The sequence below is a fragment of the uncultured Dokdonia sp. genome (genome assembly GCF_937910895.1).
Classification (GTDB): Bacteria; Bacteroidota; Bacteroidia; order Flavobacteriales; family Flavobacteriaceae; genus Dokdonia.
Genome location: NZ_CALEMI010000087.1, coordinates 1 through 47,397 on the forward strand (window position 1 = coordinate 1; position 47,397 = coordinate 47,397).

Sequence of the window (47,397 nt, forward strand, 5' to 3'; positions counted from 1 at the left end):
GATTGGTGTAAAGAGCGATTGAAAAGATGGATTGCTAACCGCCGTATACGAGACCCGTACGTACGGTGGTGTGAGAGGTGCATTCCGTTCCTAGCTAGGGACGGAACCACCTACTCGATTAGCTTTTAGTGCTTATTTCTCTTAATGTTAATACGTCTTTTTTTATTCCATTGGTCTCAATAGAAATCACTCTGCAATGTTTGTTGGCAGGATTTTCTACCACAGAAATTTCTTCAAGTTCAACTTCCGTTATATTTCTAGTGCACATTTCTCCATTATATAACTTTCCTTTTATATGGTCACAATCTCCATAATCGGATTTGCAAATTGAACAGTGGCTTTGCTTTACAAAACCACCATAACTATTAAAAATCATTTTTGGAAATAGAGTTTTCTCATAACTATGTAGTCGATTTAAATAATGTTCTAAATGGTCGCTTTCAAATGGATAATTTCTAATTACAGTTCCTAAATGTACTTGACAATCAACAAGAATGTCCCAAGCTTGTGCCATTTCATCCTCTTTTAGGCTAACTAGCATTTTTAATTCGCTCTGAATTATCATTGCTAAACGCTCAAAACAATAAATGAGATTGGCTTCATTACCGTTGTTCTTTTCAGCAAACTCTTTCCTTTGAACTGATAGTTTATCTATATAGGTTTGTAAATTGTCTATTTCCTCCTTTTGAAGCTCAATTCCAACAGTGAAAAACGTCTTTTTTTGAGCTTCATCGATTACCTCATTATAATCTCGAATTAGTTCATTTGGATTTATAAGATATGCTTTTGTCATTTTAGTGATTTAATGATTTCAGTCAAATCTTTTATGCCTTCTGAATCTCCTTCGTATGATATTTTTTTAACCGTCTTTTTTTTATGAGTTTCTACATAAATATCAAGCTTCACTTTTTTCTTTCCAATAGTGCCTTTAAAAAAGTCTTTACAATATTCTGATGCAACATTAATCGCTATTGCAATTAGGTGTTGATTTTCAGACAACATTGATAAGCTTATAAATATTGCTGGTCCATAATAGTCAGCACTTTTTCTACTGCGATAGATTGAAGAGTCAGAATTTAATTCGGTTGCTCCAAGATTATTAAGTCTAAACACTTTTTTAAAATCCGTTGTAGAGTCTGCAAATATAAAATCTGATTTATTACTTACTTCAGATATGTTTTCTGGTAGAAAAGTAAGAGATTCAGGAATCTCAATTTCCAATTCACTTAATTTCTCTAACAGGTTTGATTCTTCTATTTTGTAGTTCATATTTTAAATTCAGACGGAATGTTTTTGCATTAAAGCTAACAAAGATATAATAGCAATTGCTATTATATCCTATATACTCACTATAAATTCAAAGGTATTTTATTGATTTGTAATATTCTACAATCATTCGAATATATGTTTATATTAATTTGGAACTGCAAATAATAAGGTTTAAGTATATCTCAAGTCAACACATTTGCTAAAGATGAGTATAGAGGTCATGTCTTATTTAGTATAAAGTATATAACTGATATATTCAGTGTAAACCATATTATTTGATTTTATTTTAAAAGGAATATGAATTTAAAATCCGACATGATTGTATTTGTTGTTAATCTGGACGAAATTTAAAGATTGCTTTTCTTTACTTTTTAGTCTTATAACCATTCAAATAGTATTAGTAAAGCTAGTTAGAATTAAGTTTATATCTTGAACTAAAAAGTTCGATATTTGTCCCGTTCCTGCTACTACTAACAACCTTTTGATATTCAAGAGGTTGTTTTTGTTTTCGGGTGTTTTGTAATGCTTCAGAATAAAGAAATTTGCTCAGACGTAGGGTTTGACGTAGGGTTTTGACGTAGGGTTTTCATACTTTTTGACATATTTATAGTGTATTATATCTCATTACTTTGAACTAAAAAACAATAAGATTTTTTAATAATTGTAGTGGGATTTATTTATTATCTGATGAACTCTTGGACTTAGAATTTGGGAAAGATTCTGAAAACTCTTTCACAAAAACTTCAAAGAGGTCACTCTTTAATGATTTATTAAGTTCTCTCAAAGAATCTTTTGTTGCATTTAATCTTCTTATTTCTAAATTCTTTTGTTCTTCGCTAATTTTATATATGCTATTTATGCTGTCGAGACTTCTAGCATTTTTAATTTTGATACTGTCAATTGTTTTATAGAATGATTCGGTTTTTATTTGTAAAAGCTGTTCTTTTAATTCAATAGTTTTAAGTTGAGAACTCAATAATCCTGTAGAGATTGTTATGATGATTGTAGGTATTCCAATTAGACCTGTGATTATTGTTCCAAGATAAGAAGGTTTTTGCCACCACTTTTTTTCTAACTCAATAACTTCTGCTTTAATTTTCCTAAGTTCAAAACTTTGTTTCACGTTTTGAAAATCTTTTTTCTGTTCAGGATTGCTAGTATTTTCAGATTCTTCGCCCATAAAAATAAGTAAGATGTTCTATATTCTAGGTTAACTGTTTAAAATTGACTTTTTTCGTATATATTTTTATAAAAAGCTCTTATAAATGTAGTGAAACAATATGATATTCAGTAGTATATGCTTATCTTATTTAAAATAATAAATATTTACAGCAAAATTATCTAAAAGAAAATATAAGTCTAAGATATATTTATACCTTTTGAGAACTTAATAAATTTTTCTTACTGAAATAACCGTATATTTATGATATATAAGTACTTAGATTTTTAAAAATAACAATCCCTTATATATCTGGTGCTTACAAAGTATTTTTTTAATATGTGTGGTTTATCCGTAAAAAATATGTGGTATTATTTGTGCAAAACTGTTGGTAAACTATTGATATTTAAACCTTTTGATTTTTTTATTTATTATTTCTTTAGTACATTAGCGAAGTATTCTTGCAAGAATAGTTTAATCTTGATGTTATTTAATTTGTAATATTAAAGATTTGAATACAAAAATTAATTAAGGGGAAACAATTTTAAATCAAAACCAAATGAAAAACAAATTTTTATTTTCAATAGCATCTATTGTGTTATTTTTAGTGTCTTGCTCTTCGGAAGAGGAAGTAATTAATGAAAGTTCTAATCTAACTTTAAATACTGCAATAGAAGAAATAATTAATCAATCTCAAGATATTAACCAACCTGTAGATTTTGAAATCTCTTTTTTAGATGATGGAATGGTGCGACTAAGTGAAGCTAATAAATTAGAGGATTCTTTCGTTTCTGATTTCTCAAAAGGATTTAGTTCGGTATCAACTAATAAATCGTCTCAACGAACTGTGACAGTATGTTGTACAGTTGATGGAGAAGATCAAGGTTGCACGGAATGTGGTGATAACGATGGTGGCTGTGTTGGATCTGCTATACGAAAATGTTTAGATGACGATGGGTGTGCCGAAGTTTGTAATCAGCGTATTCGATATATGCCATCTTTAAATACATTTTATTTGCTTAAGTAAGTAACTCATTTACAGACTAGAAAATTTTCAATAAAGGAAATATCCACTTAACATAAAATGTTAAGTGGATATTTTTTTGGTTTAAGAACATTTTAAATGTTTTTAAAGTTTTAGGATTTGAATAACTTAAATTTCTTCTGCGCATTAGCTATTATTCTTTGATCAACATAATTTTTATCTATCACCTGATCAGAAGCATGAGAGGTTAAATCTCCTGTTTCCGATCCCATGGCTAGTTTCATATAACTAATGTAGGTTTTTCTTAGATGTTTAAATTGAATACTTTTACCTGTTTCTAATAATTTATAGAAATGAGAAAATCCTTTTGACATTTGCTCCATAAGAACGTTGGGACTTGTTTCTCTATTCATATCTAACAAATATCCATTAGTATCCTTCTTTTCTTTAAATCCTAAGCGATTCAATAATTCCATAAGGTCAACTGTTATTGGAATAATCTTAGGAGGCACATCATCATTAAATCCTATTCCTTTGCCTCGTTCTACTTTTAAGTTAGGTACTTCCAAATAACTTGGTTCTGAATTTACATATTTTACCATATTCCATTTAAGAATAATAATTTCTTCTCTTCTTCCTCCTGTGTGTAACCCTAACTCAATAGCTGATTTTAACCATGGCTTATATCTATTTCTTTTTGTTTTTTTATCTTTTCCCTCATAAGAAATACCATTTTCAGGGTTTATAGCTTTTAATAGTGCCTTATATTCTGGCATAGTAATAGAATCATTCCGCTTATTAACTGTTCTATTTCTAGCTTTAGAAAATGGATTATTCATGTTAAGCTCAAATTCCATAATAGCCCACGCAAAAAAGCTTCTAAGTACTCCTATTTTATTGTTATAAGTTTTATTAGCATATTGTTTTTCATTTAATAGATAGGAATGGAAATAACCCACATGATCATCATTTATTTGAAGCATTCGTAGAAGTTTTTTCTTTATACCTTTTTTCTTTAAGGCTTCATTAAACTGCATTAAAGATTTAGCCACTTCCTTAACGTGTTTCTCGGTTCGTTCTTTTTTAAGATGATCCGCTACATTGACATTTTCTAAAAAGAGAATGTAAGCAGATTGCGCAGATGCTAAATACACATGAATATGCATTTGTTTTTTAGGAATTAACGGCACGTTTACATCTAGTACTTTATCTTTTACTTCCTTTTCAAAAGCTATTGCTTCGAGAACAGCATCATTATAGGTCTCTGCTTTTAGTGTTCTACTGATGGTTCCTTTAGCGGTTCCTGGTATATGCACTCTGGCTTTAAAGACGTGCTTATCGATAGATTTACATCGGGTATAACTATGTCCTGATACACCACAGGTAGCGTGTTTTTGTTTTGTTTTTCCATCTACCTCAAGGGTTTGCTCTGTCCATGTAAAATACTTTTTACATTTATTATTCGCACAATAAATCATGAGTCCTTTGTGCTTTTTGTTTCTAGTGGGCAATTTTTTCTTTGTCATCGTTTATCCCTTTAGAAATTTAGCAGCAAGGCTAGACTTTTGTTCAACTTCCTTTATTAAAATGGATTCATACCGCTTGGTAGGTATAAACTCATCATCTAATAGTAATAAATACCCTAAACGATCGTCATCCTGATAACAGGTGTAAAGTTCTTCCCATTTTTCTGGATATTTCTGTTTTAACTCTTTGACAAGTGATTTATCAATTTCCATATCGACCATAAATCGATGGACTACTTTTTTACCCGCAATAGTTTGGGTAGGAATGTGATGATCGCTTAACCATTTAATAATGGTTCGTTGATCTGTAATGGGTAGAATGTTTCTTAACTCTTTTAACTCATAGAATTTATTATTTTCCATAACAACTGAATTATAATACTGTGCAGGTTTCAGTATATGGATTAGTATTATAGGGTCATAAAATCCCCTTTCGATATGTACTAATAAAAGTGATATGAAATCACTCTTATTTTTAAGTACCTATCAAAGCTAAGAAACGCTTAAATACACTGTGTAGTTAATTCTGCGTCACAAAAGCGACACCACTTGGATATCAAAACGATACTACGTACATATCAAAGCGATAGTACTTTTCTTTACTGAGATTTAACTTTCTTGTTTTCAGATAACTTACGGTTCTGTTCTAATAGAGTCATCATTTGCTCGTAGAGTTTCATAGTGAGTCCAAGGGCATTATAGTTGTTTTTATTAATAATGCGTAAATGGTCATCAGATACGTTTAAAATTACTTGGTTATTAGTTGCTGAATCTTGCAATACTTCAGGGTAGTAATTAATTTCAAAACCATCATAGAAGATATAATTCATATCAATTTTAAAATGTAAGGCAAGGTTCATAAGGGCATCCATAGGAATTCGTTTTCGCATTCCATTTTTAAGTTTTGAGAATATAGTTCGATCAGAAGGGTAGATAATATTTGATATTGCAATATCTGTTTTGGGTTCTACCTTTAACAATCTGTTAGTTTCTTTAATTTCTTCGATTACTTCTAAAAATTTAATAGTTTCTGGATAAATAGTTGGTGGTGGTGGTGGCATAGGGAAGTTGGTAGTTTTAGTTATACATTTGATTATGTGAATATAAGATATTAAAATTAGTATATTATTAAGTTATAACTGCGATATCAAAACGTCACAACTTACACACCAAAGCGTTACAACTTGGTTAACAAAGCATCATAACTAAGTTAATTCTAATTCAATTCTGCGATATCATAGTTTTTATGAAACTTATTTTGTTACTTTATTATCAAATAATATACGAATATTAGCAAATTATTTGTTATATATAACAAATATGGCAAAATATTTGAGTTATATTTTAAAAAATTGCACCACGTTATGAAAAATCCATTGAAGTATGAATCAGAAAAGAATCTCAGAAGTCGTAGAGACTATGTTTGGTCTTTACGAAAAACCCATTGAAGTCCTTAAAAAAGAAACAGGCACATCACGATCCATAATCTCAAAGTTCTTCAACAATAAAAGAATCAAGGCTTTTACAAGAAATTTTCTCTACAGGGCTTGTATTGCTTTAGTTGCAAAGAAACTTGACGAACAAGAAGCGTTAGACAAAAGGTTTGATATGCTCTTAAAACGGTATAAAAGCCGTTAAGATTATTATACATTCTAGCGAACTGCACCACACACGCCAAGAATATCTCCTAAACATTTATTTACAATACGCAGAACTAATAGGAATAAGTTTTTACTTATACCAAGTCCTCCTTATGTCTTTGAAAATATATAGTGGTTACTTAAAAAAGCATAATAGGAACTTCAGTTACTAACCTAGAAGTATGAACAATACATCTATATATACCAATGAAAAAATAAACTCATTTATGTCTCTGATTTTAGTTAAAACAATTTAAGAGGTAGACTTTAGTGGAAAAGTGCAAAAACAAGACTCATGGCTAGCTGGCGCGCAGGTTTTAAGTTAAGTAGTGTGAGTCTTGAAGCACGACTGTTAAAAAGTGAGGTGTATTCATTATAAGAGCCTATTTAACATTCGCACTACAAAGATGTATTGTGTTAATAATAAAGATAAGAGGCACTCTTTATTTTAAAGGGTTAGAATTAATTATTTCATTAAAGACAATAAAAGTATGACAGTTTTCAAAAAAAGTATTTCAAACAAGCTTAAAGGTATTTTCGGGGATTCTTTATCCGAAGAAGATCGCATGACACAGCATTTTATAAATCATTCAAATTCTCTAGTGAGAAAGTCGCATCATCACGGCATGGTCTCATTGCAAATCTTACAAAGATCGGAAGAACTATCTGCTATATTATATAAAGGAAATAATCAGATTAAAACAATTTCGTTAGATGAAATTCCCTTGTTTTTCACTAATGGATTTACAGCAAGTTTTATCGGAAAATCTTTGGTTGAGCAAAAGTTAAAAAATTACTTTAAAAGTTTAGAAGTCGTTTCCTGTTCAAAAACCATGAGAATCCAAATGGTTATAGATGAAAAAGAAAAGGTAAGAATATATACTTGTGGTACAATAGGTGTTAATGAAGTATCATTAAGTGAATTTATTACATTTTTTAAATCGTAGGATAATGGCAATACGCAAGAAATGGGCAGTTCCAATGGATTCCTATTCTAAAATGATTATTTGGCTGAATAATGGCAATATCACAACTTTTTACTCGTTAGATTGGAAAAGTAGTCATTCCCACCTCAAAGATAGAGCAACTAGGCTACAAAGATTCAAAAACAAAATTGCTCAGTACATTCCCAAGGCAAGAGAAATTAAAATTTATGATTTAGTTAGTGAGCGCTTAATTGCTCACTACGAGTCAGATTAAATGCTTATGAATTTACATTAACACACATGACCATCCCTATGCAAACCATTATTGAACACTTTAAGCATTTAAAAGAAGTCACTCCATTTGTAAAACGATATCCAAATTATGATCCTAACGATAAAAAAGTTCACATACTATATGTAAGTCCTAGACTCCGATCCGAAGAATATTATAGTAGCATACTTCCTGCATTGGAACTTAATAAAACAACAACACATAGCGCTATACTCAGTAGTGTAGAATTAGACCAATCTAGTAAGGACTTTTTTGATTATGTCAATATGTTAGATGTACGGTTATTACAATGGGCTAATTACATTGTATTTCCAACTATCCAAACTGATATCACCTATCTTATAAAGGTGTTGCGGTTATTATATCCTCACTTGCAAATAGTTATGCATTTGGATGGGAACTACCATAAAATGCCTCTCTGGCACACAAGCTATAAAAAGATTAATTCTGCAATAAAAGATCAGATACTTGCTAATATCAATATGCTGGATATCTGTATATGTCAAAATGAATCCTTACTAAAACAGTATCGTTCAGCTATTGAATTCTATTTTAAAGATGTAAAATGTTATTTGACAGTTATGCCAACACTTATCTCTAGGATAAATGTTGAGAATTTACAACCTGTCAACAGTCAACAAGAAGATATAAATATTGGTGTATTTGATCCTTCAAAGAAATTCTTAGATTTAGTGCCAAATTTTATAAAAGCACTAAAACAAAAAGGTCATAACGTTCATTTTATCGTTTTTGATTATAAAGGCAATAAGATAGAGTACTATTCACAATCTAACATTATATTTTTTGACAAAGGGGACTTTCTTACTTATTTTCAGCGAGTTTTAGAGTTACAACTTTCTATGGCATTATTTAATGTTTCTGAATATTCAAGATATGATCCAACTCATCATTATTTTGAAGTTTCTGCTCTGGGTATACCTTCAATAGCTTGTAAAAACCATCCAGCAGCATCTATTATAAACTCAAAGGAAGCTGGGCTATTGGTTATAGACCATACCGATTGGGAATTACATATTACTACCTTATTAGAAAAGGAGAAATTCCGAAAACAATTAGCCCTCCACGCTATGAAGGTTATTTGGAAGGATCATAGTTTTACTAGAAAAAACTTGAAAAAAATAGCCTCTATATTTGTTTAGATATCTAAGGTGTAATTATTTCTGTTTACTGTATTTTAGCATCTTACATATTTTTTTAAAGAATTATGTGAGTAAAAAAATGCAGGTATTATGAGAAAAAGAGTTGCTGAAGATATAAATGAATTAATCCAAATCTGGAAAGAAAATATAACTATCACTGTTGATGATGAAGATGGTAATGGGGGGATTATTTACTCGGATGATGAAGATGGTAATGGGGGGATTATTTACTCGGATGATGAAGATGGTTTTGATAGTATTGAAATAGCTTTTGAGTTAAATCTTCCATTTCCTAATAAAATCATTAAGGAAATGGAAGATTTTTTATTTAGAAATATTTCTACTCTGAAGTTTAAGAATTGCTATTTTTCTAAGGATGTTTATATAGGAGCGACAGATATGGATTTTAAATTTATTGATAATTGCTTCTTTAAGACTTCCCTTAAGCTAAGAGGTGGTAAAAACATTATAAAGTTCCAATATTGTGTGATTGAAAAATTAGACTGTGAAGATGCTGTTTTTGGTAATGAAACAGAAAAAAGCAAAGGAAAACTCAAACTCTATAATTGTGAATTATATGAAGTAAATTTTAGAAATACTACATTTCATAGCCTAGTTAATTTCTTCAGAAGTACTTTTTATAATCCAATAACTTTCTACAAAACTAAATTTTTAGATACCGTAGTTTTATCAGCAGTAACCTTTAGAGAGAATGTACTGCTTTCATATACCGTAATTAATGGATTAATGATGTTACGAGGGACGTTTGTTGAAAAGGGATTTGATATTTCCCTAGCAATCATAAATGGAAAACTAAGTCTATTTAATTTTGTGATTGATGATTATGCTACGTATAGTAAAATTCATAAGGATGTAGAAACGGCTATGAAAAAATATTCAGGCGAATATGAGTATGTCCAAGCCTATGAAGAGGTTTATGAAGAAGCGTTATCACATAAGCATTTAATTCCAATTGAAAATAAAAGAGAAACGTATCGTATCATAAAACATCAGCTAGAGAGTCAGAAAAACTATATTGATGCAATTCGTTATAAAGTCATGGAAAGCAAGACACATTTTAAGGAATCTTGGCAACAGATAAGACATGGGGTTCATTTTTTCAATCCGCTTTCTAATTTAGGGATTTTATCACTTAATGGACTATCGAATTGGTTTGGACTATCTTATGTATTAGGAATTATTTTTACAGTTTCAATAGCTTCGTTTTTTTTCAATTTAGCTTTGTCACATATCGGCTACTTTGAGTTTACGTGGGATTATACAGCATGGCAATGGGAATATTTTGTTCAATTTTTAAATCCAACACATCGCTTTGATTATATGAAGGCTATTGATCCAAACCCCAAGAAATGGTTTTTTATTTGGGATTTTATAGGTAGAATTTTTATTAGTTATGGAATCTATCAAACCATTCAAGCTTTTAGAAAATATAAATAGTTAAAGTGATTTAATATAGATTTTAGGTTAAAACTAGATTTTGTAACTCCCTTTTATATTTTACAATTCTTGGCGCGTTCTGAGCAGAATAAACAATCGATTTAGCCTCTTCAGTATAATCTAATTTTTTACAAGCAACATACTGATTTTCTGTTGCAGTATCAAATTCACTTTGCTCAACCACAAATACACTTTTTGTGTTTTGTATTTCACACACAAAAAAGGGAGAGATAAAATCGGCTACTACTTCAGGAAGAATTTTTCTTTTATTCACTACAAGGTTTTGAGTTTGCGAAAATAGCTAAAATCACAATGATTCTTTTATTGAAAGAGAGGTGTTTTCCTAGAATAATTTAATGTTTCTGTAAAGAGTTTTTTTGAAAAACAACTTCCACTTTATTATAAAACCTTTAAAGAATCTTTTAAGTATCTCGTAGTATTTCTCTAGGGAAACAGGCTTTGGTATAACGTAGCCCTATTTCTTTAAAAAACAGGATAAGAGTTGATGCAGTTTATTATGGGGTGTTTCTCTAAGGAAACAGGCTATTTTCCTAAGAAAACAGGCTTTGGTTTGACCTACCTATTTTTTTAGAAAACAGGGTAAGAATTGATGCCGTTTATTGTGGGGTATTTTTCTAAGGAAACAGGCTATTTTCTAGGGAAATAGGCTTTGGCTTGACCTACCCTATTTCTTTAGAAAACAAGGTAAACATTGATGCCGTTTATTATGGGGTGTTTCTCTAAGGAAACAGGCTATTTTTCTAGGAAAACAGGCTTTGATATAAGGTACCCTATTTCTTTAGAAACTCTTTAAAGGTCATTAAGAAAATAGTGTTTACAACACATCTATTTTCTTTATCTAAGCTAAAAATACTCAAGTCTCTTTTGTAAGAGCGAATATCTAGCACCAAAAATTAAGGCGTAATAATTTCCATTATTAGACTTTGGTACTTTTTGGGTTTTTTAATATACTGTTATTTAGAAAGTTGGATTTTTGTTTTGTCACTTTACCAAAGTCGCGCCACGGAATCCTGATATAGCGGAAGTATTTTGGCTTCAAACAAAACATAGTTTGGAATTCACAGTACTACATAATAAAGAAAACAAGTCAGTAGCGCTTCGATTTAATAAAGAAGTTCCTAATGAGATACGCGATTACCTAAAGGAATTGGGTTTTAGGGAATATAGAAATGCCCCACTAAAACTATTTGCTAAAGATCGCCCTTCGTATCGTCGATTTATAAAAGATTTTCAGCAGGCTTTAAAAAATAATACACAATGGAATAACATTATTATCCATCCTTCTTACGAGCCGTCAAAAGACCATATCCCAAAAGTTCGATTTAGTAAGATACAATTCATATTTAAAGATGCAGATCGAAAGGATCAAGAGTATATCGTTTTTGAACCCTTACAAGCTTTGGCTACAAAGATTGCAAAGCAGTATAGCGAAATACACTTTAAAGATGCTTTAAAACATATCATGGTATTTCCTAGACGATATAGAGAAGCTAGTAAAAAATTATTTGAAGCAGGACAAATTATATATAGCGCAGACTCATATGATAAAAATACTAAAAGTGCAAAAGAAATAATTGTTGAACCGATAACAGAAACACCTACCGAATTACCAAAAGAAGTAACCCCCGTAAAAACTAAACTTGAACCTGCTGACGAAGCTGAATCTGAATCTAAAACTGAAAAAGAAGTCAACATATTAGATAAAGAGAACACCGAAAAAGAGCCCAAGGAAAAAGAATTAGTAGCTCCTAAAAAAAAGAAGCTAAAGCAATGGGAGTATCAAATTCCATTTACTAAAAAACTAAAGTATAACGCTAAAATTACGATTGCTCAATTCAAAAAAAACAGCTACAGCTATGGACTGAATTACCAAAAAGGCTATGGTAATTTTTCTGGTTACGCAGGATCGCCTAGCATTTATGATCCGCAGTTTCCATCCCATAAAAAAGCATTAAAAGCGGGGTTTACATCTTTAATAAAGCAAATAGAAACTATCATAGAAAAAGGGGATGTGATTTTAAATAATGATCCCCTTCATAGAGAACGAATGGGAGGCGTACTAGAACAGATCATCGCTTTAGCAAAAGAAAAAGGGTTTGATCTGCCAAAAACAATCATTAAAAATATACTAAAAGAAGCACCTACAAAAATAGAGATGCCTTTAGAAAAAGAAGTAATCCCTATAACAGCCCCCATAAAAGAAGTTTCAAGACTTGACAGGGAATACGCTCAAAAAAGAGAAGCCAATGGATACCGTATAGTGCAAAGTGTTATTCAGAAGTTACAAATCACAATAGATGATATAGAGCAGGATAAAGAGATTACCCAGGCCCTTATAAATGATTTATTAGATGTTAGTGAGTCCGATGACCTGACAAAGGATATAAAAGGGGTTATTGATGATTTTAGAGCGCAGTACACGGCATCGACTGAAGAGGCTATTACCTTTCAAGTTTTACGTCTTATCGAGTTTTTTAGACTTTCTGAATTAAAAGCGAATTCTGACCTACCTAAAGTAAAGAGTATTACAGAAAAAACTTTAGAGAATATGCTTATTCCCGACAGTGTTGGAACTGATTTCGCTTACGGGAATATAAGCTATACTAACCGGACTTTTTATAAAAGAGAGTATCCGTATTTATTACATATTTCAGATGATACTTTAGAGAGCGCTGATGCAAGTTCGCTATTTGAACTTATGCAATTCCCACATCCAACCGATTATGGGTTTGCAGTGAGTCGTTTTGCATTATTGGAACTCTTTGAAAACAAAGGCGAAGCTATATTCAAGGAATTGGATTTGCCTAGGACGCTTAACTATCCGTATATCAATCTGCATACCCACCATAGAGCGGTACGCCCACTAGGAGAAATTATAACGAATGATACCGATAGAAGCAAGTGGTGGCACGCTATAGAACATTATCGTCCTATAAAAGACCCCCATTTTACAATCACTCTTATTGATGAGCAGATCACTATCGAACAGGAAAAACAAGAGGCACTTATCAATCCCAATACAGGCAAACCTAAAGGAAAATTAAAGGAAGAATACCAAAATAGAGAATGGACAATTACACTTTTACAACAATCAAAAGCAAACATAAAAGCTTATATCGAAAGTTTACAGGGTAGTAGTCAAGCTGAAAAACAAACACCAAAACAAGACCCTAGTTATTTAGATCAGGTAGTGGCTATTATGCATACCCATTATCATAAAGGAGAGCGACTGACAAAAAAGAAAATAGAGGCACTTTTAGAGACCGCGGAAGTACCTACTCTTGGAATGCTATGGGAAGCGGTAGAACTCTCATGGCTTTTATGGTATCGTCAATTATATCTTCAAATCACGCCGTTTGAGGTAAGTCTAAAGGCAATGATCCGATTTTGGAATGAAGTACAACCCACCTATGCCTATTCGGATAGCAGTAAGGAGAAATACAAGCAGTATTCCACTCCTTGTCTTATAGGAGCCATGCTTGCTGAGTATACAGGCATGAGAAACGCCGAGGCGGTTTTTGAACCAAGCGCAGGCAATGGACTGTTACTTGTTGGGGCTAAACCCCATAAGACTATTGTGAATGAAATTGACACCTCTCGTTTAGCTTCACTACGATTTCAACGGTTTTCAGAGTTGCACGCCATGAACGCTTCTGAGCCTTTTCCCAAAAAATGGAAACACCATTTTGATGTAATGGTCACTAATCCACCTTTTGCGCGATGGGAGGAAGACCGTTTTGATAAAAACCGCATTGTTGGCAAGTACTTTAATAAGCATTATGAACTTGCAAGTTTTATGCGCTTAGAGCATTTAATGGCAGGACTTGGCCTTGATACTCTAAAAGATTCGGGCAAATCAGGTATCATCATTATGGGGCATTTTGGCTACGGTAAAGATGGTCATATTAATCGATATGCTCCTTTTTATAAATGGCTGTATCGTCATTATATCGTTGATGATGTGATTAATCTCAATGGGTTTACCCTGTATAACAAACAAGGAGCAGTCGCCTCTATGATGCTGATTTTAGTGGGGGGTCGAAAACAAATTCCTACTACGATATTCCCCACAAAACAAACCCATCCCCAATTAGAAGCTATTGTTGAGAGCTATGAAGCTTTATGGCTTCGAGTCAAATCGCATATAGATCCTTTAAAAAAATTAGTAGAACAATTAAAAATTGCAAACAGATGATATTTTACAATCCACAATTGATCACCGATACCGATAGTGCAACACTATTTTGTATTCAAAACGCTACTGCATTTGATCAGTACGAAGATCATTATTCAGGTATTTACCTGCATCTATTTAATCTTATCGAAAATGCTCTAAAAGAAAAAGAGAATGTCGTTGGTCTGATTGAAGACTATTTAGAGACTCCTTATTCAGGAGGTGAAAATTCAGAGGAATTAACGTCTTTTATTTTTTATAGTGACCGTATGAATAATGCCCTTGCGACCCTTCGCACTCGTTGGAGCGGGTATGACCCCTTAGTAGCGCAAGACACCCTTACCACAGCTTCTGATATCAGTAAACAAGAGGCGATACAGGGCTACAGCCATACTACTTTACGAAGTTATTTAGAAGCATTAACCACCATTGAACTTGACTGATATGCAAGAAATCCCTTTAAAAGAAGTCGCATCAACTATGGACACGACAGCACTTACAGAGGCTAAAAGTGCTTTAGTATCGTATGCGCCTATGTCAAAAGCACCCTATGTGATGGATACCTTAGTGCCTCGAAATTTAGCTTTTGAAACTCAGGTGGCGCTTACTAGTGTTGTTAGGCAGTATGGAAACATTGACCATTTGGTTCGAGATAAATTACGCTATGATTCACTAGAGAACCTTTGGAAAGCCTTTAGCGCCGAACAAGTAGATGCCGTTGGACTGTACTTGAAACAGTTTGATGTGGGTAAAAGCTTGATTATCGCTGATGCCACGGGTATTGGTAAAGGTCGCGAAGCAGGTGGGGTAATTCGTCACGCCGTAATGGAGGGGTATTTGCCTATATTCTTTACCCAAAAAGTAAAACTGTTTTCAGATATCTACAGGGATTTAAAAGCCATTGATCTAACGAACATTGATCCGTTTATTTTAAATACTGATAGTCAGGCGAAGATTAAAGACAGTGATGGTAGTGTGGTTTTTAGTTCGCTTTCTTCGGCAGAGCAAAAAGAGCTTTTAACTAGTTCAGAGACCGTTGCCACTGATAGCGATAGAGCCATTGCGTATTACAAATCTATTGGTAGGGATTTACCTGATCCTGAAAAAGAGCCTGAACTTACCATAACCAATGTGATTGATCATCTGCCAAGTGAGTACGATATGATCTTTTCCACCTATTCTCAACTGCAATCGGCAGCACCCTACAAGTATTTATGGTTAAAAGCGATTTGTGAAGAGGTGCAATTAGGCAGATCACGATTTAAAGGAGTGGTTTTTGTCTTGGATGAGTGTCACACCATAGGATCACATGAGACCCTTATAGGACAGGCGATGTTATCACTTTTATCTCGATCTCATTGCTGTTGTTTCCTTAGTGCTACCTTCGCTAAATATCCTGAGGTGATGCCTATTTACGCTGGATATACGGCTATTGCAGAGGCGAAACTAAGTAATGCGAATTTTGTGAGTTCCATCAAAAGAGGTGGACTCGCCTTACAAGAAATCATCTCACCCAATCTAGCAGAAATGGGACAGCTTATTTCTCGCCAACGCTCTAGTGAAGGGATAGAAACTTTTTACGAGGTATTAGAACATGAGCCAGAGCGAAGTCTACATAGAAAACAAGTAGATAGGATCATTAAGATCATGCGCCGTATTGCTTTATTTGAAAGTGAGTATTTAAACGCTCGTTTTGCGGTTATTCATTCTCAGGCAAAAGCTCAAGGGGATAAAACCAAACAGAAGCCTAGAAATCTAGGAGTTAAACAAAGCCCCTATTTTTCTAGAGTCTTTGGGATTGTCGATCAAATGCTCTTTGCACTAAAAGCGCCATCGGTGGCAAAAAAGACACTTGATTTATTAGCACAAAATAAAAAAGTAGTGATCGCCTTTAAAAGCACGATGGGTGCATTTTTAAATGATTTACAATTATCATCAGGGGATACCATCCCCACAAAAGACTTGGACTTTGTTCATATATTACAAAAAGGACTAGATAGTATTTTTTATTATAACTATACTACTATTGATAATGAAAAGTCACGTCAGCGCATCCCTTTAGAAGAGTTACCCGAACAGGCACAAATTGCGTACAACACCCTTAAAGAAGATATTAAAAAGGAGCGTTCAGGGCTTACGATATCCCCTATTGATATTCTAATTGATACTATTACAAAAGCAAAGAAACCCACTGATCTTGGCGGTCATAATAAGTCTCATTTCAAAGTAGGCGAAGTTACGGGGCGTAAACAGCGATTGCTCTTTGATGGAGATAGGGCTACTATTCAATCCTTTCGATCTGATTCTGAAAAGGCATTTCGGCTATTTAATTCAGGGGAATATGATGTTCTACTGATTAATCAGAGTGGAAGTACAGGCGCTTCAGCCCACGCATCGAAAGATTTTAAGGATCAACGTAAACGTGCCTTACTCATGCACCAATTTGAACTAGACATTAATACGGTGGTGCAAATATTAGGTAGAGTCAATCGCACAGGGCAAGTAGTCCTACCTGAGTATTACTATATCACTTCGGATATCCCAATGGAGCGTAGACTTATGACCATGCTCAAGGCAAAACTAAAAACCTTAGATGCCAATACCACGGGATCGCAAAAAACGCGTGATGATACCCTTAAAAGTCCTGACTTTTTAAATAAATATGGAGACACGGTAGCCCACGCATGGATTAAAGAACATCCAGAGATGATGCCCGATTTGGGATATCCAAACCATACCAGAGTGAAGGATGATAACGGATATGTAAGTTATGTGCTGAATCCAGAAAAACACGGGGCAATTCGCCAATTAACGGGTCGCGCAGGGCTTTTATTAGTCAAAGATCAAGAGGCACTCTATGATGAATTACTCTCTCGCTATAAAGATCAAGTCCAATTAGAAAAACAACAGGGCACTTATGATTTAGAAGTGGAGTTTTTACAATTGGATGCAGAGGTTCAAAAGCGGTATTTATTTCATAAGGGTTCAGGGGGAGAGAGCGCCTTTGGACGCGATACCGTCAGAGAAGAAACTATTATTAATAATTTGAATCGTCCCTTTACCCTGCAACAAGTAGAGATCAGAATTCTAAAAGCATTGGAAGGTCAACCTCCTGAAACGATCAAACAGCAGTTACTGGCTAAAATCGCATTAGAATATCCTATAATGGTTAAGGAAAGAGAATCTTCAAAAAGAGAAGGGATTGATAAACTCATTTTGCAACTTGGAGAGTTAAAAGCTAAAGACCATCTAAGTGACAAGGAGCAAGAAGAAGCAGCACTCTTACAATCGATTATAGCTGAAAAAGAAAAGAATTTACAAGAATATATAAAGCAATTAGAGACCGTCCGTAGACGTATTGAAACTCATATTGGGTTTTGGCAGGTTGGAGACGCAGTCAAAGTGCCTTCGAGTATTAGCGCTTCTATTGATGCATCTTGGGGTGTGTTTTTGGGAGTTAGTATTGGAAAGAGCGCTAAAAATCCTTATACCCTTGGTAATATCCGATTAAATTTTGCGGTCACCGATAGTCGTAAAGCCCTTAGTATTTCATTAAGTGAAGGTGGGGATAATGATGTAATCAGTGGGATTTATAAAGAAAGTAAGGCTAGCCCTATATCGGAGAGAGAACAAGAAGAGGTACTTACTCTTTGGAACGAGCGAATTAAAGAGGCTTCGGTTAAACGAGAACAGCGCCATATTTTGACGGAAAATATTCTAGCCTCCTCAGGTTCTATTGATGGTAAGAATAGGCTCATTAAATACAACACCAAACAAGGCACGATTCAGAGTGGTATTCTCATTTCTAGGGATACCGATACTTCTTTTTATAATCAAAGTAGGTATCCCATTAGTGAGGCGTTAGATAAAATCACTTCCATGAATGTGAATGGTTATTTCAAAGCAAATGATGATAAAATTCGCTTTGAGAAAAAAAGCGCTACTATTTTCGATGTATATCTTGAAAAAAAGGAGTTTTACAAAGCAATTATTGATCCCGAGTTACAGAAATTATTAACTCCAAGGATGGGTGCAGATCCTACAGAATTACCCGACTTCGTTCAAAACGGAAATGAAATGACAGGGGTAGTATCCCTATCGAATTTGACTTCTTTTCTACATAAACTCAATACCTATGGGGTGTATTATTATGATGAGGCTAGAGAGGTCAAGGAATTAAAACAAGAAAACGAAAAAGACTGGGAGTCGCGGACCGAGCGATCTAATAAACGTTATGTCTATGAACTAGGAACACCCTACGGAAAATCAAGTCATCCAAGTGCAGGGTTTGAGAACTTTTTTGAAGGGGACGGTCGCTACCCATTAGGACGTGTGGTCTACAATCGTCGGCTTACTGATAAAGAGCGGTATAATTTCACGCTCATTCCTGTTTTTAAAGATGCCTCGGAATCTTTCAAGCTATGGAAGAGTGAGAGTAGTGATAGCAAAGTACTAAAGGATTATCTAGCCCTTGTCGATACTCTTGCCGATGCACCTTTATATAAAGCCATAGAGGAATTAGGCTATTTCATTGTCAATCATCCACACCAGAGTGGAAATACTGAATTTGTTTTTGGTAGATATACCGCCTTAGAACTCGGAAAGGCATCCTACCATGAAGAGATCAGTGAGATTACCCCCTTAACAGAATTAGTAGCCAAACTTGAATTACACAAAGAATTAGAAAACACCCTATGATGACAAACGAGCGATATAAACAGTTAAAATTAGACATTCCTGAAATTGATCAAATTCCCAATTTCATGAAGATTTTGGATGATTTGATATGGGGAAATAATGTTTTTTTAGTTGGATCGGCAGGAACAGGCAAGACCACCTTGGCAGAGAAAGTAAGCTATTCGCTCTTTGGTCGGCATGAGCGCGATAAAAAAGAGCTTCCTTACATCACTATTAATTGCAGTCAATGGACTTCGCCTACAGAAATTAAAGGCGGACAGACCATGACGGGCTATAAAGAAGGAGCGCTTATAGAGGCGTGGCGAGATGGGAAAATACTCATCCTAGATGAAATGCCCAAGCTTGATCCTAACACCGCAAGTCTACTCAATGATGGCCTAGCAAAAAGTGCGAGCGAAGAGGCGGTTATTTTTAATGGACTTAATGAGGCGATTGTCAAACATCCGCATTTTGGATGTATCGCCACTGGAAATACCACAGGAAAAGGATTTAGTAAACACTATGTCGGAAATAGCAAACAGGATGCTTCCCTTATTGACCGCTTTAGCGGATGTATTTATCATGTTGGTTTTAATGAAAAACTCGAAAAAGCACTTATCTATCCGATGTTAGTAGAAAAGTGTCAAGCCATTCGTAGAGCTATTCTACGCTACGAGGCAAAAGATGCTTCGGATGATACCACAGAGGATATTATGACCCTTCGTACAATGCTGAACTTGCAGCGTTCTTACGTGCTTGAGATGTCTCGCGAAATGGGAATTAAAGATTCGAGTGACATTCGTTTTACCCCCTATCAAAATGGTAAAACATTGCAGGATGCCTTGGAGAGTTACTTCTGGGTAATGAATAGCGAAAAGGCTAAAAAAATCAAAGCAGAAATTAGTTATGATGGGTTTATCAATACCTATAAATCAGCAGAGGCTAAAACACAATTTTCAAAAGAATATACCCGACGTGGCTAATCCAATCCTACATACACACTCTTTTGAGAACAGGCGTTTTCAGTACATCCAATTTCCAAGTCCTGGTGCCTATCACGATTTTGTGCAAAAACGGTGTGGGGAGTTATTTATGGGTAATGCCAAAACCCTAGAACGCATCGTTAAAAATGCAACACATCGGATCGCCACTTCAAGTGATTGGTATGGAACTCCAAAGCCAACCACTATAGAGGATTTAGAAGATCATCGCTATTTTGGGAAGATGGAATTATTAGAAGTACTAGCTCCTAAAATACAAAAGGAGTTACATCGCTATACCGATTTGGTGGAAGACGACTTATTAAAACGCCCAATTCTTAGTGCAAATAGTAAAGGATTAGGGGTGTTTTCTTTTGATCGTGCGATGATGGGACTCTACAAAATCCCTCTTGCTAAAGGGGCTTCTGCATTAGAGAAATATGTGCATGGACTTAAAATTGAATTGGGCAAAGACAAGGCGACTACCGTTAAGAAAACGCATCTATATTTTGAGAATAGATCAGCTTCTAAACCTACGCTCACCCTTTCTCTATTGGCAGGAGCAAATGCTAACATCAAAGGCGATGCTTTGTATTATGTAGGTATCGCTCTAGCACTACTGACAGAGTATTTAGAGAGTTGTCATATCGCAGTGGCTATTGATGTGCTGTTAGGTACTTCTTTCGGAGTTCACACCATTGTATCAGCCATTAGGGTCAAACCCTTTGAAGCCCCACTCGATGTCAATCAACTTTTAGTCTTAGGGAGTGATCCACGGTATTTCCGATTTAATGGCTTTAAGGGACTGATTGCGCTTGCGGATTACTGCGGACTCAATATCCCCGATGGACTTGGGAAAATAGATGATACCATTACAACGGGCTATATCGAATATGTACCCAATACCCTACTGTTTAATCAAAGCTATTCCATAGATCGTGCAGTGAAAGAAGTATCACGCATCTTGCTAGAATACACAAAAAAAGTTAAAACAAGATGAACATATCACAAGACAGTATTCAAAAAATTATGAGTGAGGCAATTTTAATTCAAAAGGATTGTACCGAGTCGTGTTTTGATTTTCAGGTGATGACTTCAAGGTTTCATAAAGACACCCTGATTCTTCGTTGGGTAGAGGTTGATATAAGCGATGTAGAGCGTCCTATTCAAACGTATCGTTATCGGTGTTTTTATTTGGATGGAACTTCTCAAAACTGTTCCATTCATTATACGAATGTGGAACAAGCGAATGCCTTTTTTAAAAGCCTAGAGGGATATGACAGGCAAGATTTTACCAAAGGATAATAGTCATTTATTAATTTAAAACAATTACGATGTATAGACTACAAGAGATAAAGCCCGGTGTACTAAGAGACATCATTATTAAGGGACAAAAAGAGATTATGTTGCAAACAGGAAGTCCGCTAATACTAGAGGATGGCTACATCCTAATTAAAAAACAAACACAGGATTTTACCATAGATGACCCTATGGCAAAAAAGGCAGATAGATTACTCTTTGAGTTACTTGAAAAGCATAGAAAGATGACCAATCAAAAAACAGTTAAACCAGCAAAGGGTAAAGAAGTCCCCTTGCTTAGTAAAGAGGCGATTCGTATTCGTGAGAATGAACGATTGCGCATTGTTAAACTATTAAAACTCAAATTAACCCTTATTCCAAAAAGCGCATAAGTTATGACACATTTAGCACAAATTAAAGCATTGGACTTAACTAAGATTCTCAACAAGGATGTTACCTCTGAAATTGAAAAACTCATTGAAGATTATGAGACGGCAGAGGATAAAGAAGATTTTATAGAAGTTACCAAAGAGAGTTCCGCACTTATTTTAGAGCTTATAGAGGATGTATATCCAGATGCTATTGCTCAAAAAGAAAAACCTTGTGTAGAGGTAGTGGTCACTCCTAAAGAGGTAGTCCCAAAGCCCAAAGTATCCCCTAAAAAACAAGAAGTAAAAGACAATCATCAGTCTGAAAAAGAACCTTCACTAAAGAAGAAATCTGCACCAAAAAAGAAAACCATACCAAAGAAGAAACCTACAAAGCAGAAATCGGTATCTAGTAGCGTAAAATCAAAACTACAGCAGTTACAAGAAGAAGTTGAGGAGTGTAGAAAAAGAGGTGTGACTAGAAAAAAGTCACCTAGAAAAACATCAACTCCACCCAAGACAGTGTATGACAAGGTGTATAGCCATATCAATGGTATTGCCAATTTATTGCCAGAGCGCTTTAGGCATGATACCCAAAAAATAAGCGATCTAAAGCGAATGAGTTTGGGAATACACAAAAAGGTAGTAGGTGTATTTGAAATGAATGAAACCTTGGCCGAAAAGGGAAAGATTGCCTTAAAACAGAAGTTTAAAGATATTAACAAAAGAATACTAGCAAATGACAACAAATAAAAAAATGCTCATAATCACAGGAGCTGGACTTGCTATCGGACTCGCCGAAGCATTATTGTACTACAACCTTGGAAGAAATGCAGATGCCAAAGAAGGTTTTCACTTTGGTATTCCTAAAGGAGCAGAACTAGGCAAAACACTAGGTATTGTTCTTGCCACCTCACTTGCTACGGCATTACTCTCTAGTGGGGTTGAAAACCTATTGAACAAACAAGAATTAAAACTCGCATAATCCATTTGCTATGAAAAAGATCACATATAAAGCCTATATCGATAAGCACGCATTAGATATTTCTTTACTTCCAAGTGATGTTCAAGATAAGATCGGCGTATTTAAAAAAATGCTTGAACTAGAAGAAGATGTTCAGGCGCAAGATGCACAGGAATTAGAGAATCAATTACAAATCTTGGACACTGAAATCCTTACCGATTTAAAAGACATTAAAAAGCTTCATAAAATTTATCATAGGGATGTATCACAAGAAAAAGAAACATCCCTAGGATCAAATACGCAGAAAAAGCGTCACAGCGACGACATCTTAAGTCGCTTAATAGAGGAGAAAAAGCACTTAAATGTGTCGCGCTCTACTTTGCGTACACTTGGTATCACTACTCCGCTATCGAAAGTGACAATCATCGGAAAGTATTGTATTACAAGGACTTCCTTTTTAACATATCGCTACCGTATCGCATTGGTATCTAACTAGGTATGTTTTTGATGTCGCAGTAGTGTGTTACCCGTGACGCTTTGATGTGTAGGTAGCATCGCAGAAGTAACCAAGTAGTAATTACCTCTTATTTAAAATCGCTTACTAAAATGATGTAGTTTGAACCTATGAACAAGCCAAAGGACATATTGGAGAAGAATCTAACCATCTATGGTTTGCTTGATGTGCGTGTACAGCAGTTAGTTTCCAAGTTTGGAATTACCAGAGCCATTGCCCTGTTAGATGGAATGACATCTGCAAGTATTGCTTTAGATGACAATGAAAAAGAGGTACTCATTATTAACTTTTTAAATACAAGGGCTAAAAAATATTTTGGTTTTACAGGAAAAGACTTTTGTAAGGCTCAAGATCAAAACGCAAGAGACGCCCGTATGTCCTGTTACTATTTACTTGTAAAGCATTTGGATATGAATTATCAAACCATAGGCTATTACTACAAACAAAAACGGCGAAACGTTCGCTATAACTATAAAAAAATTGAAGAGATCATAGAGATTAAAACGTTTTACAAAGACTTTTTTAAGCGATTTGATGCGCTAGAATCATCATTAATAACCTATTTATTAGCATTAAAAACAAAGTAATGAATGACGAAATAGAAAAAGAAATTCAAGATGTCCTTTCCAATACAGATGGGGATCACATTTTGGAAGTGCCGATTTCAGAGGCGCAAAGCCCCCTTAATACGGCGGTTAAAACAGGCGATATTGCCGATGTATCTAAAAAAGGAGCGTCAGAGAAAGCTAGCTTTTTAAAAACTGCTGAAGATGCGTATGCTAAGGAGCAAACACAAAAGGTCATTGCAGATGCGCCGCAGCAACACATCGGGGATCACTCAGAGCATATCTCACAAGAAAATGAGACTACGAAAGCTGTTATATCTGATAAGCAAGCTATGCAAACAGCCGAGGCGCTCCTTGGTATGGCGGATAATTTTTTAGCCGTTGGTGGTGGTTTTTTTGTAAAGATTACCAAGCATGAGGAGTTCTTTGAATTCGAGGAACTTGTAGAAGTCATTGACTCTCAAAACGAGAAGAATATTAGACGTATCAGGCTTGATCAAGATGATAAGGCGCTTTTAACTCCCCTATTAGCTCAGGTCATAAAAAACAAAACCAAACAGCTTAGCCCTGAACAGCAACTCTTGGGGGCGATCATTTCAGTAATTGTCAAAAAAGCACAGACGGTTATGGAGGTACGTGCTGAAAATAAATCGCTTGAAGGACGTATTCTTCAAATTGTGCGAGAAGCGAAACTTCCAGATACAAAGCAAGAGGAGCAAGAAGAGAAACCCAAGCAAAAAGATGTACAAGTCCCTGTAGATGAAGAGCCTTTTGAGAAGGAAATTTTGGAACAAGAGATTTTGGAACAAGAGCAAGAAATTCAGACTCCTATTGGGGTAGTAGAACAACAGGATGAAGACCTTGTATTTATCAATAGTAACAATAGCCCTTTATCCAATGAAATGCACCTAGTCTATGAAGAGGTAGCCCCAAGTGTTATATCTGAAAAACAAGTGCATAGCGCTTCTTCTAGTTCAACGAACAAGAGAGAACGCCCAGACTCTTCTAAAACCGGGGAGCAGAGCCATTCTCAGGACTCCGATGATACTTCCTAGCTACTCTTTTACATAGTAAAGGATCTACTTCTTTCTAAAGAGAAGTAGATACGCGCCTCTTTTTAAAAAAAGAGTGTTCCATTCACTTATAAAGTGCGATGGCAGGGATGACACATCCCTTTTTGTAAAAGACAATAGATATATAAAAAGACAAAAAAAGCTATGAAGGTAACATCTAAGCGACAACCGATGATCATGCTTGTTTGTGGGGAAACGGGAGTTGGAAAGACCTATCGAAACAAACTAGAGATTTATCAATATATGCAACAGCATTTAGCCCTTGGTAAAAAAGGGCGTAAGGTACTCGCATTTGATACCAACGATGATGACTATCCAGAATTTACCACGGTTGATCCGAATCACATACAATCCCTCTCTAAAATTCATGCACGACGCATACGCCCTTTTAATCCTGACGGGACTCCGATGGATACGGCTCAAAAGCGAGAGGTAATCGAAAAGATCATGAGGCATTATAAAAATGGGATGGTGGTCTTGGATGATATTGATCATTATATGGCAGGAGCAAAAGGACAGAATATGATTGGGGCTTTATGCACGGTACGCCATAAAGGAATCGATGTACTACTCACCCATCAGTCGGTGGCTAAAATTACCACCTCAGAGTGGCAAAACTGCACATGGTTACGACTTCATCATCAGGTGGATGATGTGACTCGATATCGGGATCGTATTCCTAAATATAATTTGGTACGGATTGCCCAATTAATTGTAGATGCTCATTATGAGTTAGCTTCAACGGCTTTTTCTTTAGGCAAGGTATCTGAAAAGAAGTACCAAGTGCTAAAGAGTTTTTTTGTGTACGTCAACATGAGAGAACAACAAATTATGGGATGCAGTAAAAAGAGTTACATAAAGGCAGTAAAACGCTTTATAGATCAAGAGGAAACTAAAAAGATTCGAATGCTCTTACAGGAGCGTGATTTTAGTGGCAAGGCTATTTATAAAGATCGTAATGCCGTAATCATTCATCTTATTTCAGGGTATATACGGCATTTTAAAGCTGTTTAAAAAAGTGATTTTCATAGACTTTGGTCATTTTGTACATATCCAAAAATGAATTAAGTATATCATAATTAAGTATTTAAAATTTTCAAAATCTACTCGATTGTCATTTTACCAAAGTCGCGCCACGGAATTGAGCAAGTTTGATCTCAACTTGCACCTAGGTAAAAATAGAAAAGGTCACCTCTAGTAAAACAAGAATTAATAATTAAAAAAACAAATTGATGGCACAAGAATCAAACATTGATATGAAAGCTATTGCCTTTATCGCAGGGGCTGGTATTGCGGGTCTATTAATAGGCACTTTTTTAGTCGCTCCAATGATGGCTAAAGCAAAAGCAAGCAAATTAGAAAAAGAAAAAACCAAAGCGGTTGAAGCTAAAAAAGCGTAAAAGCGCTTTTTAGTCTTTTGACAGATGTTGTTTTCAGACAACGATTTTAAACTTTTAAAAAGAAACACTTATGAGTCCATATAATGATGAATTAATGCGTTATCAGGAAGAAGCCGAAGAGCGCTATGATGATTATTTTGCAGGGGAATATGAAGATGATTACGAAACAGGATTAGAAGGGTATGAAGAAGAAGAATATGACGGTTATGATGATGAGTATGACGATCCTTATGAAGAGGACGGCTATATTGATCCCATAGGGGATTATGATGATTTTACCAAACAAAGTATTGGGCGTATTAACCCTAATGATCGTACCCTTACCATTGCCGTTACAAATACCTCGGCAGAAGATGCTATTGCGGTTCTTTTTGGCGCAAATGCAGAAGAAGCCCAGCCCAATGGGGTTGTGGTTGATGTTGAGGAATCCTCCCATAAGGAAGTACGTGAAGAAAGTAAGGCGCATCCCTTTAAGATTGCGGGGATGAAATATTCTGTAAGCGCTCCGATACAATTTGATAATGTACTTCGTATTCAAAGAAGAACGGCTTCGGGAACCCAAACCAATCGGGTATATCAACCTCGAAATGCGACTTCGCCTCAAAATTTCAATAATACCCTTATTGATGATGATAACTTTGAAATGGATGTTACTGGGCAGGATGCGCTTCGTTTTACCATCAATGCCAATAGTAAGGCGGTCTTTACCTTTACCGTTAAAGCCCGTGCAAATCTTGGAAACTTACTTCGCGGTCATAATGTAGCGGAACTCTCTCATGTTCCAAGAACCACAGGGCTTCCACAATTGGATTTAATAAGACGTAAACGCCCCACAGCCCTTGGACTTCCCCCTAGAAGACGTCCTACGCGTCGTCGTAAGCCTACTTCTAGTAGAAAGCGAGTATCAAGAAGACGCAGACGTCCAACCACTCCATTGGTTCGCAGAAGACGATAGCCGGCCACGCCTGTTATTTCTGTAAACCTTAGTCGGTATAGCGCACAATCGCGCTATATCGACTTTAATTAAAATGCACCTAATTATATGAATCATACCCGATATGCTGAATTGGGACAGAATCGGATCGATTATATTGTCTATCACAATATACTAGAAGCCCAAAAGCTTCTCTACGATCAAGGTTTTGAGTCCCCTGAAGACCCCGAAGATGTAGTAGAGGCGATCAAAGAGCTTGTTCGTCAAAAAGGACGAGAAGTTATTGAAGCCCTTTTAAAAATTCATCCTGATAAAAAAGCCATTCTCTCGATAGCTGATATATCAAAGCTATGCGAGAATTGTAAAACAACACTTGGACAATCTAAAAAACAAGGTTGTACTTCATGTACAAAAAAAACGGCTTCCCTTGAAGATAATTTTACAGAAGAGCCTAGAGAACTCGATAGTAATGCGCGTCTACACTATTTAATTACAAAACACAAAGCGAACCCCACAGATACCGAGCTTGAAAAAGAAATCGAAGCGCTTTGGAATACGATACGTACCAAGCCTGAAAAGGCAATAGAAAAACAAACAACAAATCAGCGGTTACTCACTAAAAATGAACTATGTATATATGCAAGCATTTTTGGGATTGGGGTGCTTATGGGTTGGGGCTTTTCCTATTCTAAAAATAGCTAGATATGACACAACAACAATATAATGAAGCGATCAATCTGATAGGGCATTTAATTCTTACCGCTAGTGATACCCTTACCGAGTTATTAGCACACCATGGGGTAGGCTTTGAGACCGCTCCTACTAAAAGACAACTTATTGATGCGACTATTGAAAAGCTTAAAAGCGATACTGATGGTTTTACGAAAGGGTTAGCCAAATTAGTAGATCGCCATATAGATATAGAGGTAGATTCTATGGTTTGGCTTAGAAAGGTTGGCTTTGATTTGCCTGATGCAGAGGATGCTTTTTTTGGAGGACTCATTAAAGGCGCGATAGGCGCCATTGGGGGACTTTTAAAAAAGAAAAAGAGTAACAACAATAACAGCTCAAATAATGTCTTTTCTTCACAAGCCATGCAGGCGAAACGTGATTTGGAATTACAAATCCAGCGTATGCAAGAACAACAACGCCGAAGAGATGAAGAGCGCCGAAGAGAAGAGGCAGAGCGCGCACGGCTAGAGCGAGAAGCACAAGCTAAAAAACGTACACAAACCATGCTTATCATAGGTGGGGTAGTTCTTCTAGTCAGCCTTGTTGGAGTTGCCCTTTTTATGTCCCGTTCTAAAGCGCCAATGTATAACCCTTCAAGACCTTAGATATGATCATTATCGATAGAGAAGATTTTTTAGAAAAAGAGGAATTATATGATGATTTTAACGCCTATGGGCTTCCCACTAAATCAATAATTCATAGAGGTATAGCACGTCCTTATGGTCATAATAGAAGAAAAACAAGAGTGAATAGCGGTGGTGCTCGACCGATGTCAAGACCGAAAATAAGAAGACCTGTAAAAGGGTCAATGCGTATTCTTTTGCCAAGAAAAAAGGCTATAAAATTTGGAGAGCCTAGAGGTATTCCATTAAAAAAGTTTCCCATACTAAAGGGGACTCCTGCTGTTAAGGCTAAGGAAATTAAAAAAGAGAATACACCTGTTCAAAGAAAGACTACTAGTGCTAAAACCAAAGCAAGAGTAAAGGCAAAAGCGCTTAAAGAAGAGATCACTCAAAAAGAAGTTCCCTCCAAAGTGACTACACCTAAAATGAGTACCAAGAAAAAGTTACTCATTATTGGACTTACGATATCCATAGTCACGATCACAGGTTATTTCATTTATAAAGCACAAAAAAATAAAAACTAAAATGAATACACAAGCAAATCCTATAGAAACAGAAGTCGAAGAACAAGGACAATTAGAAGCTGGATTTCTATTCGCATCTTTTAAAAACACAGGAATGGGTAATGTTATAGTCAATGGTGTGATCTTATCCGCTGGAGAGGCAAAAAGCTATCCTTTTGTTGGCAAGGCATATCAGGCGATCTCTTATGATTCGCAATTAAGCACTTTACGAATCCTATACATTTTATAAATATGATCGATGATCCCCTTTTTGCATATATGTACCCCGAAGAAGATCACTTTTTTGGTAGCCGAAAAAAGCGAAAAAGGCGTCAGGCACGTCGAAAGGCAAAACAAGCACAACGCGCTCAAAGCCCTAAAGTACTAGCTAGAAAAGCACGTCAAAAAACTTTTTTTAAAAAAGTAGGCAATGTATATCGCGATATAGGAGGTGCTACAGCAATCGGGCAAGCGGTAGATACCCTTGTAAACCCTAGCCAAACCGATTCCTCCCATACTCCTAGCGATTATGAAATAGGACTTTTATCACAAGAGGAAAAAGCAGAAACCTCTTCTAAAAACAAAGGGGTTCCCATGGCATTTTTTATCATTTCAGGAGTGTTAGTGCTAGGTGTTGTGGGGCTGATTATGTATAAGAAAAGACAATCTTAAGTAAAGACATGATGATTCCCATTCCAACAAATAAACAGCGTTTTATCATCCATCTAAGAATAAGAGCCAAGCGTCCTATGGAATTAGGAATTCAGGCGTATGATCCTAGATACCGTCACACCTACTATCTGCGTCGTAAAGCGTGGTTTACACAAGAGAGTGACGAGCGAGAATTTCAGCTTAGATTTCCAGTATCCTCAAAGAAAATGGAACTACTGATTTTTGATAAAAATGCTTTAGATGATAGGAATTTCTCGGTGGTAGGTTTTGAAGTGAAGCCCATGGAAGATCCTCCATTTTGGGCATCTGAATCTGAGCATCGTTTTTTAAGGTTTGCCGTGGGGTTTGCTCAAAAAGCAGGATACACTCCAACAGGGTATTATGATAGCCCTAACGGGGAGTTTTTATTTCATTACGTAGCTTCAATTACCGATGGATCAGGCAAAGAACTTATTACCCCTGCAAGAACCCACCGCTTAATGCCGAGGGTTCAAATATCAAAGCGCCTGTTTTTAGGCTATAGCATTCCGATTCGTGTGGCGATTCTCGCCCATGAAGGGTGTCATTGGTTTTTAAATACCCGAAGTCAAAAAACAGCAGATTTATGTGGGATCAAAAAGTACTTGGATTATGGTTTTCCAAAAATTGAAGCAGTCTATGCCATGACTAAAATATTTGGAAGCTACCCTGAGCTTGTCGGGCAGGCGCAATTAGATAGAACCCTAGATGTGGTGTGATTTATAGAGAACTATATCCATGAAAAAGAAACGATCAATTAATTAAAAAAATATAATGGCACATCCTTTAGATACACACGCAAGATATAGAGCATTCTATAAACACCTTAGCAAAGAATTTCAGTCTTTACAATTTGTAGTGACTAATTCCTCCGATACCTCAGAGCGTGTTCGCTTATGGGGAGCTAATAGTAATTTATCTATTAGCACCACAGAGCAGTTTACCAATCGTTTTAATGACACCCTAGCCATTGAGGTGGGTAACTATCCACAAGGGATGGTATATAACCCTGCTAATGACTTGTTTTATGTGGTGAATCAACTCTCGGATGATGTAAGTGTTTTTGATAGTCAGGGCGTGATTATTCAAACCATTACTCTTGCTATCACTCCTTTTGCTGAGTCGTATTCCCCGATTACTATTATAGCAAATACAAAACAAGATAGCCCCAACTATGGAGAGGTGTATGTTCTTAGTTCCATTCGAGATAGTATTAGTGTGATTACACTAGATTTTACCATTAGTGAAGAATTTTCAGTCATTAAACGTCCGACAGGTATTGTCTATAACCCAATTGATGATGCGCTTTATGTTATTGGGATTACCGAGGCGAATATGTTTGTGATTGATTTAGCTACTAAGGATGTAGCACAGCGTTCTATCGAGGGGATTCCTTCGAGTATCGGTATTGATAGCGATACAGGAAATGTCTTTATTCATATTCCAGTATTGGAACAGGTCTTTGTATATGATACTAATCATACTCGCTTAGCACTGATAGATCAAATCACAAAAGATATTACCGCATGGGCGTATCGTCCACTCTCGAAACACATCTATGGTATTGTGGCTAATGATGCCTCACTACTTGTAATAAATACCATCACTTTTATAGATAACCAAATTGCTTTGCAAGGCGTTGGCGCAAGTATTGCCTATAGTACTTCGGAAGGACTTATCTACATTGGAGAGACTACTAATTTTCAGGTGTTACGATTAAACAGCGATAATGAATTTATCGATCCTTACCCAATAACCGATTTTGAAACGGGTATTGTCATCCACCCTGTAAGCGGTTTAGTAGCCTTTTCAAAGGCAACTCAGAATAGCGTGACCCTTGGAAGGGTTATAAAGCAAGGGGTCACTATCAAAGAAGATTATCAGGAGTATCGTCAAGAATTTCAATTTAATCCAGCACAAGTAAAACACCTAAAAATCATTAGTAGTGATCGCCTTATAAGCACCCTTGAACTTGAAGATATTTCCATCAGTGGTAAAAGTGATCGGCGCTTTATAAGCATCGGAAATTACAACAGTCCTCAAAACTTTCTAAACGTAGCCGAAGTTTTTGAAATGGAAGGTGTGGTCATTGATGGACTCCATCGGTGGTATTTTACCCTTCCCGCTCAAACGAGCATTACCCTACTTATCTACTATACCAAACTAGATTGGTTTAATGTGCTTGAAGCTCAGTTAGAAAGTCAATAGTGAAGACGTATTCACACTAAACTTAAAACGAAAAGAAATGATAAAAACACTTATACATATCGCCCTTAGTCAATACGGCACTACCGAGAAGGTAGGAAATACACACAACCCTGTGATTGTAAATTATTTTAAAGAAATCGGATATCAGTGGGTAAAAGATGATGAAATGGCATGGTGTAGTGCCTTTGCCAATTGGGTCGCTTTAAAAGCGAATAAGAAAGCAAGTGGAAAACTCAATGCCCGCTCTTGGCTAGGAGTAGGGAAAAAGAAAATAAAACCTTCAGTTGGGGATATCGTTGTTTTCTGGAGAGAGTCTAAAAATTCTTGGAAAGGACACGTTGGCTTTTTTATTGGCTATTCAGAGGATGGTAAGCACATCTATTGCCTTGGTGGAAACCAAAATAATCAGGTAAATATCAAAGCCTACCCTACTTATCGATTACTTGGCTTTAGAGAACTCATGCCAAGCCTCTAATGGGCAGCAAAAAATAACAAAAACGTAAAGAAAATGGAAGCACTTAATTATTTAGTTATTCAATCCACCAATACCTCAGAGGCGAAGGATTTAAGCAAGCAAGATGTTATAAAGCATCATACAACTCCTACCTCTCTCGGTGGTTTAGGATTTAACAGACCAGGATTTGACTATCTGATTCTTCAAGATGGAACTCTTGAAACCCTAGTGAATGAACACAGTCCTACCGATGTAGATTTATGGGGAATTTCAGGAGGTAAATATCCGATTTTAGGAAACGTAAAACACATCGGATATGTTGGTGGACGTACCCTAAAAGAAGCTTTTTGGAAAGACACTCGAACCGAGGAGCAAGAAAAAACCTTAGAGGCGGTGGTTAGATTTTACACCCTTCGATTTCCTAAAATAATTGTGGTAGGTTTTGATGATCCAACACGCATAGAGGAATCTAAAAACCCTGCTTTTGATGTGCAGAAGTGGTTAGTATCTCATGGTATTTCTGCTCAAAATCAATATCAGAAAATACCACTAACAAGAACTGTTTAAACCCTTTATATCCACTAAAAAAATGTCAAAGTCTTTAACTGTAGATACCTACTCCTTTGTAATCCCTGAAAAGGATGATCCTTGTGATTTATGGATTACCTATTTTGAAGGTCTTAAAAAAGCCGTAGGACACCATCACGCCAAAACCTTGTGGCTTGTTACTTGGAAAAGCAATGGCAGTACGAGTTGTACTACTCGTCCTAGTTTTACTACTTGGATGGATAAACAAAATCTCGATGTTTCTAATATCGCAACACGCACCATCTCTGATCTGTCTGAAATTCAGGGAAATTTCTTTGGACTCGGAAAGAATCTGACCAAGGTGGTGGCAATTGGTATTCCTGCACTTTTAATCGCCCTTTTGATTGGGATTTTAGTCATTGGTAAAAAGGCGGTGGATAGCACCGATATAGAGGACTTAAAAATGCTCACCCCTGTGGGAAGAGCAAGTAAATTACTCATCAAATGAGACTAACCAATACACATAAAGTAGGTATTGCAAGTGTACTAGGAGTTTTAGTGCTAAGTGTCGGGTATGTTCGCATAAGAGCCAAACAAAAAGACAAAAGATATACGGTATTACTTGAAGCTATTTCAAGAGTGCTTGGGGATATTGAAGGGGGACTTGATTCAACCAAAGCCTTTGATTTGCAGTACAAGGCTAGAGTATTACAACACGTATCTCAAACAGTCATCACCCTTAAAAAGCAAACAGCGAATCAGTTTGCTAAACAAATCTACGATGCCTTAACCCCATGGTATTTGAATGATGATGAAGAGAAAATATATGGCGTTTTTCGAGCTTTAAAAGATAAACTACAAGTATCACAACTTGCCCATTCTTATCAACAGGAATATGGAAATAACTTGATTGATGTGCTAAAGGATCGTTTAAGCACCTCTGAAATAAAAATCATTATGGGTATTGTAGCAAAGCTACCGCCCTATAGAACCTTATAAAAAACAACAGATGAAATTATCAAAAACAACATGGTGGATGATTGGAGGTAGTGTTTTGGCTGTTTCTGGTATTGGATTGTATCTACTACTTTCCAAGAAAAAGAAAAAGAAAAAGAAAAAGAAAACGAATTCCCAAAATGAAACAGCAGTAATGTCAGATGGGATATTCCCAAAACAAAATACAGTGCAGTCCGTCACTCAAAAAGCAACGGTTAAAGAAGAGCCGAATTGGAACAGCCCCTTTAATTATGGATATATCGACGATGTAAAAGCATGGGTAGCCCCAAGAACTATCAAAGTCTTACCAAGAGTAAAGGCAATAGAATTAGCTAAAATTCTTAAAGAAGCAAAAGGGGTTTTTAATGATGATGAAAAAGCAGTTGAGAATATTTTTTCAAAGCAACTTCAGGATAAAACACAGGTATGTAGTGTTTCTCGCGCTTTTTATGATAGCTACAAAAAAGATTTGTGGCAACATCTTGATAGCTTTTTAAATGTAAAAGAGATGCAAAGCTTTGTTACCATTCCAACACGAAAATTGCCTAATTATCAATCTTGAATTCTATGAAACAGCAAATAAATACAGCGGAGCAGACTCCTAATGGTTCAAAGGAACTACTGGTAGTTGGAGGGATTATTCTAGTACTAGCCATCGGAGGTTTTACTTGGTATTACCTCTCTAAAAAGAAACATAATTCTTCAGATAGTGATCCTGATAGTAATGATGATGATATTTTGGATGCTAGTGTATTCACTACGCCCCCATTTAGACCTACTTCAAGCCCGAACACTTCTTCAAATTCAAGTTCTAGTTCGACTTCAAGCTATCCTATCAAAAAAGGAAGCAGGCATCCTGATGTAAAGATTTTACAAAGCTATTTAAAATACTATAAAGAGCCACTAGGAAGAAGTGGACCAAAACGCGATGGTGTTGATGGTATCTACGGGAAATTAACCGAGAGGGGCGCTCAAAAACGTCTTGGTAAAACAAGCTTCACAAGGTCTGATATTCAGTCAATGAAAAACACTTTAAAACTCTTAGGAAAATGAAAATCACAGCAAAAGAAATTAGAATCAGTGGCGCACTCATTGTAGGGAGCGGATTATTAATTGGAGTTATCTCGGCATTATGTCAAAAAAAGCCTGTTAACTTAAAAAACACCCCCGAAGAGTCAAAGTCGAAAAAAATAGCTACACCCGTAGTCCAAATGGAGGTTGCCTTTAAGAGTACACTAAAGAAAAAGCCCATAGAAGTTGTTAGTGCAGACACGCCTAAAGTGGTAGCTAAAGAGGTCATTTCAAAAAAGATCATCCCCAAAGAGGTGGCTCTATCAAAAGATGAAGAATCAAAGGAAGAAGAAGCAGAAATTGAGCTTGCTATTGAGGTTCCTATGAATACTCCAGAAGAGAATATGCCAAAACTAATGACGATGAATGATGATTTCCCACTTCGATTGGGCAGTAAAGGCGAAAGAGTATTTGCTTTACAGAAATACCTTTTAAGGTATCATGGATCGAACGGAGAAGTAACGGATTTCTATGACCAAAAACTAGCCGATAGAGTTTTACGAATTTTAAAGGTTACATCGGTTGATAAAAACTTATTCAACAAATTAATGAATAGAAACAAAACAAGAAGGTAATGTCCGATACTAAAAAAGTAAACGGAGGAATTTTAAATGCGCTGATTGATAAAGATGGGATTAAAACGGAAGTGACCCTTACCATTACAAATCAAACAGCCACCAAGGTTGCTCTTACCCTACTTATTTCTGGAATCAGTCTTATTGTAATTGCAAAACTCTTAAAAGAAGTATTTCCTAGTAAAGAGCTTACCGCTATTAGATCAGAGGTAAGCGAAATAAAAAACATATTAATAAAGTAAAAGAAAAATGATGAGCAGTATGGAATATCTCTTTAACTATCTAACAAGCCTAGATTGGGGTTATATCATCACATTTATATTAATCTCACATTTAGTAAATCAAACCAAAATAACAAGTTGGTTTTATAAAGTAACTAACATTAAAATACGTACTCGATACAGGGTATTATTCATTGGACTTGGCTATGGCATTTTAGTCTATCTATTACGAGGGTATGACATATCCAAAATAGAGTGCCTATTTCAGTCTTTTGTCTTTGCTATGGTCTTTCACAAGCTTGTAGTTGAAAGACTCTTTGCCGTATTAAAGTTAAATCCAATACAGCAAACAGGATATGATGACTACAGTGAAGAATAATTGGAAGCTACTAACAGGGATCATCCTTGTGATAGTCATCGTCAGTACCTACTTGTTTTCAGATCAAAGCTTGCACATCACAAGCGCAATTCCTTCGCTTTTAGAAAAAGAGAACAAAGAATTATTTGATCGTAATGCTGCCTTAGATCTTAAAGTACACGATTTAAAAATACAGGCTGAAAACTTACAAGGAATCATTGATCAGAAAGATCAAGAAATCTATCACTTAAAAACAGTATTAGATGAAAATATTAATCGTATTAATAACTATTCTATCCTTGAGCTACAGCAGTTTTTCTCAAGGTTTACAACCGATAGTCTACCCCATTGATGGAGAGACTTATTTTTGTTTTACCCCTTGGCAATCTAGATACATAGCCAAAACCTTAGAAAAATCAAGACTTCAAGAAGGTATTATCATTTCACTAGAAAGTAAAAACAAAGAATTAACCCTACTTCAAAGAATTAAAGATACCACCATTGTATTATTAGAAGAGAAAAATGCCAATCAATCCCTAGTGATTGATAACAAAATACTAGCCTACAAATCCCTAGAAATCGATAATAAAGCACTCACAAAAAAAGTAAAGAGACGGGGATTCAAAAACACGGTCTTTGGTGGAGTGGTAGTAGTTTTAGTAGGGGTATTAATCGTTAAATAAATAAAGCGTATGTCAGTATCAGGATATCAAAGTGATGTGGCTCAAAATTCAGGCTCTCAAACATCACGCAACAGCATTACAACACACGAAATTTTAGCCGAGCATTTAAGTCCAAGTCTCACACATTTACCTTCACAAAATATCTATAGTCTTATTAACGAAAATTTGATGGCTGTCAAGGATATTAGACTAAGCCCTAATACACCTGAATTAGAAATTGCGGATTGGCTTGTAAGTTTGCCTGCTCCATTAGTAGACCAAGGTGTTTATACAGGAACATTGTTTAGTGTGGGTGGAAATCCTTTTTTTTATTCTATGGATATAGATGGTAGAGTTACAATAAGTGGAACATTTGCAAATGAACAAGATGAATTAATCTTAAATATAAACCCCTATATCACAGAGCTTCCCCTTCGATTCAAAACCTTTGGAAGTCCTTTTTAGATCAAGTAAGTACTAAAGATTTTTTTAAAACATACAGTATGGATATTACAAAAATAGTTATTGTCATATTTAGCGCTACGGGTTTTTGGAAACTCATAGAGCTATTAATACAATTTAAAAGTCAAAATCGCTTAAAAAATGCAGAGATACACAACTTACACGTACAGGCAAATAGTCTTGTGATTGAAAACTATAAGATGTGGTCTGAGAATATGGAAAAGCGATTAAAAGAACTAGAGGATAAAAATACGGCCATGAATAAAATCATAACCGGACAACGTCAAAAAATTGATAAACTACAAAAGTATGTAGATCAATTAGAAGAAGAAATCAAATCTTATAGAATCTCTACAGATGAATGCAAATAACGGAAATACACTACTTAATGTTGTTTTTGGAATTTTTATGATGGCTAGTATTATAAAGGTAGGTATGGACTTGCACGAGAGGTTTAGAAAGAAAAAAGACGGTCTTACAAAAGAACAAATATGATCTCTTCTTATAAGCATATCTATGTAGGTATTGGGACGGTAGCACTTATTGTTGGGGCGTCCGTTTTAGTACGTTATCTAGCTAAATCAAAAACTAAGAAACAGAAAAATAAGGTTGATTTTTCTGTTTTTGATAGCAAAGATATGGCGGGTTCAGGAAAGTGTATTGATCGCACGCTTTTAAGGAAATTACAACTTCTTGAAAAACGGACAGGCTACAGGGTACTTAAAAATATCAACTCGGCAGTCCGTAGTGAATTTTGGAATAAAAAAGTGGGCGGAGTTTCTGACTCCGCCCATTTGATTACGAAATGTAAAGCTGTTGATATTCACGCCCCCACGCGAGCTATTCGTAACCTATTGGTGGTTCAAGCATATCATCTTGGTTTTACCCGTATTGGTGTTGGTAAAACATTTGTACATCTTGATGTAGATACATCCAAACCACAATATGTGGCTTGGGGATATCCCTCTAGAACAGCCCCCGAAATTAATCCTTTTACTTGACTCTTTAAGTTACATGAAGCTCTTTTTTAATAAGAAGCTTGATGGTAATACCTATTTGTCCTAAATGATACATCGTGTGATGAATTACCCCCTCTAAAGCAAATTCAAAAGGGTACACACTTTTATGGTTTTCTTCTGTATAAGTCTTCTCTAATAAAGAATCATCCTTATCTCCAATAAGAACAAGAATGGATAGGATGCTTTTTTCATAGTCTTCTTTTAATTGCTTCCATCCAATGGTTTTAAGTTCTTCATTTGAGCGCCAATAGTCAGGCTGATACCTTAGTTGTAAATTGAAATGTATCCTTAGTTTATTAATAACATCTATTTGTAAAGCAATTAGATGCCCTATCATCTCCGCGACACTATGAAGTTCAGGTATAGGACGTATAAATGCAGTATGTTTTGAAATACCCTCTATTTTTTCCATCATATTTTGACCCACCCACAATGCTTTGTAATTGATGGCTTCTAATTGTTGTGCGTAATACTGTATTGTCATATTTCTTTTTCTTTCTTTAAAAATATCATAGAACTATACCCAAAACTCCAATAGAAAGTGTGGTGCAATGACTTTGGAAGAGATGGGCGGATAGTTCTACTTTTTGGGGTGAAAAACTCGATAAAAACTATATCCAATAAGCGCTTTTTCTTCCCCTAAAAAGGCATACTTAAAGGATATAGTATCAACTACTGAATTGAGTGTTTAAATAAATATTATTCAAAAATATAATTATATAGTTTCTTTAAATTCATAGGACTATAACCCAAAATATTTGAGTGTGGTGCATTTTACATCAAACACTAAGGGCTTAACTATAGTCCTACTTTTATAAAGGGTGAAAAGCGTAAATGAGTGTTTAAAGTTCTATTTAATTATGAAGCTAAATTATTGATATAGTGAAATGTAAAAACAATCTAAAAGTATATTTTTTTTATACTTTTAGATTGTTTTTATATAGAAAAAAAAACTTATAGGAATCCCTGTTCTTTAGCCTTTATAATAAGTTCTCTGTTACTATTGTCTGACACATTGAAGATATCCATAAGCCTGCCTTTACGTTTTTGGACTGTGCTTTTAGAAAGTGATAGTAACTCTTGAAGTTCTACGTTACTAGCTCCTTGAGATATTTCATAGAGTAGTTGTCTATCAATAAGGTCTATTGAGAAGTCACTAGAGATTAATTTTTGTGAATATGCAGTTATTGACTCTGAATAATAGGTTGTGGATGTAGGTTCAAAAATCTTCTTCAATGCAATTAGTAATGCTTCAGGAGTAATGTCTCCTTTAACAAAGAAGCCATCAGGATTAACCGTTTTAATTATATTTTGGATTCTAAAATTATCTTTTATTAAGGTTATTACAATAATTTTGGAAGAGAGGCATAATGTTTTTTTTACCCAAAGTCCAATATCTTCTCCAGAAAATAGCTTTTGAGATGGGTATGCTGGAAGTTGTATATCTAAAAGAATTAGTTCGTAAAAATTATTTCTTAAAGAAATCTTGTCATAAGCTTCTTTACAATTAGATGCTATATCAATAACAAATTTATATTGTTGTTGACTATTACTAAGTTTTGAGAATACCTGTTTTATAGCAAATCTCATTAAAGAATGATCTTCTATAATAAGGACTTTAAGTTGTTTTAAATCATTTCTTACGTCTATATACTCTGCGTTATTTTTGCTAGGTATATCATCTTTCTTTTTCATAAATCGTGTCGCACCACAAAATTATTATAAGGCAATTGTTTTTGCTTCTTCTAAATCTTTTAATTGTTTATCTAGTTGTCCATAAATCATCATGGCTCTTCTATGCGCTAGTTTTGACCATGTCTCCATATTATCAGTCTCTTTAATAAATAAAGGTAGACATTCTAAGGCTTCTATCTTCTTTGTTATAAATATATTAGTGTCTTGAATAGAATCAACTTTTGATTGTATCTGTAACATTTTTAAATCTTTATCCTTTAATGCATTGACTCTATGTTGAATTTCTTTTTTTAATTCATTAATCTCAGATATTAATCTTTTATTTCTTTTACTTTTTTTATTGACAAGGTATTGTTGTAGTTTGTAGAATAAGAAAAATATTGTTGCAATAATTAATAAGAGACTTATATATGTTGTTATAAACATATCATCTTCAAAGCCATTTACATAACGATATAAAAGAGCTAAGGCTTGATAAATATTTAATAAAATTGTAACACCAATTACTAATTTAATAATGAGTTTTGAATTTTTAAAATGCTCTTTAGTTAGAGGCATCAATAATAGAAATGCAAAACACAATAAGAGGATATTAAATTTTTGAATTAATGTCCAAATAATATCTTCAGAAGTCAATCCTTCTACAATTACATAGGTGTTCCCAAATAAAGTCAACTCTTTAAATTCAGGCACTAAATAATCAAAATGGTTTAAGGGGAATGTTATTAGAATACAACATATCCCCATAATAAATCTAGTCATTAATCATCATCCTTTGAAGTAGAAGTATCGTTATTTTTGTCCTCTGTCTCTTGTATCGACTTTTCTTCTTCATTATTTTGATTTTCTTCTGAGGTGAGCCCATCAGGCGGTTTTTTAGCCATAATATTATATTTAAAAATTAATATCTATTAAATATATATGAAACTTCAATAAAAAAAATATTTAAATCCTCCAATTTTTTACGGTATAACCGTAAAAAACAGCATATCATACATACTTAAAGTATAAATAGCACACTCTAAAAGTATAATTTTTTTACTCTTTTAGAGTGTTTACACACAAAACATCCTCTCTAGTTTTGTTTTCTAAAGTATAAAAAACGGTTTTTCAATTAGATCAGTCACTTCATTTACTTGCATGATATTAGGATCATCTAGGGTCTGCACTTGAACTATCTTGAATTTTTAAAAATCCTTTATGCTTTTAAGTATTAATTAAAAACCATAAATGAAAATGAGTAAGAATGTAGGATTTTGTAGGACAAGAACATTTCTAGTCCTCACAGCAATGACACTTTTTGTGTGTTGTCAAAAAGATGATGCCTCTTTTACCTCGCTAGAGGAACATCTACACGAACATTTACAAACAACCACTACGACTGTTTCTCTAGATGAGATTCCAGAAGTGGCAGATTACCTCTCAACACTAGGAGATCATAAAGGGAATTTTATCATTGAGAAGTCTATTGATTCAAATAATAGGTCAAACGAACCTGATTTAGTGATAGGAGAATTACAAACCAGAGAGATTATTGAGGTAACAGATCAATATAACCGTAAGAATCATACTTTTCTACTCACTTCTATTGAGAATACAGATACTACTTTTAAGTCAACATTTAATCTTGTTATTCAAGAATCTTCTACAGGTTTTTTCTCATACATTGTAGAATATCGTCCTGATGAAGGTTGGATTCCTAATTATAGAGATACGCAAGATTTTTCAACTTTTAGTGGAGAAATTATACATTACAGCATCACAGGTAGGTATATAGCAAAACTAAACTTACTAGATGGTGTAGCTATTAACGGAGAAACGAGAAGTCCTTGTTCTGATGATGGTAATCCAAATGGAGGTGGAGGTAATGATGGAGGTAATGATGGAAGCCCAGGACCAGGAGATGGTGACGGAGGTGGAAATGGAGATAATCCCCCACCTGATCCTGATGTGTCAGCAGATCTAAAATGGTTATGTGTTTGGAGACAATTTTTACATAATGAACCAAGTGAATGTAATAATCCTGAGGCTGGTGGTTCATGGGTTATTGTGATTACCTATGGAGATAAGAGCGTAGAAGATACTGTGCGATGTCCTGATGATCTACCTGAACTTCCTGAAGTATGCTATGATGATTATGGTGATCCTTGTCCCAATCAATGTGATCCAAGCGGGAATGGCTGTGCCGAAGCACCACCAGAAGATGAGCCTGATAATACAAATACAACAATAGGGATATTATTTGATGATGATTTAATTTTTGCTATATCTGAATACTTAGAATCTCCATTAACCAATGAACAAGAAAATTATCTAATTCAAAATAGTGATATAGCCGAAGAGTTTTTAGAATATTTACAGAATAATTTCTCCGATTCTGAAAAAGCTAATTACACAAGGGTTCTACTTACTATTACAACTAATGTTGAAGAAAGTCCAACTTGGATACCTAATAGTGGAGTTTTTAAAAATCGGCAAGCTTTAAGTTATACACATACCTATAATCCCCCAGATACTGATGGTACAATGTTCTTGCTTGAAAATGGAAGTGTGTTATATGAGTCCGTTCACTATAGAGCTATTAATCCAGAAGATTTATCAACGATTGCACCGACTGACGGTCCTCTTCAAGACAACTACCATTATGTATATGACTATAATTCCAATGATTGGTATGAATACTTATTACCAACACAAAATTTTGACTGCCTTTCTTGTGATATAGAAGCCTTTTTTCAGGCTGTTATTGAAAATGGTGGGGTTGTGTTAGGTAGATACATTTTACCCATAGAAGATATTCTAATTGTTATAACGGGAAAAGATTTTAATGGTGTAGAACAAAGTAGAGCCGTAGCTGGAATATTAATTTTAGTTGACATAGTTCCAGGTAGTGATCTTGTAAAATTAATAAGGCTTACAAAATATGGGGATGAAGTTATAGATGCATCACAAGCAGTTATAAGGTATCTTGATGAAATCGCAAGTACTCAAAAAAGAGTTGTTGAGGACGTTTTAGATGGAGTGATTGATTTAAACCTAAATGGGAATACAAGAAGGAAAGGTAATTTTGGAGAAATGGTTACTGATGTGGATTTTGCTTCTAATGGCTATGAACCTCTTCATGTCAGAATAACAAATATTGATCAACCTTTGGGACCAGGTATAGATGGGATTTTTAAAAATCCACAAACAGGTGAATTCTTAATTGTAGAAAGTAAATATAACACCTCTACTCTAGGTAATACTATAGATGGTAAACAGATGAGTGATTCTTGGATTTTGGGTCTAAATAGCGGAAATAATAGACTGATCCAAGAAGTTGGACAAGAATTGGGAGAAGAAATAATGGATGCTGGATACACTAGGGTTATTTCAAGGGTACTTCCAGATGGAAGTCAAGTTTACTCTGAATTAAATGAACTTGGAAATATTATAGGAGTCTGGATACCCTAAATTTATTTATTCAAAAACTGACTATTAATTCGGGAAATCTTTTCTAATTTAGTGATTTCCCGAATTTAAAAATAAAATTACATATCATAGATGAGAGATAAAATTAAGGATATTAGCTACTTTAATGAGAGGGTAGATGCGCTTGAGAATAGTATTGATAGACGTATCAATAAACTTGAAAATAATTTAATAAAAGAAGAAAGAATTAGTATTGTTAAATTAAGTATGTCTACAACTTATAGAAATTTAATAATTGCTAAATACTCTAGGGGGGACAATATGAAATCTAATGATATTATAGATTTATATACACAATCAGTATCTTTAATGTATGAAAATTGGACAGAAGGGTCTGGTAAATTTGTCTACTCAAAAGGAAATACAACCACTATTTTAGAACAATATACGTTCTCTAATTATCTTGGAATTTTAGAGGTAATATCTTTAGGGATTCTATTAGGTATTTCTGACACTATATTTAATAAATTAATTATATATGTAGAAAGAGATCGAGTTAAAGATTTTTTACTTGATTTTTTATTCTGTTATAAAGACAAGGGTAAAACTCCTATTATAGAAGAAAGTTACCAAGTTTTTTTTCATATTAATGAGCGCTACGGAAGATTAAAAAATATTATACAAGAACCTAACAGTAAAATAGCAGAAAAAGAATTAAAATATTTTTTAGAGAAGGAATGGTATGCAAGTTTTAAAGGCACTCCAATTTATGGTCTTCATAAAAATGTACATGACCTTTATGTTGGATATTGGTGTTTTGTAGCTGCTGCCATAGTTAAAATAAAAGGCTTGGATGATAGTACATTTAGGGATAATAAATATTACCCAAAGGATTTAATAGCTTAATAATTATGAAAATTATTTGCATTGCTTTTTGTTTTTTTTGTGTAAGTATATTTAATGCCCAAGTAAAAAGTATCGAATTACCAGAAGGAGAACAGGAAGTTAAAATTACAAGAGTGACACCTGTATTAAGTTTTTATATCGATAAACTTGAAAATATTTATCTTGAAAAAGAACGTATTACCTTAAATAACATTGCCTTAAAATTAGATCAGGCAATAAAAACCATTCCTGAACAAAATAGGTTACGTACTGTAATCTTTCTCTATATAGATAAACAAACCCCTTATAGTACCGTTGATAAATTAAAAACAGAAATTGCTTCTTTAGATGTACGAAAAATAGTGTATAAGATGGGGTCAATTGAAGATAAAGATTTTCTTAAGGGTATTTACTGGAAAAATTATCCTAAATATAATGCTAAGAAAATGAGTGAAGAGTCTACTGCTGAGATACCAACATTTGTTCCTATGGCTAAATCAATTTCAACAAAAAAAACACCACCATCACTACCTCCATTACATTGGACATATCTTTTAGAAAAAGATATGTATTCTAATCAAAAACAGTCAATAGACAAAGCTCTTTCAGATCGAACGATTAGTTGCATTACAGCTACAAATAAGGGAATTGTTTATAATTCAGAACTAATACGATTAGAAGACAATGAAGCTTTACTAGAGCTATTTACATCATATAATGCGTTATTTATAGATTTTGATGAAGACTTATCCTATGATTCATATATAGAAACAGTAAAGTCTTTTAAAGAAATATATAAACTCTTAGAAAGAAGTAAAAAGAAAGCTTTCGTAGTGGAGTTATCATCACAAATTAAAGCTATTCATAATGAGAGTAAAATTAATTTTTGTAAAAGCTTTAATTAGAATTTTTCGAGGTCTTTAAATTAAACTCTGTCTATTGTTTCAATAAAGTTACTCTTTAAAAATAACTTACGGGAGGACACATATGCATATACTATTTAAAACCAAAAAAATAACTTGATATACAAGATGTTATTCAAATTTAACAGGTAAATTGAATTACTATAAACTTGATTAAATGTTTCATGTAGCTCTGTCATTTTTTCACTCAAATATGAAATATCATCAAACTTTCCAAGTATATACAGTAATACATTCTTTTTTAATGTCAAATTACCTGAAAGAATTTTGCAATAGGTATCCAACAAGCCAATAAAGTAATGCATCTATCTGCAATGGCTTATAATTTGAAAAAGTATCTCAAATTCACTCAAAAACACGTAAAAAGTGGGGTAGGAATCTCAACGTTTACTGTCTTAGCGTTGAGTATTTTTCGAACTCTTTTAACTGCTCTTTTAAAATTTGGAAAAACATCTGGATATTTGTTGAGCAGCTCTTCTTGATACTGAAACATTTCGATAGTGTTTATTTCAGACATATTTTGATTCAGATGTTGTTGACTTACTCTTATAACTTTTGCCAATTCGTCCCTTCTCTTTTTTATTTCACATCTATTTCTTATGCGATTTTTTGTTGAGTCTTCTGAAGTACCATTAATACTATTCCATTTGAGGTAGTATTCTATAAATTCAGAGAATATTCTATTTAATTCGATACCTCCATTATAAGATTTGGGTAGTTTAGATATTTCGTTCTGTAAGGAATTTAAATCTTTTCTTACAGCATCGCATATATCATCAGCGTATCCCATTTCCTTATAAGATTTTAAGTCTTTTACAAGCATTGGTACTAGACTTGACCTTAGTCTGTTAAGCGTCCAAAGTGGCGAGCCTCTTCTTGCATTTAAAATGTATTTGCTATTTTCTAATTCGACAACTTCATTAGTATATGTATAAATGTTTTGTTCGCTAAAAACATAGCGCTCACTTAGAACGTGAAAAACTAAAGACATTGCAGATTCTGCGGCCTTCGGCTGACCTCGTTTATTTTTTTTACCATCAGCCCAATCGCATATACCTTTTATTATTATCCACTCGTGAATGTCCTTGTTTATGCAAGCAGAAGATAATCCTGTTCCTTCCATTTCTCCACCTATTGCTTTAGGGAACATTTTTTTTAGTTTTTCGCAAAACTCAAGATTGTCTATTAATTTTTCGCCGGATAAAACATCTCCTGTTAGCACATTTGCCTTTTGTGTTCTACTTAAATAATGATTCCAGTCAATTGCAGAAGAAAAAACATTGAATAAGAGTTTTCCGCTGTAGGGGTTTGAATCCCTAGGCGTATCCGGTTTTTCGCCAGAATTGACTCTCGATATTTCATAATTTATTAAGCTCTTAGCTACTAATACGTCACCTATCTTTTGCTTCTTCTTGTTAATACCAAAAGCAACTCCCACCATTATTACAAGTTTTGGTCTAATCGTTTGAATTGCATCATTTACTGTTGTTAATGAACCTCTTTGATTAGCAGAACCCATTCCAGACTCGACGTGAGCAATTAGATGATGGCCAAGACGACCAATTCTGTAATTTATTTTTTCGTGAACAAAATTTATTATTGCATCTCTGGTAGGAACTGGAAGTATATATTTTAAAACTCCTTCTCTTTCAGCCTCGTTGACAGATACTAGTAATATATCCGTTTTTTTTATGAGGTCAGATTCATTTTCGTGGGTCTTGTCTCTATATTTAGATTGAATACGTATTTCATTTATATTAAACGTTCAATTAACTTTATGCTTTTATTGTTTATTTAAAATAATAAAATCTAAAAATAAAAAAAAAATTAACATAAATGTCTATTGCTCAGTGACTATTAATTACAACGGTTAGTATATGAAGCGTAGCATCCCGCAGGGTGCTATGATTTCATATACAGTGTGTGTGCCCAGCATGGGCATCTTTTATTTATCGAAAGATAAATAATTCATTTAGAGGGTACAAGTCCCTTATGG

At 34.7% G+C, this 47,397-nt stretch carries 58 protein-coding genes; 46 read left to right on the forward strand and 12 right to left on the reverse strand.

Annotation, left to right across the window (positions count from 1 at the left end):
* Positions 1-118: 118 nt before the first annotated feature.
* The 3 genes from Q0505_RS10520 to Q0505_RS10530 form a co-directional block, all read right to left on the reverse strand.
* On the reverse strand, positions 119-793 hold the full coding sequence (locus Q0505_RS10520; RefSeq protein ID WP_299212548.1) for a hypothetical protein: 675 nt from the start codon (positions 791-793) through the stop codon (positions 119-121).
* Positions 790-1,269: a hypothetical protein gene (locus tag Q0505_RS10525; RefSeq protein WP_299212550.1), complete on the reverse strand. Its 480-nt coding sequence runs from the start codon at positions 1,267-1,269 to the stop codon at positions 790-792. Before Q0505_RS10525 ends, Q0505_RS10520 begins: the two co-directional genes overlap by 4 nt.
* 673 nt (positions 1,270-1,942) lie before the next feature.
* Positions 1,943-2,449, reverse strand: coding sequence for a hypothetical protein (locus Q0505_RS10530; RefSeq protein ID WP_299212552.1), 507 nt, complete (start codon positions 2,447-2,449; stop codon positions 1,943-1,945).
* Between the two features lie 538 nt (positions 2,450-2,987).
* On the opposite strand from Q0505_RS10530, the gene Q0505_RS10535 reads away from it, so the two are divergent.
* On the forward strand, positions 2,988-3,455 hold the full coding sequence (locus Q0505_RS10535) for a hypothetical protein (protein WP_299212554.1): 468 nt from the start codon (positions 2,988-2,990) through the stop codon (positions 3,453-3,455).
* A gap of 110 nt (positions 3,456-3,565) precedes the next feature.
* On the opposite strand, the gene Q0505_RS10540 is transcribed toward Q0505_RS10535, so the two are convergent.
* From Q0505_RS10540 to Q0505_RS10550, 3 genes are all read right to left on the reverse strand, one after another.
* A complete protein-coding gene (locus Q0505_RS10540; protein WP_299212556.1) occupies positions 3,566-4,939 on the reverse strand; it encodes a hypothetical protein in 1,374 nt (457 codons plus the stop codon).
* 3 nt (positions 4,940-4,942) lie between these two features.
* The gene (locus tag Q0505_RS10545) at positions 4,943-5,302 is read right to left on the reverse strand and encodes a hypothetical protein (RefSeq protein ID WP_299212558.1); all 360 of its coding nucleotides are present in this window, start codon (positions 5,300-5,302) and stop codon (positions 4,943-4,945) included.
* A gap of 236 nt (positions 5,303-5,538) precedes the next feature.
* Positions 5,539-6,000 (reverse strand): hypothetical protein, encoded by a 462-nt coding sequence (locus Q0505_RS10550; protein ID WP_299212560.1) that lies wholly within the window; start codon positions 5,998-6,000, stop codon positions 5,539-5,541.
* Between the two features lie 322 nt (positions 6,001-6,322).
* Here Q0505_RS10550 and Q0505_RS10555 point away from each other — a divergent pair, with 322 nt between their 5' ends.
* The 5 genes from Q0505_RS10555 (at position 6,323) to Q0505_RS10575 (ending at position 10,415) form a co-directional block, all read left to right on the forward strand.
* On the forward strand, positions 6,323-6,577 hold the full coding sequence (locus Q0505_RS10555; RefSeq protein WP_299212562.1) for a hypothetical protein: 255 nt from the start codon (positions 6,323-6,325) through the stop codon (positions 6,575-6,577).
* A gap of 493 nt (positions 6,578-7,070) precedes the next feature.
* Positions 7,071-7,526 carry a hypothetical protein gene (locus Q0505_RS10560; protein ID WP_299212564.1) on the forward strand — a complete coding sequence of 152 codons (456 nt, stop codon included), beginning with the start codon at positions 7,071-7,073 and terminating at the stop codon, positions 7,524-7,526.
* Positions 7,527-7,530: 4 nt separating this feature from the next.
* A complete protein-coding gene (locus tag Q0505_RS10565; RefSeq protein ID WP_299212566.1) occupies positions 7,531-7,779 on the forward strand; it encodes a hypothetical protein in 249 nt (82 codons plus the stop codon).
* A gap of 26 nt (positions 7,780-7,805) precedes the next feature.
* Entirely contained in the window at positions 7,806-8,957 is a 1,152-nt protein-coding gene (locus Q0505_RS10570; protein WP_299212568.1) for a glycosyltransferase, read from the forward strand.
* Between the two features lie 90 nt (positions 8,958-9,047).
* Positions 9,048-10,415, forward strand: coding sequence for a hypothetical protein (locus Q0505_RS10575; RefSeq protein ID WP_299212570.1), 1,368 nt, complete (start codon positions 9,048-9,050; stop codon positions 10,413-10,415).
* 22 nt (positions 10,416-10,437) lie between these two features.
* Here the strand turns inward: Q0505_RS10575 and Q0505_RS10580 are convergent, their stop codons facing one another.
* Complete coding sequence (locus Q0505_RS10580) at positions 10,438-10,689, reverse strand: hypothetical protein (protein ID WP_299212572.1); 252 nt, start codon at positions 10,687-10,689, stop codon at positions 10,438-10,440.
* Between the two features lie 798 nt (positions 10,690-11,487).
* Here Q0505_RS10580 and Q0505_RS10585 point away from each other — a divergent pair.
* The 37 genes from Q0505_RS10585 to Q0505_RS10765 all read left to right on the forward strand — a co-directional run bounded on the left by Q0505_RS10585 (position 11,488) and on the right by Q0505_RS10765 (position 38,469).
* A complete protein-coding gene (locus Q0505_RS10585) occupies positions 11,488-14,631 on the forward strand; it encodes a hypothetical protein (RefSeq protein WP_299212574.1) in 3,144 nt (1,047 codons plus the stop codon).
* Positions 14,628-15,053, forward strand: coding sequence for a hypothetical protein (locus Q0505_RS10590; protein ID WP_299212576.1), 426 nt, complete (start codon positions 14,628-14,630; stop codon positions 15,051-15,053). The genes Q0505_RS10585 and Q0505_RS10590 overlap by 4 nt, the downstream gene beginning before the upstream one ends.
* A gap of 1 nt (position 15,054) precedes the next feature.
* Positions 15,055-19,308 carry a strawberry notch C-terminal domain-containing protein gene (locus Q0505_RS10595; RefSeq protein ID WP_299212578.1) on the forward strand — a complete coding sequence of 1,418 codons (4,254 nt, stop codon included), beginning with the start codon at positions 15,055-15,057 and terminating at the stop codon, positions 19,306-19,308.
* Positions 19,305-20,270 carry an AAA family ATPase gene (locus Q0505_RS10600; protein ID WP_299212580.1) on the forward strand — a complete coding sequence of 322 codons (966 nt, stop codon included), beginning with the start codon at positions 19,305-19,307 and terminating at the stop codon, positions 20,268-20,270. The genes Q0505_RS10595 and Q0505_RS10600 overlap by 4 nt, the downstream gene beginning before the upstream one ends.
* The gene (locus Q0505_RS10605; protein ID WP_299212582.1) at positions 20,263-21,267 is read left to right on the forward strand and encodes a hypothetical protein; all 1,005 of its coding nucleotides are present in this window, start codon (positions 20,263-20,265) and stop codon (positions 21,265-21,267) included. The genes Q0505_RS10600 and Q0505_RS10605 overlap by 8 nt, the downstream gene beginning before the upstream one ends.
* On the forward strand, positions 21,264-21,572 hold the full coding sequence (locus Q0505_RS10610) for a hypothetical protein (RefSeq protein ID WP_299212584.1): 309 nt from the start codon (positions 21,264-21,266) through the stop codon (positions 21,570-21,572). Before Q0505_RS10605 ends, Q0505_RS10610 begins: the two co-directional genes overlap by 4 nt.
* 29 nt (positions 21,573-21,601) lie before the next feature.
* Positions 21,602-21,958, forward strand: a complete 357-nt coding sequence (locus Q0505_RS10615) for a hypothetical protein (RefSeq protein ID WP_299212586.1) — start codon at positions 21,602-21,604, stop codon at positions 21,956-21,958.
* Between the two features lie 3 nt (positions 21,959-21,961).
* Complete coding sequence (locus tag Q0505_RS10620; protein ID WP_299212588.1) at positions 21,962-22,687, forward strand: hypothetical protein; 726 nt, start codon at positions 21,962-21,964, stop codon at positions 22,685-22,687.
* Entirely contained in the window at positions 22,674-22,919 is a 246-nt protein-coding gene (locus Q0505_RS10625; RefSeq protein ID WP_299212590.1) for a hypothetical protein, read from the forward strand. The genes Q0505_RS10620 and Q0505_RS10625 overlap by 14 nt, the downstream gene beginning before the upstream one ends.
* A 10-nt stretch (positions 22,920-22,929) precedes the next feature.
* Positions 22,930-23,394 (forward strand): hypothetical protein, encoded by a 465-nt coding sequence (locus Q0505_RS10630; RefSeq protein WP_299212592.1) that lies wholly within the window; start codon positions 22,930-22,932, stop codon positions 23,392-23,394.
* Between the two features lie 128 nt (positions 23,395-23,522).
* Positions 23,523-23,999, forward strand: a complete 477-nt coding sequence (locus tag Q0505_RS10635; RefSeq protein ID WP_299212594.1) for a hypothetical protein — start codon at positions 23,523-23,525, stop codon at positions 23,997-23,999.
* The gene (locus Q0505_RS10640; RefSeq protein WP_299212596.1) at positions 23,999-25,033 is read left to right on the forward strand and encodes a hypothetical protein; all 1,035 of its coding nucleotides are present in this window, start codon (positions 23,999-24,001) and stop codon (positions 25,031-25,033) included. The genes Q0505_RS10635 and Q0505_RS10640 overlap by 1 nt, the downstream gene beginning before the upstream one ends.
* Before the next feature lie 162 nt (positions 25,034-25,195).
* On the forward strand, positions 25,196-26,065 hold the full coding sequence (locus tag Q0505_RS10645; protein WP_299212599.1) for a hypothetical protein: 870 nt from the start codon (positions 25,196-25,198) through the stop codon (positions 26,063-26,065).
* A gap of 218 nt (positions 26,066-26,283) precedes the next feature.
* Entirely contained in the window at positions 26,284-26,451 is a 168-nt protein-coding gene (locus tag Q0505_RS10650) for a hypothetical protein (protein ID WP_299212601.1), read from the forward strand.
* A gap of 70 nt (positions 26,452-26,521) precedes the next feature.
* Entirely contained in the window at positions 26,522-27,406 is an 885-nt protein-coding gene (locus tag Q0505_RS10655) for a hypothetical protein (RefSeq protein ID WP_299212604.1), read from the forward strand.
* Positions 27,407-27,493: 87 nt separating this feature from the next.
* Positions 27,494-28,087 (forward strand): hypothetical protein, encoded by a 594-nt coding sequence (locus tag Q0505_RS10660; protein WP_299212607.1) that lies wholly within the window; start codon positions 27,494-27,496, stop codon positions 28,085-28,087.
* Between the two features lie 2 nt (positions 28,088-28,089).
* The gene (locus Q0505_RS10665; protein ID WP_299212609.1) at positions 28,090-28,722 is read left to right on the forward strand and encodes a hypothetical protein; all 633 of its coding nucleotides are present in this window, start codon (positions 28,090-28,092) and stop codon (positions 28,720-28,722) included.
* A 2-nt stretch (positions 28,723-28,724) separates the two neighbouring features.
* Positions 28,725-29,264, forward strand: a complete 540-nt coding sequence (locus tag Q0505_RS10670; protein ID WP_299212611.1) for a hypothetical protein — start codon at positions 28,725-28,727, stop codon at positions 29,262-29,264.
* A gap of 1 nt (position 29,265) precedes the next feature.
* On the forward strand, positions 29,266-29,493 hold the full coding sequence (locus Q0505_RS10675; RefSeq protein WP_299212613.1) for a hypothetical protein: 228 nt from the start codon (positions 29,266-29,268) through the stop codon (positions 29,491-29,493).
* A 2-nt stretch (positions 29,494-29,495) separates the two neighbouring features.
* Positions 29,496-29,915 (forward strand): hypothetical protein, encoded by a 420-nt coding sequence (locus Q0505_RS10680; protein WP_299212615.1) that lies wholly within the window; start codon positions 29,496-29,498, stop codon positions 29,913-29,915.
* Positions 29,916-29,923: 8 nt separating this feature from the next.
* Positions 29,924-30,652, forward strand: a complete 729-nt coding sequence (locus Q0505_RS10685) for a hypothetical protein (protein WP_299212617.1) — start codon at positions 29,924-29,926, stop codon at positions 30,650-30,652.
* A gap of 55 nt (positions 30,653-30,707) precedes the next feature.
* Positions 30,708-32,141: a YncE family protein gene (locus Q0505_RS10690; RefSeq protein ID WP_299212619.1), complete on the forward strand. Its 1,434-nt coding sequence runs from the start codon at positions 30,708-30,710 to the stop codon at positions 32,139-32,141.
* Positions 32,142-32,181: 40 nt separating this feature from the next.
* Entirely contained in the window at positions 32,182-32,616 is a 435-nt protein-coding gene (locus tag Q0505_RS10695) for a TIGR02594 family protein (protein WP_299212664.1), read from the forward strand.
* Between the two features lie 33 nt (positions 32,617-32,649).
* Positions 32,650-33,162, forward strand: a complete 513-nt coding sequence (locus Q0505_RS10700; protein WP_299212621.1) for an N-acetylmuramoyl-L-alanine amidase — start codon at positions 32,650-32,652, stop codon at positions 33,160-33,162.
* A 22-nt stretch (positions 33,163-33,184) separates the two neighbouring features.
* Positions 33,185-33,631 carry a hypothetical protein gene (locus Q0505_RS10705; RefSeq protein ID WP_299212623.1) on the forward strand — a complete coding sequence of 149 codons (447 nt, stop codon included), beginning with the start codon at positions 33,185-33,187 and terminating at the stop codon, positions 33,629-33,631.
* Positions 33,628-34,122 (forward strand): hypothetical protein, encoded by a 495-nt coding sequence (locus Q0505_RS10710; RefSeq protein ID WP_299212625.1) that lies wholly within the window; start codon positions 33,628-33,630, stop codon positions 34,120-34,122. Before Q0505_RS10705 ends, Q0505_RS10710 begins: the two co-directional genes overlap by 4 nt.
* A gap of 10 nt (positions 34,123-34,132) precedes the next feature.
* A complete protein-coding gene (locus Q0505_RS10715; RefSeq protein ID WP_299212627.1) occupies positions 34,133-34,681 on the forward strand; it encodes a hypothetical protein in 549 nt (182 codons plus the stop codon).
* A 5-nt stretch (positions 34,682-34,686) separates the two neighbouring features.
* Positions 34,687-35,172: a peptidoglycan-binding protein gene (locus tag Q0505_RS10720; RefSeq protein ID WP_299212629.1), complete on the forward strand. Its 486-nt coding sequence runs from the start codon at positions 34,687-34,689 to the stop codon at positions 35,170-35,172.
* The gene (locus Q0505_RS10725; protein WP_299212631.1) at positions 35,169-35,765 is read left to right on the forward strand and encodes a hypothetical protein; all 597 of its coding nucleotides are present in this window, start codon (positions 35,169-35,171) and stop codon (positions 35,763-35,765) included. The genes Q0505_RS10720 and Q0505_RS10725 overlap by 4 nt, the downstream gene beginning before the upstream one ends.
* Positions 35,765-36,007, forward strand: coding sequence for a hypothetical protein (locus Q0505_RS10730; RefSeq protein WP_299212633.1), 243 nt, complete (start codon positions 35,765-35,767; stop codon positions 36,005-36,007). Before Q0505_RS10725 ends, Q0505_RS10730 begins: the two co-directional genes overlap by 1 nt.
* 19 nt (positions 36,008-36,026) lie before the next feature.
* A complete protein-coding gene (locus Q0505_RS10735; RefSeq protein WP_299212635.1) occupies positions 36,027-36,365 on the forward strand; it encodes a hypothetical protein in 339 nt (112 codons plus the stop codon).
* Complete coding sequence (locus tag Q0505_RS10740; protein ID WP_299212637.1) at positions 36,343-36,696, forward strand: hypothetical protein; 354 nt, start codon at positions 36,343-36,345, stop codon at positions 36,694-36,696. Before Q0505_RS10735 ends, Q0505_RS10740 begins: the two co-directional genes overlap by 23 nt.
* Positions 36,608-37,027 (forward strand): hypothetical protein, encoded by a 420-nt coding sequence (locus tag Q0505_RS10745; protein ID WP_299212639.1) that lies wholly within the window; start codon positions 36,608-36,610, stop codon positions 37,025-37,027. The genes Q0505_RS10740 and Q0505_RS10745 overlap by 89 nt, the downstream gene beginning before the upstream one ends.
* A gap of 9 nt (positions 37,028-37,036) precedes the next feature.
* Positions 37,037-37,471 carry a hypothetical protein gene (locus tag Q0505_RS10750; protein WP_299212641.1) on the forward strand — a complete coding sequence of 145 codons (435 nt, stop codon included), beginning with the start codon at positions 37,037-37,039 and terminating at the stop codon, positions 37,469-37,471.
* Positions 37,472-37,509: 38 nt separating this feature from the next.
* Entirely contained in the window at positions 37,510-37,839 is a 330-nt protein-coding gene (locus tag Q0505_RS10755; protein WP_299212643.1) for a hypothetical protein, read from the forward strand.
* Complete coding sequence (locus Q0505_RS10760) at positions 37,826-37,963, forward strand: hypothetical protein (protein ID WP_299212645.1); 138 nt, start codon at positions 37,826-37,828, stop codon at positions 37,961-37,963. The genes Q0505_RS10755 and Q0505_RS10760 overlap by 14 nt, the downstream gene beginning before the upstream one ends.
* A complete protein-coding gene (locus Q0505_RS10765) occupies positions 37,960-38,469 on the forward strand; it encodes a D-Ala-D-Ala carboxypeptidase family metallohydrolase (RefSeq protein ID WP_299212647.1) in 510 nt (169 codons plus the stop codon). The genes Q0505_RS10760 and Q0505_RS10765 overlap by 4 nt, the downstream gene beginning before the upstream one ends.
* A gap of 4 nt (positions 38,470-38,473) precedes the next feature.
* On the opposite strand, the gene Q0505_RS10770 is transcribed toward Q0505_RS10765, so the two are convergent.
* From Q0505_RS10770 to Q0505_RS10785, 4 genes are all read right to left on the reverse strand, one after another.
* Positions 38,474-38,971, reverse strand: a complete 498-nt coding sequence (locus Q0505_RS10770; protein ID WP_299212649.1) for a DinB family protein — start codon at positions 38,969-38,971, stop codon at positions 38,474-38,476.
* 470 nt (positions 38,972-39,441) lie between these two features.
* The gene (locus Q0505_RS10775; protein WP_299212651.1) at positions 39,442-40,182 is read right to left on the reverse strand and encodes a response regulator; all 741 of its coding nucleotides are present in this window, start codon (positions 40,180-40,182) and stop codon (positions 39,442-39,444) included.
* A gap of 24 nt (positions 40,183-40,206) precedes the next feature.
* A complete protein-coding gene (locus Q0505_RS10780) occupies positions 40,207-40,875 on the reverse strand; it encodes a hypothetical protein (protein ID WP_299212653.1) in 669 nt (222 codons plus the stop codon).
* A 68-nt stretch (positions 40,876-40,943) separates the two neighbouring features.
* Entirely contained in the window at positions 40,944-41,066 is a 123-nt protein-coding gene (locus Q0505_RS10785) for a hypothetical protein (RefSeq protein WP_299212655.1), read from the reverse strand.
* A 352-nt stretch (positions 41,067-41,418) separates the two neighbouring features.
* Between Q0505_RS10785 and Q0505_RS10790 the strand changes: the two genes are divergently transcribed.
* The 3 genes from Q0505_RS10790 (at position 41,419) to Q0505_RS10800 (ending at position 45,383) form a co-directional block, all read left to right on the forward strand.
* Entirely contained in the window at positions 41,419-43,635 is a 2,217-nt protein-coding gene (locus Q0505_RS10790) for a hypothetical protein (protein WP_299212657.1), read from the forward strand.
* Between the two features lie 90 nt (positions 43,636-43,725).
* Entirely contained in the window at positions 43,726-44,499 is a 774-nt protein-coding gene (locus Q0505_RS10795) for a PoNe immunity protein domain-containing protein (RefSeq protein WP_299212660.1), read from the forward strand.
* A 5-nt stretch (positions 44,500-44,504) separates the two neighbouring features.
* Positions 44,505-45,383 (forward strand): biopolymer transporter ExbD, encoded by an 879-nt coding sequence (locus Q0505_RS10800; RefSeq protein WP_299212662.1) that lies wholly within the window; start codon positions 44,505-44,507, stop codon positions 45,381-45,383.
* A gap of 367 nt (positions 45,384-45,750) precedes the next feature.
* Here the strand turns inward: Q0505_RS10800 and Q0505_RS10805 are convergent, their stop codons facing one another.
* Complete coding sequence (locus tag Q0505_RS10805) at positions 45,751-47,157, reverse strand: hypothetical protein (RefSeq protein WP_366519403.1); 1,407 nt, start codon at positions 47,155-47,157, stop codon at positions 45,751-45,753.
* Positions 47,158-47,397: the final 240 nt, after the last annotated feature.

Excerpts from the sequence above, each read along its gene's own strand:
- Q0505_RS10520 (WP_299212548.1), bottom strand. The coding sequence starts at position 793 with ATGACAAAAGCATATCTTATAAATCCAAATGAACTAATTCGAGATTAT.
- Q0505_RS10525 (WP_299212550.1), bottom strand. The coding sequence starts at position 1,269 with ATGAACTACAAAATAGAAGAATCAAACCTGTTAGAGAAATTAAGTGAA.
- Q0505_RS10530 (WP_299212552.1), bottom strand. The coding sequence starts at position 2,449 with ATGGGCGAAGAATCTGAAAATACTAGCAATCCTGAACAGAAAAAAGAT.
- Q0505_RS10535 (WP_299212554.1), top strand. The coding sequence starts at position 2,988 with ATGAAAAACAAATTTTTATTTTCAATAGCATCTATTGTGTTATTTTTA.
- Q0505_RS10540 (WP_299212556.1), bottom strand. The coding sequence starts at position 4,939 with ATGACAAAGAAAAAATTGCCCACTAGAAACAAAAAGCACAAAGGACTC.
- Q0505_RS10545 (WP_299212558.1), bottom strand. The coding sequence starts at position 5,302 with ATGGAAAATAATAAATTCTATGAGTTAAAAGAGTTAAGAAACATTCTA.
- Q0505_RS10550 (WP_299212560.1), bottom strand. The coding sequence starts at position 6,000 with ATGCCACCACCACCACCAACTATTTATCCAGAAACTATTAAATTTTTA.
- Q0505_RS10555 (WP_299212562.1), top strand. The coding sequence starts at position 6,323 with ATGAATCAGAAAAGAATCTCAGAAGTCGTAGAGACTATGTTTGGTCTT.
- Q0505_RS10560 (WP_299212564.1), top strand. The coding sequence starts at position 7,071 with ATGACAGTTTTCAAAAAAAGTATTTCAAACAAGCTTAAAGGTATTTTC.
- Q0505_RS10565 (WP_299212566.1), top strand. The coding sequence starts at position 7,531 with ATGGCAATACGCAAGAAATGGGCAGTTCCAATGGATTCCTATTCTAAA.
- Q0505_RS10570 (WP_299212568.1), top strand. The coding sequence starts at position 7,806 with ATGACCATCCCTATGCAAACCATTATTGAACACTTTAAGCATTTAAAA.
- Q0505_RS10575 (WP_299212570.1), top strand. The coding sequence starts at position 9,048 with ATGAGAAAAAGAGTTGCTGAAGATATAAATGAATTAATCCAAATCTGG.
- Q0505_RS10590 (WP_299212576.1), top strand. The coding sequence starts at position 14,628 with ATGATATTTTACAATCCACAATTGATCACCGATACCGATAGTGCAACA.
- Q0505_RS10595 (WP_299212578.1), top strand. The coding sequence starts at position 15,055 with ATGCAAGAAATCCCTTTAAAAGAAGTCGCATCAACTATGGACACGACA.
- Q0505_RS10600 (WP_299212580.1), top strand. The coding sequence starts at position 19,305 with ATGATGACAAACGAGCGATATAAACAGTTAAAATTAGACATTCCTGAA.
- Q0505_RS10610 (WP_299212584.1), top strand. The coding sequence starts at position 21,264 with ATGAACATATCACAAGACAGTATTCAAAAAATTATGAGTGAGGCAATT.
- Q0505_RS10615 (WP_299212586.1), top strand. The coding sequence starts at position 21,602 with ATGTATAGACTACAAGAGATAAAGCCCGGTGTACTAAGAGACATCATT.
- Q0505_RS10620 (WP_299212588.1), top strand. The coding sequence starts at position 21,962 with ATGACACATTTAGCACAAATTAAAGCATTGGACTTAACTAAGATTCTC.
- Q0505_RS10625 (WP_299212590.1), top strand. The coding sequence starts at position 22,674 with ATGACAACAAATAAAAAAATGCTCATAATCACAGGAGCTGGACTTGCT.
- Q0505_RS10630 (WP_299212592.1), top strand. The coding sequence starts at position 22,930 with ATGAAAAAGATCACATATAAAGCCTATATCGATAAGCACGCATTAGAT.
- Q0505_RS10635 (WP_299212594.1), top strand. The coding sequence starts at position 23,523 with ATGAACAAGCCAAAGGACATATTGGAGAAGAATCTAACCATCTATGGT.
- Q0505_RS10640 (WP_299212596.1), top strand. The coding sequence starts at position 23,999 with ATGAATGACGAAATAGAAAAAGAAATTCAAGATGTCCTTTCCAATACA.
- Q0505_RS10645 (WP_299212599.1), top strand. The coding sequence starts at position 25,196 with ATGAAGGTAACATCTAAGCGACAACCGATGATCATGCTTGTTTGTGGG.
- Q0505_RS10650 (WP_299212601.1), top strand. The coding sequence starts at position 26,284 with ATGGCACAAGAATCAAACATTGATATGAAAGCTATTGCCTTTATCGCA.
- Q0505_RS10655 (WP_299212604.1), top strand. The coding sequence starts at position 26,522 with ATGAGTCCATATAATGATGAATTAATGCGTTATCAGGAAGAAGCCGAA.
- Q0505_RS10660 (WP_299212607.1), top strand. The coding sequence starts at position 27,494 with ATGAATCATACCCGATATGCTGAATTGGGACAGAATCGGATCGATTAT.
- Q0505_RS10665 (WP_299212609.1), top strand. The coding sequence starts at position 28,090 with ATGACACAACAACAATATAATGAAGCGATCAATCTGATAGGGCATTTA.
- Q0505_RS10670 (WP_299212611.1), top strand. The coding sequence starts at position 28,725 with ATGATCATTATCGATAGAGAAGATTTTTTAGAAAAAGAGGAATTATAT.
- Q0505_RS10675 (WP_299212613.1), top strand. The coding sequence starts at position 29,266 with ATGAATACACAAGCAAATCCTATAGAAACAGAAGTCGAAGAACAAGGA.
- Q0505_RS10680 (WP_299212615.1), top strand. The coding sequence starts at position 29,496 with ATGATCGATGATCCCCTTTTTGCATATATGTACCCCGAAGAAGATCAC.
- Q0505_RS10685 (WP_299212617.1), top strand. The coding sequence starts at position 29,924 with ATGATGATTCCCATTCCAACAAATAAACAGCGTTTTATCATCCATCTA.
- Q0505_RS10690 (WP_299212619.1), top strand. The coding sequence starts at position 30,708 with ATGGCACATCCTTTAGATACACACGCAAGATATAGAGCATTCTATAAA.
- Q0505_RS10700 (WP_299212621.1), top strand. The coding sequence starts at position 32,650 with ATGGAAGCACTTAATTATTTAGTTATTCAATCCACCAATACCTCAGAG.
- Q0505_RS10705 (WP_299212623.1), top strand. The coding sequence starts at position 33,185 with ATGTCAAAGTCTTTAACTGTAGATACCTACTCCTTTGTAATCCCTGAA.
- Q0505_RS10710 (WP_299212625.1), top strand. The coding sequence starts at position 33,628 with ATGAGACTAACCAATACACATAAAGTAGGTATTGCAAGTGTACTAGGA.
- Q0505_RS10715 (WP_299212627.1), top strand. The coding sequence starts at position 34,133 with ATGAAATTATCAAAAACAACATGGTGGATGATTGGAGGTAGTGTTTTG.
- Q0505_RS10720 (WP_299212629.1), top strand. The coding sequence starts at position 34,687 with ATGAAACAGCAAATAAATACAGCGGAGCAGACTCCTAATGGTTCAAAG.
- Q0505_RS10725 (WP_299212631.1), top strand. The coding sequence starts at position 35,169 with ATGAAAATCACAGCAAAAGAAATTAGAATCAGTGGCGCACTCATTGTA.
- Q0505_RS10730 (WP_299212633.1), top strand. The coding sequence starts at position 35,765 with ATGTCCGATACTAAAAAAGTAAACGGAGGAATTTTAAATGCGCTGATT.
- Q0505_RS10735 (WP_299212635.1), top strand. The coding sequence starts at position 36,027 with ATGGAATATCTCTTTAACTATCTAACAAGCCTAGATTGGGGTTATATC.
- Q0505_RS10740 (WP_299212637.1), top strand. The coding sequence starts at position 36,343 with ATGATGACTACAGTGAAGAATAATTGGAAGCTACTAACAGGGATCATC.
- Q0505_RS10745 (WP_299212639.1), top strand. The coding sequence starts at position 36,608 with ATGAAAATATTAATCGTATTAATAACTATTCTATCCTTGAGCTACAGC.
- Q0505_RS10750 (WP_299212641.1), top strand. The coding sequence starts at position 37,037 with ATGTCAGTATCAGGATATCAAAGTGATGTGGCTCAAAATTCAGGCTCT.
- Q0505_RS10755 (WP_299212643.1), top strand. The coding sequence starts at position 37,510 with ATGGATATTACAAAAATAGTTATTGTCATATTTAGCGCTACGGGTTTT.
- Q0505_RS10760 (WP_299212645.1), top strand. The coding sequence starts at position 37,826 with ATGAATGCAAATAACGGAAATACACTACTTAATGTTGTTTTTGGAATT.
- Q0505_RS10765 (WP_299212647.1), top strand. The coding sequence starts at position 37,960 with ATGATCTCTTCTTATAAGCATATCTATGTAGGTATTGGGACGGTAGCA.
- Q0505_RS10770 (WP_299212649.1), bottom strand. The coding sequence starts at position 38,971 with ATGACAATACAGTATTACGCACAACAATTAGAAGCCATCAATTACAAA.
- Q0505_RS10775 (WP_299212651.1), bottom strand. The coding sequence starts at position 40,182 with ATGAAAAAGAAAGATGATATACCTAGCAAAAATAACGCAGAGTATATA.
- Q0505_RS10785 (WP_299212655.1), bottom strand. The coding sequence starts at position 41,066 with ATGGCTAAAAAACCGCCTGATGGGCTCACCTCAGAAGAAAATCAAAAT.
- Q0505_RS10790 (WP_299212657.1), top strand. The coding sequence starts at position 41,419 with ATGAGTAAGAATGTAGGATTTTGTAGGACAAGAACATTTCTAGTCCTC.
- Q0505_RS10795 (WP_299212660.1), top strand. The coding sequence starts at position 43,726 with ATGAGAGATAAAATTAAGGATATTAGCTACTTTAATGAGAGGGTAGAT.
- Q0505_RS10800 (WP_299212662.1), top strand. The coding sequence starts at position 44,505 with ATGAAAATTATTTGCATTGCTTTTTGTTTTTTTTGTGTAAGTATATTT.